The sequence below is a fragment of the Pelomonas caseinilytica genome, from assembly GCF_021353235.1.
Taxonomy (GTDB): Bacteria; Pseudomonadota; Gammaproteobacteria; order Burkholderiales; family Burkholderiaceae_C; genus Pelomonas; species Pelomonas caseinilytica.
This window is the reverse complement of the sequence record NZ_JAJTWT010000021.1, coordinates 1-46,041: the sequence shown is the minus strand read 5'-3', so window position 1 is coordinate 46,041 and position 46,041 is coordinate 1. Positions and strand designations below refer to the sequence as shown.

Annotated in this window: 37 protein-coding genes; 16 read left to right on the top strand and 21 right to left on the bottom strand. The window is 62.1% G+C overall.

What is annotated here, in order from left to right; genetic code table 11:
- Nucleotides 1-619 precede the first annotated feature (619 nt).
- Together LXT12_RS26100 and LXT12_RS26095 are read left to right on the top strand one after the other, a co-directional pair.
- Nucleotides 620-1,216, top strand: a complete 597-nt coding sequence (locus LXT12_RS26100; protein ID WP_233395386.1) for a hypothetical protein — start codon at nt 620-622, stop codon at nt 1,214-1,216.
- A 557-nt stretch (nt 1,217-1,773) separates the two neighbouring features.
- Nucleotides 1,774-2,802, top strand: a complete 1,029-nt coding sequence (locus LXT12_RS26095) for a hypothetical protein (protein ID WP_233395384.1) — start codon at nt 1,774-1,776, stop codon at nt 2,800-2,802.
- A 651-nt stretch (nt 2,803-3,453) separates the two neighbouring features.
- Here the strand turns inward: LXT12_RS26095 and LXT12_RS26090 are convergent.
- Nucleotides 3,454-4,059 carry a hypothetical protein gene (locus LXT12_RS26090; RefSeq protein ID WP_233395382.1) on the bottom strand — a complete coding sequence of 202 codons (606 nt, stop codon included), beginning with the start codon at nt 4,057-4,059 and terminating at the stop codon, nt 3,454-3,456.
- 291 nt (nt 4,060-4,350) lie between these two features.
- Here LXT12_RS26090 and LXT12_RS26085 point away from each other — a divergent pair, with 291 nt between their 5' ends.
- Complete coding sequence (locus LXT12_RS26085) at nt 4,351-5,418, top strand: hypothetical protein (RefSeq protein WP_233395381.1); 1,068 nt, start codon at nt 4,351-4,353, stop codon at nt 5,416-5,418.
- Nucleotides 5,419-5,431: 13 nt separating this feature from the next.
- Here the strand turns inward: LXT12_RS26085 and LXT12_RS26080 are convergent, their stop codons facing one another.
- Nucleotides 5,432-6,058 (bottom strand): class I SAM-dependent methyltransferase, encoded by a 627-nt coding sequence (locus LXT12_RS26080; protein WP_233395375.1) that lies wholly within the window; start codon nt 6,056-6,058, stop codon nt 5,432-5,434.
- A 705-nt stretch (nt 6,059-6,763) separates the two neighbouring features.
- On the opposite strand from LXT12_RS26080, the gene LXT12_RS26075 reads away from it, so the two are divergent.
- Genes LXT12_RS26075 through LXT12_RS26055 form a run of 5 tightly spaced genes read left to right on the top strand, consistent with a single transcriptional unit; the run spans nt 6,764 to nt 19,981 of the window.
- The gene (locus LXT12_RS26075) at nt 6,764-8,566 is read left to right on the top strand and encodes an AAA family ATPase (protein ID WP_233395373.1); all 1,803 of its coding nucleotides are present in this window, start codon (nt 6,764-6,766) and stop codon (nt 8,564-8,566) included.
- The gene (locus LXT12_RS26070; RefSeq protein WP_233395372.1) at nt 8,563-10,122 is read left to right on the top strand and encodes a hypothetical protein; all 1,560 of its coding nucleotides are present in this window, start codon (nt 8,563-8,565) and stop codon (nt 10,120-10,122) included. Before LXT12_RS26075 ends, LXT12_RS26070 begins: the two co-directional genes overlap by 4 nt.
- Nucleotides 10,116-15,527, top strand: a complete 5,412-nt coding sequence (locus LXT12_RS26065) for an FtsK/SpoIIIE domain-containing protein (protein ID WP_233395370.1) — start codon at nt 10,116-10,118, stop codon at nt 15,525-15,527. The genes LXT12_RS26070 and LXT12_RS26065 overlap by 7 nt, the downstream gene beginning before the upstream one ends.
- A gap of 51 nt (nt 15,528-15,578) precedes the next feature.
- Nucleotides 15,579-17,942: a sensor histidine kinase gene (locus LXT12_RS26060; RefSeq protein ID WP_233395368.1), complete on the top strand. Its 2,364-nt coding sequence runs from the start codon at nt 15,579-15,581 to the stop codon at nt 17,940-17,942.
- Nucleotides 17,939-19,981, top strand: a complete 2,043-nt coding sequence (locus LXT12_RS26055; RefSeq protein ID WP_233395366.1) for a hypothetical protein — start codon at nt 17,939-17,941, stop codon at nt 19,979-19,981. The genes LXT12_RS26060 and LXT12_RS26055 overlap by 4 nt, the downstream gene beginning before the upstream one ends.
- A 47-nt stretch (nt 19,982-20,028) precedes the next feature.
- Here the strand turns inward: LXT12_RS26055 and LXT12_RS26050 are convergent, their stop codons facing one another.
- The 3 genes from LXT12_RS26050 to LXT12_RS26040 are packed head-to-tail and all read right to left on the bottom strand — an operon-like array spanning nt 20,029 to nt 25,112.
- Entirely contained in the window at nt 20,029-20,871 is an 843-nt protein-coding gene (locus LXT12_RS26050) for a phosphoadenosine phosphosulfate reductase family protein (RefSeq protein WP_233395364.1), read from the bottom strand.
- Entirely contained in the window at nt 20,864-24,199 is a 3,336-nt protein-coding gene (locus LXT12_RS26045; RefSeq protein WP_233395363.1) for an ATP-binding protein, read from the bottom strand. Before LXT12_RS26045 ends, LXT12_RS26050 begins: the two co-directional genes overlap by 8 nt.
- Nucleotides 24,192-25,112 (bottom strand): DUF4007 family protein, encoded by a 921-nt coding sequence (locus LXT12_RS26040; protein WP_233395361.1) that lies wholly within the window; start codon nt 25,110-25,112, stop codon nt 24,192-24,194. Before LXT12_RS26040 ends, LXT12_RS26045 begins: the two co-directional genes overlap by 8 nt.
- Before the next feature lie 283 nt (nt 25,113-25,395).
- On the opposite strand from LXT12_RS26040, the gene LXT12_RS26035 reads away from it, so the two are divergent.
- Nucleotides 25,396-25,722: a helix-turn-helix domain-containing protein gene (locus LXT12_RS26035; protein ID WP_233395359.1), complete on the top strand. Its 327-nt coding sequence runs from the start codon at nt 25,396-25,398 to the stop codon at nt 25,720-25,722.
- 271 nt (nt 25,723-25,993) lie between these two features.
- Here the strand turns inward: LXT12_RS26035 and LXT12_RS26030 are convergent, their stop codons facing one another.
- Nucleotides 25,994-26,323 carry a helix-turn-helix domain-containing protein gene (locus tag LXT12_RS26030; protein ID WP_233395358.1) on the bottom strand — a complete coding sequence of 110 codons (330 nt, stop codon included), beginning with the start codon at nt 26,321-26,323 and terminating at the stop codon, nt 25,994-25,996.
- Between the two features lie 199 nt (nt 26,324-26,522).
- On the opposite strand from LXT12_RS26030, the gene LXT12_RS26025 reads away from it, so the two are divergent.
- The 3 genes from LXT12_RS26025 (at nt 26,523) to LXT12_RS26015 (ending at nt 27,795) form a co-directional block, all read left to right on the top strand.
- Nucleotides 26,523-26,975 (top strand): hypothetical protein, encoded by a 453-nt coding sequence (locus LXT12_RS26025; RefSeq protein WP_233395356.1) that lies wholly within the window; start codon nt 26,523-26,525, stop codon nt 26,973-26,975.
- Nucleotides 26,976-26,992: 17 nt separating this feature from the next.
- Entirely contained in the window at nt 26,993-27,337 is a 345-nt protein-coding gene (locus tag LXT12_RS26020; RefSeq protein ID WP_233395354.1) for a hypothetical protein, read from the top strand.
- A gap of 140 nt (nt 27,338-27,477) precedes the next feature.
- Complete coding sequence (locus LXT12_RS26015; RefSeq protein ID WP_233395353.1) at nt 27,478-27,795, top strand: hypothetical protein; 318 nt, start codon at nt 27,478-27,480, stop codon at nt 27,793-27,795.
- A gap of 187 nt (nt 27,796-27,982) precedes the next feature.
- On the opposite strand, the gene LXT12_RS26010 is transcribed toward LXT12_RS26015, so the two are convergent.
- The 3 genes from LXT12_RS26010 to LXT12_RS26000 form a co-directional block, all read right to left on the bottom strand.
- On the bottom strand, nt 27,983-28,627 hold the full coding sequence (locus tag LXT12_RS26010) for a zinc-finger-containing protein (protein WP_233395351.1): 645 nt from the start codon (nt 28,625-28,627) through the stop codon (nt 27,983-27,985).
- 60 nt (nt 28,628-28,687) lie between these two features.
- A complete protein-coding gene (locus tag LXT12_RS26005; protein WP_233395350.1) occupies nt 28,688-29,005 on the bottom strand; it encodes a hypothetical protein in 318 nt (105 codons plus the stop codon).
- 112 nt (nt 29,006-29,117) lie between these two features.
- Nucleotides 29,118-30,077 (bottom strand): SOS response-associated peptidase family protein, encoded by a 960-nt coding sequence (locus LXT12_RS26000; RefSeq protein ID WP_233395347.1) that lies wholly within the window; start codon nt 30,075-30,077, stop codon nt 29,118-29,120.
- A 164-nt stretch (nt 30,078-30,241) separates the two neighbouring features.
- Here LXT12_RS26000 and imuA point away from each other — a divergent pair, with 164 nt between their 5' ends.
- The 4 genes from imuA to LXT12_RS25980 all read left to right on the top strand — a co-directional run bounded on the left by imuA (nt 30,242) and on the right by LXT12_RS25980 (nt 35,756).
- Nucleotides 30,242-31,081, top strand: coding sequence for a translesion DNA synthesis-associated protein ImuA (imuA, locus tag LXT12_RS25995; RefSeq protein WP_233395346.1), 840 nt, complete (start codon nt 30,242-30,244; stop codon nt 31,079-31,081).
- Nucleotides 31,011-32,327 carry a Y-family DNA polymerase gene (locus LXT12_RS25990; RefSeq protein ID WP_233395344.1) on the top strand — a complete coding sequence of 439 codons (1,317 nt, stop codon included), beginning with the start codon at nt 31,011-31,013 and terminating at the stop codon, nt 32,325-32,327. The genes imuA and LXT12_RS25990 overlap by 71 nt, the downstream gene beginning before the upstream one ends.
- 9 nt (nt 32,328-32,336) lie before the next feature.
- Nucleotides 32,337-35,426: an error-prone DNA polymerase gene (locus tag LXT12_RS25985; protein ID WP_233395342.1), complete on the top strand. Its 3,090-nt coding sequence runs from the start codon at nt 32,337-32,339 to the stop codon at nt 35,424-35,426.
- A gap of 87 nt (nt 35,427-35,513) precedes the next feature.
- Entirely contained in the window at nt 35,514-35,756 is a 243-nt protein-coding gene (locus LXT12_RS25980; RefSeq protein WP_233395341.1) for a hypothetical protein, read from the top strand.
- Nucleotides 35,757-35,953: 197 nt separating this feature from the next.
- Here LXT12_RS25980 and LXT12_RS25975 read toward each other — a convergent pair whose 3' ends face one another.
- The 12 genes from LXT12_RS25975 to LXT12_RS25930 form a co-directional block, all read right to left on the bottom strand.
- Nucleotides 35,954-36,262 carry a HigA family addiction module antitoxin gene (locus tag LXT12_RS25975; protein WP_255763796.1) on the bottom strand — a complete coding sequence of 103 codons (309 nt, stop codon included), beginning with the start codon at nt 36,260-36,262 and terminating at the stop codon, nt 35,954-35,956.
- Nucleotides 36,263-36,325: 63 nt separating this feature from the next.
- Nucleotides 36,326-37,171: a DUF4238 domain-containing protein gene (locus LXT12_RS25970; protein WP_233395333.1), complete on the bottom strand. Its 846-nt coding sequence runs from the start codon at nt 37,169-37,171 to the stop codon at nt 36,326-36,328.
- A 71-nt stretch (nt 37,172-37,242) separates the two neighbouring features.
- A complete protein-coding gene (locus LXT12_RS25965; protein ID WP_233395331.1) occupies nt 37,243-37,596 on the bottom strand; it encodes an H-NS histone family protein in 354 nt (117 codons plus the stop codon).
- Between the two features lie 286 nt (nt 37,597-37,882).
- A complete protein-coding gene (locus LXT12_RS25960; protein WP_233395330.1) occupies nt 37,883-38,413 on the bottom strand; it encodes a 3'-5' exonuclease family protein in 531 nt (176 codons plus the stop codon).
- 535 nt (nt 38,414-38,948) lie between these two features.
- A complete protein-coding gene (locus LXT12_RS25955; protein WP_233395328.1) occupies nt 38,949-41,033 on the bottom strand; it encodes an integrase in 2,085 nt (694 codons plus the stop codon).
- A complete protein-coding gene (locus LXT12_RS25950; RefSeq protein ID WP_233395326.1) occupies nt 41,026-42,579 on the bottom strand; it encodes a site-specific integrase in 1,554 nt (517 codons plus the stop codon). The genes LXT12_RS25955 and LXT12_RS25950 overlap by 8 nt, the downstream gene beginning before the upstream one ends.
- Nucleotides 42,576-43,856 (bottom strand): tyrosine-type recombinase/integrase, encoded by a 1,281-nt coding sequence (locus LXT12_RS25945; protein ID WP_233395324.1) that lies wholly within the window; start codon nt 43,854-43,856, stop codon nt 42,576-42,578. Before LXT12_RS25945 ends, LXT12_RS25950 begins: the two co-directional genes overlap by 4 nt.
- 116 nt (nt 43,857-43,972) lie before the next feature.
- On the bottom strand, nt 43,973-44,500 hold the full coding sequence (ssb, locus tag LXT12_RS25940) for a single-stranded DNA-binding protein (protein ID WP_233395322.1): 528 nt from the start codon (nt 44,498-44,500) through the stop codon (nt 43,973-43,975).
- 262 nt (nt 44,501-44,762) lie between these two features.
- Nucleotides 44,763-44,936 (bottom strand): hypothetical protein, encoded by a 174-nt coding sequence (locus LXT12_RS25935; RefSeq protein WP_233395320.1) that lies wholly within the window; start codon nt 44,934-44,936, stop codon nt 44,763-44,765.
- A 367-nt stretch (nt 44,937-45,303) separates the two neighbouring features.
- Nucleotides 45,304-45,588 carry a DUF6980 family protein gene (locus tag LXT12_RS27180; RefSeq protein ID WP_419964797.1) on the bottom strand — a complete coding sequence of 95 codons (285 nt, stop codon included), beginning with the start codon at nt 45,586-45,588 and terminating at the stop codon, nt 45,304-45,306.
- Nucleotides 45,585-45,866 carry a colicin E3/pyocin S6 family cytotoxin gene (locus tag LXT12_RS27175; protein WP_419964796.1) on the bottom strand — a complete coding sequence of 94 codons (282 nt, stop codon included), beginning with the start codon at nt 45,864-45,866 and terminating at the stop codon, nt 45,585-45,587. Before LXT12_RS27175 ends, LXT12_RS27180 begins: the two co-directional genes overlap by 4 nt.
- Nucleotides 45,820-46,041, bottom strand: a 222-nt coding sequence (locus LXT12_RS25930; RefSeq protein WP_233395319.1) for a hypothetical protein, incomplete at its 5' end; no start/stop codon positions are given. The genes LXT12_RS27175 and LXT12_RS25930, both read right to left, overlap by 47 nt.

The window sequence follows — 46,041 nt, the reverse complement described above, 5'->3', positions numbered from 1 at the left end:
CAGCCGCGCGCGGAAGAAGTCGTCGGTCGCCATTGCCAGCCCTCCAGAACTCCCAGAAATCAATTGCCATTGAATTTGATTCTGGGAGTTCTGACCATCGGCATTCACCCCGCATCACCAGTGCTCATGCGGGTTGCGGGCGTTTTGCAGGGCCGACTATCTTAGTGTCAGTGATGCGGTGGCAATTTTCACGGCTTCTGCGCAGGAATTAGGTCTTAATCCACAGACTGGTTCCAACACCCAAGCGCTTTTCCAGCGAGTATTGCAGAAGGTGAGGGCCAAAATCTCGGCCACCGCAGGCCTTGACAGCGCAGTAAGCTATATAAATCACTACTTCCCGCCTGCTTCTGGCGGAGGGGGAGATCCAGCGATAAATCCTCTCCCGCTGCCGGCACCTTCGCCGATACCGCTTCCGGCGCCTTCGCCGCCATCAGGTACGGTGACGGTCTCCGATCCGGTTCCAGTTCCAAGCCCACCAGGAGGTACGGTGACCGTATCGGATCCGGTTCCCGTTCCAAGTCCGCCCGAGGGTGGAGGCGGCGGTGGGGGCGGCTGCGTCGCTGTTAGCTCTTATCTTCCAGACGGCAGAATTGCTGGAGACATCTCAATAGGAGATGTGATGCATTTGGCTCACGCGCAAACCTTGGAAGATGCGATGGGCGAGGTGACTTACTCGTTAAGGAAAACCCAACCGGGCTATCGAATCGTTACACAGAGCGGCGCCTCGCTTGTCTGCTCTTCATCCGCACCTATCCCAACTACCGATGGGCTGGTGCTTGCGCCGATGCTGCTGGGGAAACGTGTTGCAACGCGTCGCGCATTAAGTACGGGCACCTACAAGTCCGAATGGGAAGTGGTGGAATCTGTGCAAGAAGTCGGGCTCATAGACGTGCAGCACATCACCGTCGGTGACCGATGCTTCTGGGCAGGCGAAAGCATGGGCGCATTCATACTTCATCACAACCTCAAGGCGGAGCCGGACCCAGGGGATCCAGATCCATGGTGGGACGACGTGCGGCACGAAAAACCGGATAGCGATTCTGCGATGTCTGCCATAACGCCGCCGCCAAAGCCGATACTTGGGGCCAATATTGACGCGTTGGGTGCTTCTTTGACGCAGGCGATGGCAGGTTTTTCCCTCACCAGTGCGGCGACTGTCGCTGCCGCGGAGGGGGCGACCTCCATTGAGATGCGACTTCTTCCACCTCAGCAGTGAGTTAGCGCTGTGCCAGGCGTGCTGGCACGCAACAGTGGAAATCAGACTCCTGTCCGGCCGAGGCAAATCTGAGCCAAAGAAAGGCCCGCGGCTTGCGCAGCGGGCCTGTCGTCGAGCCGCAGGGGCGCTCAGAAGGGTGAAGTTGACCTTCTCACTGTCAACTTACGGCCGCTTCATAGGAGGGGGCACGCAGATTTGACGGACCGAGTGATTGGTTCTGTAAACAAGTCCAGCAAAGCGCGGATTTTTGTTTACATCGCTGCGCGCGTCCAGAGGAACGGGTTGTCGGAGTCCACACACCGAGCACGCAACCTGGCAGTCCACCGCGCATCCGCTCTAAAACGCTCTTCAGCCGCTGCCGACCTGCCTGACTGCGCAGCACCTCGCGGGCGCAACCGCGGGCGCAACACCAGCAAGCTCTGACAGCGGCTCCCTGAGCCACACCTCTAGCCATTGGGCTAGATCGATGGCGTCAGAATTCCCGCCACGTTCCTTGATCAGTCTTCGAAGCTCAGCCAAGAGTTCAGCCTTGGCGTCAGTAACAGGCGAGGATTCACATGAAGACCAAAGAAGATGCGAAAGTACTTGGGGAGGAAATAAAAAAGGTTCTCCTTCAAGTCATTGATGTTCACGAAAAAGCAATTAGAAGCTTAGACGGAACTGAGCTTGCTGAGAGTTATCAGAGTCTCATCAGCAATGTAACTCGCCAAGTTCGAGATGAACTTCTACCAAGATATGAGGGTGCGAAGATTATCCTCTATGAGGACGGGCGTTCAGTCCGGGATTTTGAGTTTGAACTGAAACGCCATTGGAATAGGGCAATCAGCTCCTACGTTCGGCATTACAAGAACGCAACGCCCCCTTCAATCAAGAAGCTATTGGATTCCCCGGACTACGAGAACGCTGCTGAGGAGTACGAGCGCTTGCTGATTGGACAAGTACAGGTCTTGATAATTCCAATGCTAAAGAAGCAGCTCGCCCCAGGCGACGACTTCTACTTATTCTGTCGCGAGCTGATGGCTCAGACAGATCACGATATAGCGGTCGAAAATATTGCACAGTCGGGGATGACGCCGGCTCAGCTTGATTGCGCCTTCTTCGGCATGTTCGGCTTGTTGGTTCAAGCGGAAAGGTACGCGGAGGATGGACGAAATGCTCAGGCCTATTCAGCGTTAATTGACGCGAGCCACCTGATCGGCATGCACGAAGGAGCGTCTTATGCTATGGCTCGGTTTGACGAGGTAGCCGCCAAGCGTCACGCTAAGCAGAACTCATTGAAGAGCCGCGATGGGAAGGACAAGATTAAAATGCGCGCCGCGGAGTTGTTCTATGGGCTGGGACCCAAAGATGAGCAAGGACGCCGTTGCAAATGGGGAAGTGCAAACGACGCATTTGAAGCGGTCTGGTCTGCACTAGAAAAAGAAGCCCATGCGCAGGGGGTCAAACTAAAAATCTCGGACCGAACCATCCTGTCGCTATGCCGACGGCTGCATAAACGTGACAAGGATGGAACCGGATTTGAGATTCATGTTGAGATCATGCAAATCATGCCCGACGGCACCGAATATAGAGTGCCGGTTCTTTAGTCATCGATCGATTCGGCGCCCCCGGGGTCTGAGACGTCCAAGCTCCTCTCCCAATCACCAACTCGCCCCACGAGTCGAAATGGGTCATATTGCGACTGATGCAGGCTTGCTGGTACGCCATTTCTCTTGAGCGTGTTTAGGGAGCGAACATCTGGCTGTCCATCGAAAGTGCGCACGTACCTGTTGATCAGCTCGGACGCCGCGTGAACTTGATCTTGGTGCTCCGGTGAAAGGTGTGGCAGCACAGTTTCCCCATTTATTGGGTCACCCTCGTTGTCGCCATCGGGACGGGGAATGCTTTCAAGGGTTTTGAGTGCTCTGCGCACTTCACGGAAGGTCGGGCGCTGGAAATCCATAGTTTTGCTCCTCACAGCAAGTGGTAGAGCAATCTTGCCGATCAGAGCTGTAGCTGGCGAGCAGTTGGCTAGCAGACTGCCACACTGCTTGAGCGTCCGTCGACGCCGCGGTGGGGGCGCAGCGACCCGTACCAACGGTCGCTAGGACTTGTGACGAAGCCGGCGCGTTCGATGACCAACAGTGATCGTTGCTCCGCTGAGGTGCTGACCTCATGAGCATCCAACCACTGTGCAAGTTTGGCCATCGATTGCCGCACTACTGCTAGGCCGCCCTGGTCAACAGGGCGGCGGTCGCTCATGAATTCCCGTGCCGTGCCGCGTCCAAACTAGCCATCAGTCGGGCATGCCGCTCAAGGGCTCGTTGACTAACCAGTTCCGGCGACACGTTTGGGTCCACCAAACCCTTGCTAAAGAAGCTGGGGAAAAACTCCCGTGCCAGCGCCTCAGGCAAGTAAGCCATAGCCTTCCACTTGTACTGCCAGGCAAGAAGTTCTCGCGGAGATTCAACGACGTAGACGGGATGCTCATTCTTCTTTCGCATCAGCGGCACGGAGCGCTTAGCATCGAGCGGCCGTGGGCCTCGAACATCGTCGCCGTTGCTATCCCAGCCGATCCAGCAAGAGTAGTAGCTGATCCCATCTGGCACCGGTGTGAACTCGACGTATGGCTCATCAAGCGACGGCATTCGCGTTGCGCACACCCTCTCCATGAGACGAGTGGAGATGTTCGCCAAAGAAGTCTCGGGGGCAGTCTTAAGCCATCGCCGATAGTGCTCGAAGTTCTGAAATCCGAGCCGCTGTGCGTGGTAGTGCAGGCGCTGGCAGTGCCCTTGATCAGCCTGAGAGTCATCAGCGTGCGCGAGACTTTTGAAAGCGCGAAGAAGTTGATTGCGGTTGTACATACAAGCTCCAAATGAGGCCGCTCGCCAGGGCTCTGGCGTCACGCATGCTGCTTGCTAGATATGCGACCGAAGGGTCTTGTGGATGGTGCAACCGAAGTCAACTTTTCCCAGTGCAGCAGGGAGGCAGTTGGAGGCCTGTCCGCAGGATATCCATGCAGACGCAGGGTGTAAAGCACGGCGCCTCGGTTTGCCAGGGCTTGTACAGAAGCCGAAGGGGTCGATGCCCGATCCTCATAGGCATCCAGCCACATGCCTGGCGGCAGAATGGGCGGGACATGTCCGGAGGGAAGCATGCAACACCGTCTTATCGCAATCGTGTTCGCTCTCACGGCGACATTTGCCGGCGCTCAACAAGGGCAAAGTGGCGCCGCGAACACGCCCGCCCAGGCAGTCACCAAAGCCACTACTGCGGCGCCCTCGAGTACGAAGAGCGGCGCAGCAGCAGCGAATGCCAGCGCCGTCGCGCAACCCAGCAACGCGGCTGCCTCGGCAGCACTCACGCCTCAGGCCGATTCTGCGGCGTTGGCGCAGGCGCTCGCAAACCTTGAACTCGCGGTGTCTCGCGTTGACGGAAAGCTGCCGTCGCCATGGTGGGCAACGCCGGCCACAACCCTGCTTTCCGTCCTCATCGGTGGACTAATCTCAGCTCTCGCCGGCTGGCGACTGCAAGCACGTCTGCTCAAGCATCAGGGCCAGCAAGCAATCGACCAGGCTACGCGCGACGAGAAGCTCGCTGACAAGAAGGCTAACCATGAGGCTCGGCAGGTTCAGTTCGACTGGCACGTTCGACAGTTCATCGAACTTTACGGACCACTAAGGGCGCTCTTTGACGGGTCGAACAGGGTCTACCGGCTTATGAATGACGCTCTGATTAGCCGGGACCCCAAGCGTTTCCGAGACGCGAAAGGCATCGTCCCCGCGCAGGAACTAGACCCAGACGAACGCCTGTTCCAGATCTATGACGAGAGCCACAAAGACAAGTGGCGGAAATTTCGTACGGTGACCGATCTTGACGTCGTCTACGGTCATGGGCTTGGCGTCGACGGCTATTTTGATAGGCTTATCGAGATCGGGAACAGCATCTCCAAACTCATTGGCGAGAAGGCCGGCTTGGTCATGCCGCATCATGGGGAGCTGTTGACCGCCTTCGGCCAATATCTCGCTCACTTCGAGGTTCTCAAGGAACTGCACGCCTTATCGCGGCCTGCCGAAGCTGGATCGAATGCAACCGTCCGGCCGCCCCTCGAAGTACGCGACACGGCCGCGTTTCCCAATTCGATCCAGCGCCTCGTCAAGACTGGAGCAGACGAACTCCTTCGCAAACTGGCCGATGGTCCCGGTTCGTCGGTGAAGGCATAGCGGCAGTCCTCAATTATCGGCGGGCTAGCACGTTGATCCACCGCGGGCCGTCACTGCGCATGGCGTCCCCGGTTTCCCAGGACCGAAACACCTGCAGCCCACTTTCTATGACCGCGTCCACGAACTCAGCAGGACCGTAGTAGGTGTACTGCCGCCCGTCGCTCTGCACATGCTCTCCGACGCCAACTTGGACAGTTGCGAAGAACACGCCGCCCGGCCTGAGCGAATCACGTAGATTCCTGAGCGTCGAGTGCAGCTGGGCGCGCCTCAGATGCAGAAGCGAGGCGCACGCCCATACAGCGTCGAAAGGTGCATCCGCCTTAAACGTTTCGGCACGCCCGCTCGTGAAGTACGGACCTACGTTGGCCGACGCCAGTGCCAAGAGCTCAGGCGAGGGGTCAATGCCGAAGGCTTGGAAGCCCATCGATCGGAACGCCTTGACGTCACGGCCTGAGCCACAGCCCACGTCCAAAATGCGAGCGCCTTCACCCAACTCTTCCAGAAACGGGCGATACAGATGCTCCATAGGCACTCCGAACGTGCGTTCGAAATACGAATGGGCGTTCTGACGGTAGAACGCGTCAGTCCCGACCGACATGGACTTCGGCTTGCTGGTGGTTCGCTCGACAACGTGGTTCATGCCAGGCTCCTTTGCGAACAACTATGTGCGACAACTAGCTCATCAAGTGAGCCACCCGCCGTAGGCTGAGGTTTTTTCACATCAGCGCGTCAGGTCGCAGCGTAAACCACTGAGGTCATAGCGCCTACGGCTCGCAGGCCTCTCGTCAACGATCCTAGCCGCGGCCACCGTCTGGACCACAGCCGAGACAGCCGCCAGCGACAAATGCTCCCGCAGTGGCACCTGCCGACGTCCCACCTTGACGAGCGATCCCGAAGGCCCGGTGGACAGCTTCCAATCGTGCACCGCGGCCGTGGCCAAAGTTTGCAGTGCTGCCTCCAATCGGCAGATAGTCGGGAATGAGGGGCTGGTAGCCAACAGCGTCCCATCGGCGCTCCTGATCTTGAAGCAGACCTTGCCCGCTTCCAACTTGAGCACCACGACCCCTTCAACCACTTCATCCCCCTAAATGGGCACTACGCGATGCCTGGCCCAGCGGCGACTGATCGTAGTGCGTACCAGAAGCACGTCAGGCAGCACCCCAAGCGCTGCCCCTGAAAACGCGTGGGCCGCTCTGGATGTCGGACCGCTGCAGTCAGGTCAGAATCCCCCTAGAACGGGAGGATGAACTTGACAACGCATCAAGAGCAGCAAGTCACCGATACGCCCAGCAGCTCCTGGGTTAGATTTCTACGCAGCTACGGACCGACGCCGAACAATCTGACGATGTTCGACGAGTACGTGTCGGGCGCGCTGCGCCGGGCCAACGTCCGGCCAATCAGCCTGTCGACGCCGATGCTCGACGACATGGTCAGGCACATCGAGTCCGGAACCCCCGGATCGCTCTTGATCGCTGGCACCGCGGGCGACGGCAAGACCTACCACTGCCGGGCCCTGTGGAGCCGGATCGGCGGCGACCCGAAGGTCTGGGCAGGCAAAGAGAACGTGAAGGAGCATCGCCTGGCCGATGGCCGCATGGCAGTCTTCATCAAGGACCTCTCCGAGTTCAACGGCCAAGAGAGCGACCTGCCGTTGCAGCGCCTTGAGAAGTCGGTGCTGGGTGGAGATGACTCCGAGATCGTGATCCTGGCCGCCAACCATGGCCAGCTCCTCGATCGACTTCGCGACTTGGGCAAGCGGCAAGACCGCGTCCATCCGCTTCGCAAGCCCTTGCAGGAGCGCTTCCTGCAAGCCGGCCCCGCGCCCGACCGTCTGGCCGTCTTCGATCTCAGCCGCTCCACCAGCCGCAAGACGATCGACGAAGTCGCCAAGGCAGTCGCGAGTCATCCCGATTGGGACAACTGCGAGCGCTGCTCATTAAAGGCGGGCGGGAAGGTCTGCCCGATCGATGAGAACCGCCGCCGCCTCCTCGGCGAGGCCGATGGAGGGCAGCTCGCCCGCCGGCTCGGCGACCTGGTCGAGATCGCCCGCCTCAACGGGCTGCATCTGCCGGTGCGCGACCTGCTGGCCCTGTGCTCCAACATGGTTTTGGGCTTCGCGGATGCGAAGCTGGCCAAAGAGAACCTAATGACCTGCGCGGACGTGCCCAAGATCCAAGAGGGCGGGAATATCGGCAAGGCCAGCGTCTACGCCAACGCCTTCGGCGCGAACCTGCCCAAGCGCAGGGCCTCGGACCGTCCGGTCTTCAAAGCCATGGCGAGCTTCGGCGTGGGCGAGGAAACCACCAACGCGGCCGACGGCCTGCTGGTCTACGGCAAAGACGACTCGCGGCTGCAAGAGGATTTCGCTCGCCTGGTGGCCGCCGACCCGGTCTACGGCGCGACCGCGGATTTCCGCGCGGCCCAGGACGACTACCTCGAGGGCCACGAAGGCGCGCGACTCGAAGGCGGATCCACCGAGTTCATGGAGATGTTGGAGGACCAGCGCCGCCGGCTCTATTTCTCGCTGCCCGAGTCCGAACCAGGCTACCCCCGCTGGTCGATGACGGCCTTCCGCTTCGCGGGCGACTACCTGGACATCATCGAATCGCTCAGGGCCAAGAGGCCCGTGAGCGACGCCACGCGCGGGCGCATCGCCCGGGGCCTGAACCGAGTCATGACGGGCCTGCTCTTGGAGAACGTCGACCGCATCTTCATCGCCAGCTCCGGCGGCTTCACTCAAAGCCGCGTGAGCGTGCTCTGCGACCACGAGACGCCTTCGCGCAGGCAGGGCGGCGTCGGCATGGCCATCAAGCTCGACGAGGAGACTGGCCGCCCGCAGCTCGATGTCTCGCTCTCGCCTGGCCCCGGCAACTCGGTGGCCTTTGACCTCACGCCCATCCGCCATGAATTCCTCGCACGCGTCGCCGAAGGCGCGCTGCCGGCGAGCTTCTCCAACGAATGCCTCGAAGACCTGCTGGCCTTTAAGGCGAAGCTGCTGCGCAAGGCCGAGATCGTCCGAAAGGCCGGCTTTGCCGGCGATGACGACGAGATCGGCGGCGAGGCATCGGCCTTGACGCTCAATTTCATCGACATCGAGCCGGGCGGCCGCGGCTTCTCCCGCCCCGTGACCGTGAGGTCCCCGGCATGAGTGAGATCTTCAAACGCCCCGAGATCAAGAGCGTCGACTTCACGGTCGACGAGAACATCTGGGGCCACCGCCTCTACGACGAGCAGCTTCCGCATTTGACGGTGCTCGAGTTCCTCGGCGCCCTGGGCTCGAATCTGGATAAGCCGCTACGCCCGCATGAGGGCCTTAGCGGAGCCTTCAAGTTCCAGCCTCAACGCCAGATCCGGCTCCGAGGGCTGCTCTTCAACAACCCCTACGTCGAATCCATCGCCGAGAGCGCCCAATCCGATGAGGAGAAGTGGAGGCAGTGGTTCGAGAAGTTCGCCCAAGGCTCGACCGGCAATGGCGATGGCGCCGACGACATGGCCTACTTGCGCCATTCGTTCGCGAGCTTCGACGACTTCGCCAAGGCCGTGGAACTGCTGCGCTCTTCTTCCTTCGAGTCGCGCAGCAACAAGCGCTGGAGCTCCAAGTTCGTCTTCCCCTTCGGCCCCGACGCCCTCTACGAGGACTTGGAGATCGACTCCAAGGGCAAGATGAGCAACGACCGGCGGTTCTTCGCGCGCACCGGCGAGCTGCTCTACTTGATGCTCACACGGGCCAAGCGCGGCGCCGAGCTTGGCGACTTGCTGGCCAAGCGCCTCTTCGATCGCGAGGCGCCGATGAATCGGCTCGCCCGCGCGATGCAAGGCGCGCCGCAGCGGGCCGACGACTCCCGGCAGTCCGGCTACCTGCCCGAGGCCGCCAACCCGCGCTTCGACCAAATCTGCGAAGACTGGCTGTCGATCCTGGCCAAGGACATGCCGATCTATGACGCCTTGGAGCATCTGATCGCCATCTCCGGCCTAAACATGCTGCTCTACTTTTTAGAGCGGGCCAAGCGTGTGGCAGGCGACGACGACCCGGTCGAGATCGTCTGCGAGATCGTCTCCAAGGAGCGCACCAAGGTCCGGGCTCTTTCCGGCGACAGCTACCAGCTCAACCAGGGGCTGGCTGCCAAGGCGGTGCGGGCCCATGTCGAATCGATCCGCACGGACTTCCTCTGGGCGAAAGCCGGCGCCAGCGAGTTCCCCGAAGCCGAGCGGGTGAGGCTCATGCGCGAGCGCTTCCAGTGGCCGTCGGCGGATGGTGGGGACGATGAGGACTATTCGGGCGAGAGCCCGGAGGTGTTGGTCGGCAAGCTCACCGAACTCGCTCTGGCCCGCCACGAGCAGCACGTAGGCAAGATCCACGCGTCCTGGTCGCGGGCGATTGGTCTCAGCTCGCGGCGCCTCTCGCGGCGAACGCGCTACGCCCCCAACGACAGGCTTTTGAAGTCGATCGTGGTGGCGATCGTCGACGACCGCATGCAGTTCGACGAGTTCTTGGCGGAAGCCAAGAAGCGCTATGGCCTGGTCCTCGGCGACGCCGAAGGCGCGCGGCTGCTCGACGCGAAGCTCGTCGACCAAGAGGAGCTCAGCGAGAACCGGGACAACCTCGAAGCCCGTCTCGTGGGGTTGGGCCTAGTCCGCAGGCTCTCCGACTCCTGCTCATTTGTTGAAAACCCGTTCGCGTTCAAGGGAGAGGCCGCATGCTGACCGACCGCATCATCGGGCGCGTCGGCGCGGACATCCTCGCCAAGCGCATTGCCAACCCTGGTCAGCCGGGGGATTCCGCCGCGCTCTTCCGGCTCGACAAGCTCTCGTCGAACCAGATCGCGGCGGTGGCGCGGTCGATCCTCGCCAATCCCGACCTGCTCGCCCGCGTGGATCTCATGATCCCCGAGGCCCTGGTCAACAGCCAAGGCCTGCCGCCGGAAATCCTGATTTCGCACAACGCCGGCTATGTCCGCAACAACGCGGCGACCGCCAAGGCGGCGATCCTCACGGCCAACGGCAACGAGCACAACCTGGCTGACACACTCGGCCACGTCATGGCTATTGGCGCCAAGGAGATGCGCGCCGACCCCGACCCTTGGGTCGAGGCTGCCCTGCATACCGGCGGGCTATCGCCCGTGCCGGACGACCGCCTTGTGTTCCACGCGGCCCTGGGCGGCTTGCTGGCCTCCTCCGAGCTTTCGCTCGTCCAGCTTGGCGAGTTTTGTGCCGAGATCGTCGAGGCCATGTCCACCCGTGGACTGGCCATCCGCGACGCCGTGGGCTTCGCCTTGCCGCGGGTGGGCCTCCCCCGCGACAGCGCTCTTTTCTCCAACGCTAAGAGCTTCGGCGCGCTTCGCAAGCCTTGGCAGAAAGCCTTCGCCAAGCTTTACACCCAGCGCGCGCCGCTCCTCAAGAAACTCCGCCAAAACGGCCAGCCGCTGGATCCCGAGGAGCTCAAGGAACGCATCGCCGCCAACGCCGCCGAGATCGACGAAGCCGCGCGCCTGGCGCTCGGCGCCTTCGCTGCGGCCCCAGCTGGGGACCAAGAGGCCGCCTCCGCCCTGGCCCAATTCGAATGGGAGGCTGACGGCGTCTACCTGGCCTTCGACAAGCCTAAGGAAAGGCAGCTCGGCTTGGCCGACGCCACCGTCCGCTTCTTCGACCACGACTGCGACCAAGAGAACTCGCTCGACCCCGAGGGGCGCAAGCTCTTGGAGGACTTGAAGTCCCGCGAGCGCCGCTCCGACTTCACCGAGGAAGACGAGGAATTCTTCGTTAAGCACCGCCGACTGCTTGAGCAAGATACCAAGCTCTGCGCCCGTTGGGAGAAGGCTCTCTACGGAAAGCCCATCGAGTGCAACGACTTCTTCGATGGCTTCGCCCGCGTGGTCAACAGCCTGCATGCGGGTCTGCGGGGAGCCGAGTGCGACCGGATCCTGCGCTTCACCGTCGCCAAGGGCCGCAAAGAGTGGCGCGAGCGCTTCAACTACGACGCCGGCAGCTACTTCTCGGCGATGTATCGCGGCTTGAAGGAGCTCATGGGCTCCAAGGCCGAATGGAGGGTGGAGCGCCTCGGCAACGCGAGCCTGCCCGACCCGCTCTTTGACTACGAGGCCTTCTTCGCCAAGGAGAAGGAGCTTCGCAACGACAAGAAGAACAAGGTCCGCCCGAATTCGTCGCTCTCGCGCGTAGCTTTGCAGATCAAGTTCGACGTAGCCCTGGTCCAGGTCTCCAAGGACAAGGAGACCGTACTCTCCAAGACCCAGCTTCTGTGGAGCTACAAGCCCACTTCCATCGGCTTGTCGATGGTCGCCGACATGCGCCGCCTGTTGGAGAAGGGCGCGGTAGGCTGCACGGAAGTCCCGCGCCGCCTCGTGAGCAAGAAGGGCGGGGTGCAGAACGTCTCGCTGCTCGACACCGGCACCTTGGAGGCCACTTACTCCACGGACGCCGGCTCGCTCGTGCCGGCGGCCAACAAGCTGCGCAGCCTCAGGGCCGACATCAAGTCCCGGATCAAAGATCTGGCGGATGGCGGATACCTGACCCCGTCGCAGCGCGACGAGGTCAAGGCGTCTTGGGACAAGTTCGAGGAGGACTACATCAAGGCGATGGAGGACTTCGTCTCCATCGGGCTGCACGGCGAGGCCGTCATGCGCCAGGCTGAGTCCTATGGCGCGCTGATGTCGACCCTCATGTCGCAGGCCCGCGGCGACGTTTGCCGCTCGCGCCTGGTCTCGGAAATCCTCTCGGTCGGCACGGCCCGCGTGGCCGGCGACAACCCCGCCTTGATCATCCCGCCGTGGCATCCCGAGCGCATGAAGGCGCTGGCTGTGAAGTCCCGCCGCGTGGCGGGCTTCGCCACCCATCTGCTCTCTAGCGGCAGCATCCTTTACGGCGACCGCGAGATCTTCATGCGCGAGCTCTCCGACGAGATCGCCCACCCCTTCTATCCAGAGATCGCCGTGCTCAACCGGGCCGGCGCGCCGACGCTGGTCTCCGAGAGCAGCACGGTCAACGGCTACAGCCTCTTGGAGTCGCCAACGCGCGGCGCAGAGGATGCCATGACTGATGTGGACCCGGCCGCCGCTGCCAAGCAGGCGCGCGAGCTCTTGGAGCGCTATGTCGGTTTGCAGCCCCATGAGGCCTCCAACCTCAGCGTCGTGCTCTACAACGCTGACGCGGCCGAGCTGCCGCTGGCGACGGTGCGCGAGCTCTCCTCTATCCACGAGGACGGCAAGCTGCAATGCAGCGTGTCGGTGCGCCACTCGGACCCGGCGAAGCTTCGCAGCGTCTACGGCGAGCTGGTCAACAAGGCGGGCGACGACCCTGACCTGCCCGTGGTCAGCGAGACCAGCGACAACTTCATCTCGAAGCTGCGCATCTCGGTGACGCCGATCTCGGCGACGCCGGGCGAGAGCGCGCAGGGTTTCAAGGCCTTCGACGTGGCCTTCCTGCACGACGTGGTCTCGCGCGCCGCCCAGTCCGAATGGCTCTCGGTGCCTTGGACAAACGATCGGTCGAACCTCGAGCATGCTCCCTCGCGCTGGTCCTACCGCAGCGTCTCGGGCGAGAACGAACTCAAATCCACGACGTTTTTGACCTGCCCCTGGCAGACGGCTTCCGGCTGGGCCTACGTGTCCGCCGTGGCCGCCGTCTGCCGCCAGCTCGACGCCTTGCCTGGCGAGCGCTATTTGCCGGCCCGGCGCATCTCGCTCCAAAGCCCCGCCCTGGCCGGGATGATCAAGGATGCGCACGATCTGGCCGAGTGGATCGCCACCTACGACGAGCTGCTCGACAAGCGCCAACTCCAGCACAACGACATCACCGTCGTCCGCTACCGCCGCGGCTCTACCAACGGCCGCAACATGATCGTGAGCTCGACCTCCGAGCTCCGCCTGCTGGGCGTGCTGGTGCGCCGGCGTCTGGATGAGCTGAACTTGCAACTCGATGCGTCAGAGGTCCAAGCCGCCGCCGACAAGGCCAAGCGCGATGCGCTCTCGGTGTCCGGCGACATCGTGCTGCGGGCCGCCAAGCGCGGCGTCTCCGCGGGCGAAATGATCGGCCTGGTGCTCAGCCGCCATCTGCTCGCAGAGGAGTTCAGGGTGGCGGCGGGCGGGGGCCAGGTCTTGACCGCCTACTTCCTGCTTGACGACTACGCGAGCTGGCTCTCGCAGCCTGAAAGCCGCATCGCGGACATCCTCGCCCTCAATGTCGAGGAGCGGGAGGAAGGCGTCCGCGTGGTCATCTCGATCGTCGAATCGAAGTACGTCGCCGCCGACGGCCTCGCCAAGGCGCGGCGCGATTCCAAGGATCAGCTCCTGGCCACGCTGGGCATGTTCCGCGAGGCGCTCTTTGGCGACCCGGGCCGGCTGGACCGCGACGTGTGGCTCGCCCGCCTGGCCGACATGCTCATCGACGCCGACATCCCGCCGGGGATGACGGGCCTGATGGAGCGCGCCCGAGCAAAGCTCCGCGAGGGCGACGTTGAGATTTCGCTCCGCGGTTACTCGCACGTCTACATCCACACCTCGGACGCTGGCTCATCTTCGGCCTCCGAACAGGAGCTCTTGGAGGAGTCCGATGGGGTGAAGGCCTGGCAGGAAGTGTTCGACCGACCAGACCTTCGCAAGCTCGCCGAGGCATATGCCAAAGGTGCGGGCGGGCTCGACGCCCGCGCGGGGCTGGGAGCCCATCAACCCTGGGACGGCCACGGCTTCAAGAAGCCAGCGCCTCGCGTCCCCTGGCTTGCCGCCATGGGCCAACTCGCCAGCGGCGTTGCCGACGCCATCATTGAAGCCGGGACCGGGCAAGAGGGGGTCGTAGCGATGTCTACGACCAGCGGCCCGGAGCAAGAGCCTGCGGTTCCTGCCCAAAGCACGTCACAAGCCGACGCCGCAGCGCCCGCTTCGGCCCAGGCGGCAGCGCCCAGGCCGGCATCGTCCGCGAACCTTGGCGCTGCGCTCTCCGAGCTCGTCGCTTCCAAGTTCACCGGCGGCTCACAGTCGGATGCCGAGCGAGAGGAGTGGGCCCAGGAAGTCACCAAGAAGCTCAAGGCCGCACTCAACAGCTACGGGTTGCAGGCAGCGATCCTCGGGACGCGGCTGACGCCCAATGGCTGCCTAGTGCGCCTCGCAGGTTCTGACCGGCTGCGCGTCGAGGACATCGAAAACAAGCGCACGCAGCTCCTGACCACGCACGCGATCAATCTCGTTACGGTCCAGCCCAAGCCCGGCGAGATCGTGGTGACTGTCGCTGGCTCCAAGCGCCAGGCCGTGTCGCTCTGGGAGCTCTGGTCGCGCCGCGAGCTCAACCGCAATGTCGCAGGCATCAACACGTCCTTCCTCTTGGGCCTCCAAGAGATCAACGGCGCGCTGCTGTATCTGAACCTCGGCGCGGAGTTCGGCGGTCTCTCATCCCACGAGCCGCATTCGCTGGTGGCCGGCGCGACCGGCAGCGGCAAGTCGGTGCTGATCCAGGCTTTGATTTTGGACATCGCCGCGACGAACTCCAAAGACCTGGCTCAGCTCATCTTGATTGACCCCAAGATGGGAGTCGACTACGCCCCGCTGGCTGACTTGCCGCACATGCGCGGCGAGATCCTCACCACGAAGGAGAAGGCAGGCGAGGTGCTCGAGGCCCTGGTGCAGGAGATGGAGGACCGCTACCGCGCGTTCGCCAAGGCTCGGGCCCGTGATCTGCCGACCTACAACGCCAAGGTCTCACCGGAAGAGCGTTTGCCGATGGTCTTCCTGGTCCACGACGAGTTCGCGGACTGGATGCTTGACGACGCCTACAAGGGCGCGGTGGGGGCGGCCGTGCAGCGGCTGGGCGTGAAGGCGCGCGCGGCTGGCATCCATCTGATCTTTGCGGCTCAGCGCCCCGACAAAGACGTGATGCCCATGCAGCTTCGTGAGAACCTGGGCAACCGCCTGATCTTGAAGGTCTCCAGCGAGGCGACATCGAAGATCGCGCTAGACCGCCCGGGAGCCGAGCTGCTCTTGGGGCGCGGGCACCTGGCTGCCAAGCTCAATGGGGAGCAAGGCTTGGTGTTCGCACAAGCACCGTTCCTGTCGGATCAAGACATTGAGGCGGCCGTCGCGGCGATCACGAGGGAGCAGACGTGAAGACGTGGAAGGAAGGCAGCATGCCGTGTCAGAAGAGCGCCGAGGTGATGCATGACTGAAGAGACTCGACGGCCGCAGCCGTTTCGAATTGCAGCTCGCGCGATGCGGCAGCTCGGGGCGGAGCTGATCACGTCGGACGAGATGGCGCTGTACGAGCTCATCAAGAACGGCTTTGACGCCAAGTCGCCGCGCACGACCGTCGCGATATCGGCGCCCGCCGATTCGGCCGCTGTAGCGCTTGTCCGAGAGCAGCTTTCGACGGGCCGCGTGTCCGTGCAGGTCGCGCTTGAGCGGCTTGAGAAGACGTTGTCCTCGGATCTGACCATCGAGCAGCGAGTCAGTGCGCTGCAGCAGTTCAAGGAGCATGGGACCTCCGTGGTGGCGCTGACCCGGTACCTCGACGCTTTTCTTCGTCATGACTTTTGGATCGAGGTCGCCGACACAGGTTCGGGCATGTCAGCCGATGATCTGCGCGACAAGTTCATGATGGTGGGGACCCCCAACAAGCTGATCGAAAAGGCGCAGGCGGATCGAACCATCCTGGGCGAGAAGGGCATCGGGCGGCTCTCGATGATGAAGCTGGGGCAGCGGGCGGTGGTCCGTTCGAAGAAGGCTGGCGCGGAGTCTTGGAATTCGATCGACTTCGACTGGAAGAAGTTCGACGCTCCTGGTGCTGAACTGGGCGATGTGCTCTTCGAAGTCCAGGAAGGCGAGGCAGCCGATGAGTCTGTGAAAGGGACGGATATCCACGTCACCGAACTGTTGGCCAACTGGTCCGCCGCGAAGGTGAACGAGTTCCTGAACAAATACGTCCGCCGCCTCCAAGATCCGTTCGCTAAACCCCGGCGCCCCTATCCGATCGATGTTCTGCTGAACGGCCATCGACTCCCGATCACGCCCATTCCCTCGTGGTTGCTCGATGTAGCGCAGTTCCGGTGCGAGATCAGCTTCACACCGGACCTCGCCGACACGCGTTCGGTGGCACTGCGCCGGGAAGTGACCTGGAAGGGGGGATCGAGCGCGGAGACCCGGACCTGGACTCTGGATGAGCTTGCCGCGCTGGTGGGGGTGCCTGTGGAGACCTGCCGCAACCTCGGTCCGTTCACCGCTTCATGCTACTGGTTCAACCGCAAGCTGCTCGTCGGAACCGTGGAGCACCCCAAGTCCCGGATGCTCGCAGAGCTCAACGTGTGGTGCGGTGGCTTCGCGGTCTATCGGGACGGGTTCCGGGTCGGCCAGACCGGCGGCATGGAAGACGATTGGCTGGAGTGGGACGGCAAGGCGCTGAAGACCAAGGGTTTCATGCTGAACCGGTACCAAACCGTGGGTGCCGTCTCCATCACCTCGAAGGGCAACCCGCGGCTCATCGACGCTGCGAATCGGGAGCGCTTGATTTCCTGCCCTGAACAGACGCTCTTGGTCGGGCTGCTTGGCGACATCATCGTCAGCGACCTGCGCTCTCATATCGACGCGATCAAGCAGGTCGAGGTCAAACAGGCGATCGAGGAGGAATCGGCAGAGGAGAGCCTGAAGCGATCCGAGGTTTCGCTGAAGAACACGCTGCAGACCGTCGAGGAGATCGCCCGAGCCGTTCCGTCGTCAGTGCAGCCGCAGATCGAAGACGTGCGCCGAGCGCTGCAGTCGCAGGTCGAGTACGTGGAGACCATCAGGGGGGCGCTGCAGCTTGCGCGCGAGACGAGGGTCGAACTGCTTGAGCTGGCGAACATCGGATTGGTGGTGGAGATCGTTGTTCACGAACTGACCCGGCTGACGCAGAGCACGGGCGATTTGCTGCTCAGCCTGCGCAAGGCCACGGCGGCTGACGCGCCTCTAGTGGGACTGATCGACAATCTGCAGTCACAGATAAAGGCCACCAGCAAGCGGATCAGCTCCGTGGACGTGCTGAGCCCGTCTGGACGCAACCGTCGGGAGAAGTTCAACGTCGTCGCGCAACTGAAGACCGTCGTCAGCGGCTTCGAGGCGCGGTTTCAGCGTCATTCGGTCGAGTGCGAGGTGCTGGTCGACGGCGAGCCGGCGATATCGCAGGTCTACGAGGTTCGTCTGGTGCGCGGACTGATCGCGCAGGTCCTGGAGAACCTGTTGACCAACTCGGTGTACTGGGTCCAGCAGGGGCTCAAGCGCGGAGAGGATCGGCGGCGCATCGTCGTCGAGCTCGATACCCGTGCGAGCGTTGTCATGGTCACCGACAACGGACCTGGCATTGACCCGTCGCATGGCGAGTCCATCTTCCGGCCCTACTTCAGCATGAGAAAGAGAGGCAAGGGGCTCGGCCTGTACATCGCACGTGAACTGGTCGAGTACCACGGCGGAAAACTACATCTTGATGCGAGCGGCGAGGCCGATGGGCGGCTCCGAACGTTCGTCCTTGAGCTGCCCAGGGAGGGTGAAGCGTGATCGATCAGAACGCACAAGGCGAGGGCGGTGCAGGCGCGGAGGTCGGTGATGCCGACCCACAGTTCCACGCTGTCGAACAAGCGCAAGAGGAACCACTTCCGCCGTCGGACCCCAAGGTCATTTTGGTAGTCGATGACGAACTCTGCCAGTTGACCCGGGCTCATGTGCGGCGTCTGGCCGGAGATTTCTACAACACGATCGAGGACATCAACGATCCGACGTTTAACAACCTTTGGGATGTGGCCAGGGCGGTGGAGGGGCTGGCTGCGGACGATTGGGATCTCGATGCAGCGTCGGCCTACCTCACTGGCGAGGACGCCGTGTCACGTGTGTTGCTGGCGCCGGAGTTCGATCGGATTGCGGGGAAGCTTCTTCAGGACTTGCTTAGCCCGTTCCTGGTCAGGGCCAGATGGGCGGCGAATCTGAAGCAGGTCTTCCAGGAGGCCTTCCCGGCGCCGGCGTTTGATTTGCGGTTCCTGCCGGGGCCGCGGCCAGGTTTTGATGACTTAGCGCATTGCGCAGCAGTCTTCCTGGACCTGTTCCTTGAGCAAGGTGAGGCGTCCCCTGTTCGCGTCGTGCAGGACTACCTGAGAAAACTGGCCATCGACGCTGGAGAAGCGGTCCTTCCGCCTCTGGTGCTGATGTCTTCGCACCCCGAGTTGGAGCAGTCCAAGCTGGGATTCAGCGAGCATGCCGGTATCAGTGCTGCGGGCCTGATGGTGCTTCCCAAAGACGCTTTGATGGAGCCGGAGTTTCGGGCATCCGGTTTGACGCTGGCGTTCAAGCAACTGGACCGACAGAAGCACGTGGCACATGCGCTGAGGCGTTTCATGGCGGCGTGGCTCGAGGCGCTCGATGCCGCGAAGGCGAAGACTGCCCGCACGTTGTGGAACCTCGACGCATCGGCGATGCAGCAGATCCACTTGGCCTCGATCAGCGATGACGATCCCTACGATGAGCACCTGAACGAGTTTCTCAGCCGAGAACACTTGTTCCATGTCGAATCGCAGATACAGGTTGGTCGGAGCGTGGCGGAGCTCGACAAGCAGTTTCGTGCCCAACTCAGCGCAGATGGAAAGATCGAACACCGGTTGATGTCGCCATTGGCGGACGTCAAGACTGCGCGTTCGTTCGTTTCCCACTTCACGTGGTTTGGATCGGCGCTCCCAGCAAGCTTTACTGGCGTGGAGGGGGGGGACGCTGAAGCAGCGAGGCGCATCAGCCGCTTGTTGCCGTTTGGCAGTGTCCTGGTTCAGGAGCAGATCGGCGATGGAAGTCTTTGCCTGTTGCACATCACGCAGCAGTGTGACCTGAATGGCATCAGCCGGGATGGGGATGCTTCCCGCACCCTGGTGTTCGCGAGAGCGACCGCGAGCGAGCTGCGGGCTGCATCCAACCCGATAGTGAAGACCACGGACTTGGTCGCGAAGAGCTTGCGTGTCGGGCTCGGGGCCGAAGAACGCGAGTTCGACCTTCAAGTTAACGTGGGAGAGCTTCTCGCCATGCCGCTTCGGGAGTTCCTTGCGCGAGCGCGGGAGCAGGGCTGGCGTGTCGCAGGTCGCCTGCGCAGCGACATCACCAACCACGTGGTTGCGGCCACCACCAATCAGATGTCCCGGCCCGCATCGCAGAAGATGATTCGACCAGGCTTGCTCAAGGCCAAGGTGTTCTTGCAGTTCGCCACGTTCCCAGGCGGGAAGATGGCGTTGATCGACAAGGAGTCCACCGAAGCACAGAAACCCGCGAAGGTCTTCTCCGTGATGCGCGACGGCGACCGCTATAGCCTCGAGGACAGTGCGTCTATCGAGACGGCGCTCTGGCTCGTCCACCATGCGACCACAATCGGACTTGAGCTCGACGCCGATCTGCTGTCCGGAGCCCTGCGTCGTGGCTGGGCATCAGCAGTCGAGCTGCCTGGTGGTTTGCGAGTTCGCGTGCGGGAGTGCGAGTCACTTCGCAACGCCTACACCGGCCTTGTGCGGGGTGACATCGGGCAGGGTGGCGCCCAATTGACTTTCGTGTTCGAGAAGCACCCCTAACGGGGACGGTGGATGCCTCGGGGACGGTGCGTGCGGCAGTCTCCAGCCTACTTGTGGCAGACGGCGCAGGAGCCGTTGCCTTCATCAACACCATACACGTCATCGATGTCCTCGGGGCAGGCCTTGACCGGTCGCAAGGGATTGAGGGGAATGCTCTTGCGGATGCGTGCGCGGCGGATCTCGTACTCGGCTTCAATCTCCGCCACGCGCTCCGGGCGTTCCATGTCGGAGAGCGACTCTCCTTTGGACCAAGTGAAGGGCGAGCCGTGCTCCAACGCGTCCTTCTCCAAGGCCTTGGCGGCCTCGTAGGCGTCTGGATGCCTCTCGCGGAGGCGTACCCATTCGATCTTCTGCTGGAAGAAGCAGAAGGTGCAGCCGCTGCGAGAACGCCACTCGTAATACTTGGGGTAGCCGACGCCGGAGTTCTCCAAGATGTCGATGACCCCTGCCTTGTCGATGCCGGCCTCGCGGAACGGCAGCTTGACGAAGAGGTTCTCCGCCTTGGCTGCATAGCCCTCTCGGTAATCTTCATCTGCCCGAATCGCGACGTAGGACGTGACCTTGTCGCCGGCTGCCAGCATCGGCCGAACCCACTCCTCGAACGGAGCTAGCTTCAACTTCCGGGTACACCAACGCGAATTTGGATTGGGCAGGAAATGGTTGTATTGGCGCAGCCAAAACTTGAAGTCGCGATTGGGGTTCAGCCGCAGGATCGGCTTGTGCAGCTTGCCTTCGAGCTTGGCAAGGAACTCGTAGACCTCGGGGAGCTCTTCGCCGGTGTCGGTGTAGAAGTAGTCGATGTCGAGCTCAGGGTGCTTGGCGGCCATGTAAACGGCGAGCGCTGCGCTGTCCTTTCCGCCTGAGATCCCCAGAACATGCCGCTCAGCCATTGGCCGCCTCCTTGTCGATGGACGCCAGCTTCATCCCGGCCTTGGCCAAGATCGCCAGCAATACGTCGGACCCCAAGCCTTGGCCTTCGAGCATCGAGGCGAGCTCGTCGGCTTTGGCCTCCACAGTCTTGCGATGGCGATCAGAGATCGCGAATGAGCGCGAGATGGTCTTCGTGTCGGCGCCCGCGCCGATGACGATCGCGATGGCTTCGCTGTGCGCCTTGCGCCCCTGCACGGCCGCGAAAGCCTCCGACTCGCGGAAGCGCCGGGCGAGCTTGGCCAGCTCCAATACGGCTGCATCGATATGGCGGTCCACCCAGTCGCGAGGAGGCCTTTCGGCCGCCAGGGCCAGGATGCCTTCGAGCGAGGCGCGCGATCCGTCGTAGTTGGCCAGGCGCGTAGCGAAGGCATCCATCTGGAAATCGCCCGAGATGCCGGAGACCGACTTAGCCCGCTCGCGTAGGGCCTCAAGGTCGTCGCGGCTCGCGTCGAGGGCGGAGAGCATCTTGGCTTCGACTCCCGAAAGCATCTTGCCGTAAGCGCCGGCGAGTTCCTGCAGCGGCGCGCGCAGCGCCTTCACGTAGGCCTTGCCGTCGGCGGCGCCCAGAAGAGACGCCAGGTCGACGAACAAGACCTTGTGCGGGTCGCTGGCCTTCAAGAGCATGTCGCGCATGTCCTTGGCGGTCTGTCCCAGCCGCGAGGTCCGGCGCGCCCACTCTGGCAAGTTGAAGACCATCGCCACCAAGCCGCGGGCAGCCTCGAGCGGGTCGGCCGCGCCGGCGTTCTCGCCGATCTCGGCCAGCAGCTTCGAAATCCCTTCAAGGATCCTGTTTTTGTCCTCGTCGATGGCCACCCATCGAAGCGAGAAGCGGTCGGGGTCTTGCAGGCACTCGTCGATGTCGAAGTCGGTTAGTCGGGGCACAAACATCCCGTCTTTGTAGACGGCAATGTTGGCCTTGTGAGCGAGCAGGAAGGCTGTGAGGATCACCGGCTGGATGCCAAGCTTCATGCCAAACGGCGGCGCGCTCCACAGCGCGTAGATCTCGTGGGCTCCGATGCGGGCGTCGGCATCCGCGAAAAGCGCGCGGGTGGCTTCCCACAGCGGCTCGAAGCCTACGGCGAAGCCGTGGCCCGGCGGCATGCATCGCCATGCACCTGAGGCGTCTTGGCGATGCAGCTCGGTGCGTTTGAGTAGCGTGTCGTAGAGGCCGCGCTCGGCCGGGTAGCCTTCGAAGCCCAAGGCCTCTTGGCCTTCGGCGTTGATCATCGCGTGCAGCAGGTCGCCCCGCGCCCTCACGCTGTTGCTTGACACGCTGTCGCGGTTGACCAGTTCGCTCCATACAGGGGGCGAGTGAGCGAAGAGCTTGTCGGCCAGTTCCGAGGCCACGGGCGAGAGCTTGGTGCCAGGCTCCACGACTTCATCCGAGCCGTCGTGCCACTTCGCCAGCGACACGGCGGCTTGCAGCTGGTCTTCCAGGTCGGCGCGAGTCGCGGCTAGTCGGGCGTACACCTCGCGGCGGGCGACGGCGTCGCCCGAGAGCTCGTGGCGATCCTTCACTTGCTCTAATGCCACCAACTCAGCCGAGAGCTCGGCGATGCGCGCGTGATTCTCAGGAATGCCGATCATCACCGGCCAGGGGCGAAGCTTGGCGCAGGCTTGCGCTCGCTTCCTTGCGTCTCTGGGCTTCATGCCCTTGCTTGGCAGCGCGAGGATGAAGGCGCCGAACTCGCCCTTCTTGGGGCGGTAATCGGCAGCGACCTTCTCGGCTTGTTCGATGCTGCACAGCGAGAGTTCCATCCAGCGCATTGAGCCGGTCTCGTGGTAGTGGCGCTTAGCCACCACGGGATGCAGGCCCATGAGCTGCGCCAGACGCGCGTAGTCGATGCCAGGCGAGGCGGCCAGGGCTTGGGCGATGGCGGCGTCGATGTCGAAGTCGCTGCCCTCGAACACCGACCAAGCGCCGGTGTAGCTCTTGTAGAGGGCGACCTTGAGATCGGAGAGCCTTTTGAGCGCCTCGTCAAGCTGCTCGCGAGTCCTGTCGTAGAAGAGGGCGTCGATCACCGTGGCGTCGGCCGCCAGTCCCGACCCGTTCCGGAAGAGGTCGATGACCGCGATGTTCTTGATCATCGACACGAGCAAGGCATCGCCCGTCCTGGCTTCGGCCCGCTCGACCGCTTCGACGGCCTGCGACCAGCGATGCCCGTCAGGCGAGGCCAGGATCGCCGGCTCCAAGTTCGAGCGCAGGTAGTCCCAGTAATCGCTCGGTCGATACCAGCTCGCCTCGTCCTTGAGCGTTGAGTTCAGGTAGGAGCGGAAGCCATGCGGCTCCACCGACGACAAGAAGCCGAAGGTGCTGCGCTCGTTTTGGCCGAACTGCCGCTTGGAGATCGGGCCCAGCAGCGCGGCCATGGCCGGATGCAGCGGCCAGCAGGCCTCCAAGGCCTTGGCGAAGTCCTTGCCCACGGCGGGCCGGCGCGAGCGGATCGCCTCGGCGATGGCGACGGAGGCGTCGGCCATCCAGTCGGGGCGCATCTTGGCTTCGATCGCGCGGCCGATGAGTTCGACCACTTCGTCGCTCGCGGCCACGAAGGGCAGGTCGACATAGCGGCCTTGGACCTTGGCCCAGTCGTCTCTGGTGTCGATGCCCAGCCGGGCCGAATACTGGGCGAAGGACTGATGCAGCACCCCCACGACCACCAGGCGGCCTTCGGAGCGCGCGGCGGCTTCAGCCAGTTCCTGGAAGAAGTAGACATCGTCCCCGGAGCCCAGGGCGGAGGCCTCCAGGAACTTGCCCATCTCGTCGATGATGACCAGCGCGCCGTCATGCGGGCGGCTCTTGGCCTCTTCGAGAAGTTCGGCGATCAACGATTGGGCGGTCGGCTTACTGCGGCCGTCGACGTTGCGGCCCTGCGCGCGGCGCAGAGACGCATGCAGCTCAGAGACCACGCTTCCCCGCCGGCCCACCGCCGGCACGAGAAGCCATCCCTTGCGCACGGGGAAGGTCTTGTCGAAAGCGGGCTTGGAATCCAAGCGCAGCGCATCGCGTGCCTTAGTCCGCAGGTTCTTGTCGGGGTGCAGCGCACTCGCCAAGGCCACAGCCAGCGAGCTCTTGCCGCCGCCGAAGGGGCCCGTCCAGGTGAAGCATCGTTGGTTAGTGCCCGCGAGCTGCTTGCACATGCCGTCGACCACGGAGGCTGCCGTCGCATGGCAGATGTAGCCGGCGAGGGCGTCGGCTCGGCCAATGTCGGCGTCGACGCGGATGGAGCGCTGGTATTGGCGCGAGATTTGGACGATGTCCGACAGCATCAGGTGCTTCTTGTCACTCATAGGCGCGCCTGATCATGTTCTTAATTTCTTCTTTGGACAGCTCCTTGCGGTGGACCTGCCTGAGACCCGCGGAGTCGGTCCATTCGAGCTTTCGCCCGGTAGTGTCGGAGAGGCCAATCAGCCGTTGGGCGACCGACTCCTCATCGAGTTTGAAGACCCGCCCAGGGGAGCCCTCTGCGTAGGCTACTGCTTCGAAGGCTAGGGAGCTTTGACCCTTGGCCGTCTTGTCCCAAAAGTCGACGAGGGCATACGCGAAGACGCCGTCATGCAGAGAGGCCTTGGGTCCGCGGCGGAAGGCGTATTGGCCCTTGTGCACTTCCTGCAACAGGCCCAATTCGCCCAGCAGTGGCTCGGCGAAGTCTTCAGGTGAGCCGCCGGCCGCGCGTGGGGCATAGCTGCGAAGGCACGTCTCCAAATCTCGAGAGATCGTCGACGCCGAAAGGCGGTGCTTGGGATCAAGTTCCCTGGCGTAGCGAGCGAGGGGCTCTTCGAGCTCTTGGCGCGTGAAAGTAGGTGCAGTCACATGGTTAAAAAGCCAATGCCAAGTAGTTGAGCGGAAGCAGTGGCCCGCGAGCTGCCAATGGGCCAACCATGCGGTCGATGGGCTTTCCGCATAGGGGTCGAGCCCCCCGTCCTGAAGGATTTCTGCGGCAAGGCGGCTGATGCGGAAGCCATCATCTGCTTCATACATGACCCCACAAGCAAGGGCCCAATGCCTGATAGACGCGACCATGTTCTTGCCGACGCCGAAGGAGGCGATCGCGTTCTCGTCGGCGAACGTTGACTTGCGGATAAATCCCCCATCGGTCGCTTCGTCAAAAGCCTTCTTGAGCCACATCTGCCGTAGCGGAAACGTCTCATGCCCGGAGAAGTGGGCCGGTGGCCCCCCCTTGCTGCCCGTTGTGCTTTTCATGCGCCGATTCTAGAAGTCGAGCGAGCCGGACTGGAGGAATCCGCCAGTCGGAGTTTCCTCCAGTGTACTGTCGATATCAACAGTTGTTTCATGCCGGCGAGCGTCGAACCCGGTGATCGCTCGCGGTACCTGCGTGATCGCCGTCCACGAGTCGTTCGGTCTGCCCCGCGAGATTTCCCCGCGCCGGCTGCCTTCGGTGGGGCGACACCCACGCTAACGCACCTTATAAGGTGTAGTCCTTTAAGGTGCATGGTGCGCCAATGCGGGCCGGAAACGACCCGCGATGAGTCTCAAGTCAGCACCACCCAACTTTGGCCAAGCGCTACGCGCAGTTCGGCTGCAGCGTGGGCTGTCTCAGGAGGATTTCGACGAGGTTTCCGGGCGCACCTACATGAGTCGCTTAGAGAACCAAGGGGCTGTCCCGTCGATCTTGAAGGTCGCCCAGTTGGCACAGACGATGGATGTTCATCCATTGACCCTCCTCACGTTGTCTTTCTGTGAGAAGGGAAGCGCGTCTGAGGTCAACAAGCTACTGGCGGTGGTAAGCGAGGAGATAGCCTCGTTCACGAACTTGCGCCTCGGTGCGCGCGAGCGTCGGCGGAGCGTGTGAGTCGGAAGGTCAGTGCGGCAGCCGCTGCTATCGGTGCCGAGCTAGTCGATCTGCGCATAACTGCGGGACTGAGCCGGTGTGCACTGGCGGAGCAGATTGGCATCCAAGTCGTCGACGTGGACCACAGTGAGAGTGGCTGTCGACCATTGAACGTCGTCGAGCTGTTTCACTGGTGTCAAGCCTGCGGCTCATGCCTTGACGCGTTCATGGAGCGGGTGAATCAGCGTCTTGCGGTGGCAGCTCGGACGACCCGACACTGATCGCCGCAGCCTCACTTGTCGTCCGACGAGCGCCGGCCGTTGGCTTGCGAAGGCGGTCGCTTGCGGTGGACGCCGTGACCCGGTTGTCCGGTGCTCAGCCAGCGCAACTCGTCGTCGAGGTCTTGCAGGAACGCCATGAAGTCGTAGTCCAGCGCCTCGATCCACTGTCGCAACTCGATGACGTTTAAGGTAGTGGCGCCGCTCTCGACATAGCTGACCCAGCCCTGACTGCGGCCGAGTCGCTCGCCCAAATCCGCTTGACGCAACTGGCGCGACTCGCGGAGACCTTTGAGCTTCTTCAGGAAGGCTTCGTTATGGCGGCTGTACAGGGATTTGGACATGGGGCTCTCTCAGCCTCGAACGGTACCCGAGCGGTTCCCCGTATCAAGAATTTGCATACGCCCAGCCGGCTCGAAGAATGCGCTGCACCACAACCCATAGGCGAATTTGCCAGCCGTGACATCGATGTTCGTATCCCGCCCACAGTATGCGTACCCGCTTCCTTCGGGGTTGGAAGAGCCCGGCACGCGGTGCTGGCGAATGATGGAGCTCACTGCGCATCTTCCATGGTTCCTGCTTTCCGTAGAGATCAACGCGCCGGACGAACCCGACGCCTTCTTCGTTCGTACCCTCTGCATCGCCTGGGACCGCGAACTCGCTGACGTTCTCGGCTCTTTGGAAGCCGAGCGGGTGAAGGGCATCGTGTGTCTCACGCCGGGTTGGCAGTCACCCAACGGTCAATGGTCCGCGCGCGAGATCCTGGAGGTGTGGACGTGCAGTTCGGAAGGCGGCGATAGCGTCTTGCTCCGCGACGCTGCTGGCCAGACTTTTGACTGCGGCCTAATGCCACAACACGTCGAGCCGATGGCAAGGACTCTCGTCCTGAGAGTCGAGCCAGGCAGTCGGGAGCATGCCCCCCAGGAGAAGCGCGGAACACGGCGCTCGACAACCCCTGGAGATGGCGCCGGCCGGGCCGGCAAGGCTGGCGCATGAGTGGCGGACGGCGTACCTTGCTCTTCGTCGACGACCGTGACGCCCCGCCCGTGGCCAAACAGTCACGCATGGAGGTGCACTCGTGGCGACTGATCCGAACTCCAGCGGGCACGTACCATCTCGTGACCTTGATCGAGCAGTGCGAGACGCGAGCCACGGTGCGTGTGACTTCGGCCATCACGGCGGTCGATTCAGAGGCTGGACTTGTGACTACGTCATCAGGACGCCAATACTTGCTGATGGGCCCCGCTGAGGAGCGAACTTTCGAGCGCGACATCTTGGCTGGTGGCGCAGTGAGCTTAGGCCTTGGCGACGCCGTCGACGTCACCGTGTTCGCGTGGGATCAAATCCAGATCGACTAGCCGGGTGCGAGGCTTCCCTGGCCACCGGTGGCTCGCTTGCCTGTATGACCACCTGAAGCCCATTCGATCGAGCGGCTCGGGACGCCGAAGCGGGAGGCAGTTTCCGACGCCGCCGCCTGTTGGCGTTCTCAGGAGCAGTCATGAGGTTCAAAGACGTCCGTCCGCAGCCTTTTGTTTTTCAGCTTCGTTGCGACCGTTGCGGCGTTGAAGCGCAGTACAACGTAGACGACGGCTTCAACAACTTCCTTCAGATTGGGTTCGATGCGAGCTGGGGGTCCGACCTCGGCGACGGTAATCACGTCGAACTCGATATCTGCCACGCTTGCCTGAAGCAGACATTGGGGCCATGGCTACGCGTGTCGCCAGCCGCGTGGGCCACTTCGGGACAAACCTCCCCATCCAACAATTTCATGGAGGGAGTTGAACAGCGACCAGACCAAGACCAGGACCTTCTGTAGCCAAACGGCGCGGACGTTGTCCGACCGGTGCTGGGTGACTACTGATAGGTTGCAACTTCACCGTTCGAGTCGCAACGCTATCAAAGCGTCCGCCTTGCCGCACCGTTACCGTAACGCGTTATCGTAATTACGATAATCGCCGTGAAGGAGTTCCGCTGGGTTCGTCCGCACGCTGCCCGCGCCGTATCTAGCTGATGGCGCCAAAGCGCTCCCAAACGGCGTCACGGACCTTGCGGCAGCACTCGAGCGTCAACAGCCCGATCTGGCATTCCTCTCCTGGGATACCGAGTACCTCGGCAAGCCAGGAGTAGGCGGCGTTCTTTGTCATGAGTTCGTTCTGCCAGATCGGGTCGAACGCCTTGTGCGCTGCGATCCGTGCTTCACGCAGCTCATCGTCCGCCAGCTCGCCATACGGCTCGTCCGTGCCCTTCTTGCAGCCGACCCAGGCGTCGCAGGACCAGCACACCCAGAACTGTCGGTCCTCCAGATCCTTGCGATCCGGATACACCGCCAGGCCGCCATGCAGCTCGGCATGCCGGCCACAGTAGTTGCAGACCACCTGTCGGCCTGAAGCGCGCTCCACAGGTCGCTCCACTGCACGGCCTTCCGCCTCGCGCACCCGTTTCAGGTACGCCAGCAACGATGTGAAGCCGATGCCCTGCGCCGGGCCGTCGGGGCCATCGCGAGTGGTCTGCCACGCCTGTGTCCCTGGCCAGAAGTCCACCCGGTCATCCAGCCGCAGCCGCTTGCCGCCGTCGAGCTTCACGACGCTGCCCTCGCCGAAGCCGCCAAGGCCTGTCTGGCTTGCGTTGCCCTTCTGCAGCGCGCTCACCTTGCTCTCCTTCAGGCTGTGTAATCCGACGCTGTTGCTCAGTCCGTCCAACGTGGACGATCACCCGCTGGTCGAACCGGTTGCGGTCGGTTCGGGTTCAGTTCTTTCAGCTGCCGCGTCAACCGGTTCTGCGGCGCAGGAAGCTTGGGGCAGTCGAGGAGACCTTTCCAACAGCCGTCGCACAGCGTTCGTCGGCCGGGCAAGGGCCGGCGGCTTCGCCGAACCGACCATCAGGCCCGTAGCGCGTCGCGGCTCGCTGGCCTTGAGGTCGCGCACCTGGTCGCGCGTGAGCGCCGTCGCGAACACGCGCGCAGCCTTCTCCGACAGCTCGGTAGAGATGGTGACGAACTTGCCTGGGGCGACTCGAACACGTTTCATCTGCGGACCTTCATTCAATAAAACCTTAGCCTCACGGTGCGCCCGATGTTGGCGGTGGAGTAGCTGCTCAAGATCTGCCAGAACGAATGCTCGATGGCGTCCGGAATCTGAATCAGGCTGCGAGCCGGTGCTCGTAGTACGCCGGCGCCCGGTCATCCAGGATGTCGTACAGCGCCCTGAGGTTTGACGGGTCGGGGTTCAGCCACGCGTCGACATGCTCCGACTTGATGGGGATGATGCAGCGGTCGTGGCCGGCCGCGGCGACCTCGGGCGGTGGCTCGTCCGTGATGGCGGCGAAGGACAGCAGGTCTGGCTCGCCATCCTGCGTCCAGTGCGACCACAAGCAGGCCACCAGCATGTCCTGCGGCGGACTGGGCTTGAACTCCAGCACGACGTTCTCTGGCTTCTCATCAGGTGCCAGCTCGCGGTGTTCCATGTCGTGTCGCTTCACGTTCTCGTAGAAGGCGTTGACGATCATGATTCCGTGGGTGACGCCGAAGTGCCCGCGCCAGAATTTCTCGAGGTTGTCGCGGCGGGCGTTGTAGGTGCCGGGGTACTGAACGTCGTAAGACGCCGGCCGCCCCGCCGGCCGGCACTGATAGCGCATCGGCAGCACCACCTTTTGACCGTCGCGCACGACCATCACCGGCGCGTAGACGCCAGGGAAGATGCGCGAATCCCGGTCGAGAAGCTCCGTGCGTCGCAGGTCTTCAAGGTCCAGTCGCGCCTTCGAGATCTTGGCCGTCGCGATGCGCTGGCTGTCAAGCGCGCTCTTGGTCTGCTTGGTCTGCACCGTCCGCTCGGCATCGGCCAGGCGCTTGCGCTGCGCGAACAGTTCCTGCTCCAGCGCCATCGCCCGGTCCGCCTTGAAGGCCTCGATGAGGCCGCGGATTTCCAATCCTTCCGGCGTCGTGGCGTCGTGTTCGAACGCTGCTTCCAGGGCCTTGGGAATCTTGAGCTTCGCCTCCTGCCGACCGTAGAAGAGCTTCACGAACTCCTTGATGCTGAGGTGCGCGCCGAAGAGCCGCGTGTAGTCGCGGTAGTCGGCGCGGATCTGGGCGGAATAGCACATGGGATTCGTCCAGTGGGCGTTGGCCCGTCAACGGTGGCTCACAGGTTTTGAGGGCAGTCCGAAGCCTCGCTCGCCAACTCCTGCCCGTCCACGGCATCTTGCCCTACTGGACGGCAGTCGGCCTTCCATATACTGTACATACATACAGTTTTGCTCGCCAACCCATGCCGCCCGCCATCGCCGGGCTGGATGCTGCTCTCCCGCTCTCCAGCCTGCCTCCTCCCTCGCAGAACGCCGTCGCCAGCCTCGGCGAGCCGCTGCCTGCGCAGGTCGAAGCGGCACTGTGGCGCGGTGATCAGCTGGGCGGCCCTGTGGCGGATACGCTGGCCAGCGGCTTCGCCAAGCTGGACGCGGAGCTGCCTGGCAGCGGCTGGCCCTGCGGATCACTTACAGAGGTGCTGGTTCCGCAGTTCTCGGTCGCCGAGCTGCGGCTGCTCAGCCCCGCGCTGTCGGCCCTCACCGGCGCCGGACGCACGGTGGCACTGGTCGCCCCACCGATGGCACCCCATGCGCCCGGCCTTCGGCATGACGGCATCGACGAACGCCACCTGGTCTGGGTCGATGTCGACACGCCACGCGACCGGCTCTGGGCCACCGAGCAGCTCGTCAAGTCCGGCAGCTTCGGCGCGACCATCGCCTGGCTGCCGCTCGTGAGGGCCGAGCAGATCCGCCGGCTGCAGGTCCTCGCCGGGCGTTGCAAGGGCCCGGTGTTCCTTTGCCGACCATTGAGCGCGGCTCGTGACGCATCGGCTGCACCGCTGCGCGTCGTGGTGCGTGTGCTCACCGATTGGCTGATCGCCGTCGAAGTGCTCAAGCGCAAGGGCGCGCCGCTCGATGCGACTTTGATGCTGCCCTCCGTCCCCGGAGGCCTGAACAACATCATGACCCCGCGGCTGCGCTGGCCCAGCCGCCTTATCCCTGTCGAGCCCAGCCATGCTGTGGTCAGCCCTGCTGCTGCCGCCGTGCGCGAGCGATCCGAACACGCCCCTGCCTCCGAGCCTTGACGCGCTTCGTGCCGTGGCCGTCTGGGCGTTGCAGTTCACGCCCCGGGTGACGCTCTCCGAAGACGCCGTCCTGATGGAGGTCGAGGCCAGCACACGCCTGTTCGGTGGCAAGCGGGCCTTGCGCGACCGGGTCGTCACGGAGGCCGCCGAGCTGGGTGTTCAGAAGGTCGCATGGGCCTCCACCAGCCTGGCAGCCCATGCGCTTGCGCGCTGCAACATCGAGAACGGCTTCAAGCGCCCGCTGGCCGAGTTGCTCGACCGGCTGCCGATGGAGAGTCTGAGCGCCGTGCGGCCGCACGCCACGACGCTTGCGCAGACGGGGTGCCGGACGTTGGGCGATCTGCGTGCGCTGCCCCGTGCCGGTCTGGCGCGGCGCTTCGGGCGCGAGCTGCGCCAGGCCCTGGACCGGGCCTATGGTCACGAGCCCGAGGCGCACGAGTGGGAAGTCCTGCCCGACACCTTTCGCGCACGCCTGGAGCTGCCGTTCCGGGTCGAACACGCACCGGCGCTGCTGCAAGGTGCGCGCCGTCTGCTGGTCCAGATGTGCGGTTGGCTCGCGGCGCGACACGCCGGCACGACGGCCTTCACGCTGCACTGGTGGCACGACAGCATGCGCACTCGCGACGCCGGCTCGGGCGGCCAGCTGACCGTGGGCACGGCAGATCCGACGCGGGACGTCGAGCACCTGTGCCGGCTGCTGGCCGAGCACCTGGCCAAGCTGCAGTTGCTTGCACCCGTCGGCGACCTGGAGCTGACCGCCGACGAAGTGCACGACCAGGGTGACGCCAACCTGTCCCTGCTGCCGGACACCGTGCATGAGGGTGAGGCGGCGCACCTGACGCTGGAGCGCATGGCGGCGCGCCTGGGGCCGGACGCGATCAAGCGCTGTCGGGTGCATGAGGACCACCGTCAGGAATGGATGGCGCATTGGCAGCCTGCAGCGGATCCCTTGCCGCGCCGGCCCGCGGCCAGCACCGAGCTGCCGCAACCGACCTGGGCCTTGCGCGAGCCGCTGAAGCTCGCCGTGCGCAACCACCGGCCGGTCTACCAGGGCGAGCTGCAGCTGCTCGCGGGCCCTCAGCGCATCGAGGCTGGCTGGTGGGATCGGGACGAAGACGCGGGCACGGGCCGCCTGGTCGTTCGCGACTACTGGGTCGCCGAGTCCAAGCACGCCGGCCTGCTCTGGGTGTTCCAGATCAAGCTCGGCGACAGCGTCGCCTGGTACCTGCACGGCATCTTCGGGTGAGGCGTCGACGTGATCCCACCCTACGCCGAGTTGCGCTGCGTCAGCAACTTCACCTTCCTGCGCGGTGCGAGCCGCCCGGAGGAGCTGGTGGAGCGCGCCAAGGCGCTGGGCTACAGCGCCATCGCCATCGTGGACGAATGCAGCCTGGCCGGGATCGTCCGCGCCCATGTGGCCGCCAAGGAGGCCGGCATCAAGCTGCTGGTCGGCAGCCAGTTCGAGGTCCGATCAGACACGCCGTTCAGCTTCGTCGTGCTGGCCACCAACCGCAACGGCTACGGCAACCTGTGCGAGTTCATCACCCACCTACGCCGGCGATCCGAGAAGGGGACCTATCACCTCGACCTGGACGAGATCGACAGCACGACGCTCGCCGACTGCGTCGTCATCGCGGTACCGGACCGCAGCTGCACGCTGGAGCAGATGCAGACCATCGCCAAGTGGCTGCTGCACCATTGGACAGGCTGCTGCTGGCTGGGCTGGGAGCAACTGAGGCGCCTGGACGATGAGGTGCAGCTCTACAAGCTGCGCGAATGCAGCGAACTGACGGCCGTGCCGGTGGTCGCGGTCGGCGACGTACACATGCACGTCCGCTCGCGCAAGCCGCTGCAGGACGTCCTGACCGCCACGAGGCTGCGCATGCCGATTCGCGAGTGCGGCTTGAAGCTGCGCCAGAACGCCGAGCAGCACCTGCGCACCCGCCGACGCATCGCGGAGCGCTGTCCGCCGGAGCTGATGCTGGAAACGCTGCGCGTTGCCGAGCGCTGTGAGTTCAGCCTCGACGAGCTGAAGTACCAGTACCCGGATGAGGTCATCCCCGCCGGCGAGACGCCGCAGAGCTACCTGCGCCGCATCGTCTACGAGGGCGCGGGGCGGCGCTGGCCTCATGGCGTGCCGGCTGAGGCCCAGGCCCAGATCGAGCACGAGCTCGCCCTCATCGCGGAGATGCAGTACGAGCACTACTTCCTCACCGTCTACGACATCGTCGCCTTTGCACGCAGCCAGGGCATCCTGTGCCAGGGCCGCGGCTCGGCGGCTAACAGCGTAGTCTGCTACTGCTGCGGCGTGACAGAGGTGGACCCGCTCAGAAGCTCGATGCTGTTCGAGCGCTTCATCAGCAAGGAGCGCGGCGAGCCGCCCGACATCGACGTCGACTTCGAGCACGAACGGCGTGAAGAGGTCATCCAGTACCTCTACCGCAAATACGGCCGCGACCGCGCCGCGCTCACGGCCATCGTGACCAGCTACCGGCCCAAGAGCGCGCTGCGGGATGTCGGCAAAGCACTCGGGCTCGACGAGGATGCGCTGGAGCGTCTCAGCAAGGGCATCAGCCAGTGGGACACCGCCATCGGCGACGACGTCATCGCCGAGGCCGGGCTGAACAACGACAGCCTGCTCATCAAGCAGTTGCGCACGCTGGTCGAACAACTGCAGGGCTTCCCGCGGCACTTGAGCCAGCACCCGGGCGGCTTTGTGCTGACCAACGGGCCGCTCAGCCGCATCGTGCCCATCGAGAACGCGGCAATGGAAGACCGGACGGTCATCCAGTGGGACAAGGACGATCTTGACCTGATGGGGCTGCTCAAGGTCGACGTGCTGGCCCTGGGCATGCTCACGGCACTGCACAAGTCGCTGGATCTCATCGGGCTGCGCAGAGGCCATGTCTTCGAGATGCAGGACATCCCGCCCGAGGACCCCGAGACCTACGACATGATCTGCAAGGCCGACACGGTCGGCGTCTTCCAGATCGAGAGCCGGGCGCAGATGTCGATGCTGCCGCGGCACCAGCCGCGGTGCTTCTACGACCTCGTGGTGCAGGTCGCGATCGTGCGGCCCGGGCCCATCCAGGGCGGCTCGGTGCACCCGTACCTGAACCGCCGCAACGGCCAGGAGCCGGTCACCTATCCGAGCGCGGAGATCGAGAAGGCGCTGGGGCGCACCCTTGGCGTGCCGCTGTTCCAGGAGCAGTGCATGCAGCTCGCCATCCTTTGTGCCGGCTTCACGCCGGGCGAAGCGGACGGGCTGAGGCGCGCGATGGCGGCCTGGCGGCGGACCGGCAGCCTCAACAAGTACGAACCGCGCATCATCGAGGGCATGCTGGCCCGCGGCTACAGCCTCGACTTCGCGAGGAATGTGTTCGAGCAGATGAAGGGCTTCTCCAGCTATGGCTTCCCGGAGAGTCATGCGGCCAGCTTCGCCATCCTGGTCTATGCCTCGTGCTGGGTGAAGAAGCATCACCCAGCGGAGTTTCTGTGCGCGATGCTGAACAGCCAGCCGCTGGGCTTCTACACGCCGAGCCAGTTGGTGCAGGACGCGCGGCGGCATGGCGTCGAGGTCCGGCCGGCCGATGTGCTGCACAGCGATTGGGACTGCACACTGGAGGACATCGAGCACCAGCCGGCGGTGCGACTGGGGCTGCGGCTGGTGCAAGGACTCAAGGAAGCGTCGACTCAGCGGATCATGGACGCGCGCACCCATGCTTACTTCGAGAGTGCGGAGGAGCTCGCGCGTCTTGCGGATCTGGAGCATCAGGATCTGCGGCAGCTCGCGGCGGCTGATGCTCTGATGAGCCTCAGCGGCCATCGGCGCCAGCAGGTGTGGGATGCCGCGGCGCTGCGCAAGCCGCCGGAGCTGCTGCGCCAGGCGCCTGTCGACGAGCCAGTGCTGGAGCTGCAGGCTGCGGCCGAAGGTGAAGAGGTGGTGTGGGACTACCGCACCCTGGGTTTGACGCTGCGCAGCCATCCCCTGCAGCTGTTGAGGCCGAGGCTCAAGGAGCGGCGCTTCGTGACGGCGCAGCAACTCTCGCAGATGCGTGACGGCCGCGAGCTGGACTACTGCGGCATCGTCACGCTGCGGCAGCAGCCGGAGACGGCCAAGGGCGTGATGTTCGTGAGCCTCGAGGACGAGACGGGCAACGTGCAGGTCATCGTCTGGCCGAGCGTGAAGGAGGCGCAGCGCAAGGAGTTGCTGGGGTCACGGCTGCTCGCTGTCCGGGGACGGTGGCAGCGGCAGGGTGACGCCTGCAGCCTGATCGCTCAGCGAGTGGAAGACCTGACAGGATGGCTGGGTGAGCTGGAGACCAGCAGCAGGGACTTCCGATAGGGCCTTCCCATGGTCATGACTTGAACCGGTTGCGACTGCCTCCTACCCTTCGATGAACACACGCTCGCCAAGCGTCAAGGAGACCCCATGAACAACCTCTTCTTCGCCACGGACGGCTCCGTCTCTGCGCTGGCCTCGGTGCAGCTCTACGAGCTGGGGTACCTAGGGGTAGTCCGGTTCGCTGTGGACACCACGAGCGGCACAGCGCTGCGGCATGAATGCATCCGGTACCGGGACACACGGGAGCAGGCCTTGCAGGACGCGCGTCGCGATGCGAGCACCTTGGTTCACAGGTGGGTTGAGGAGCGGGTGCGGCTTGGGGATCGGTGAAAGCGGGCAGTCAGTCAGCGCCCTTACGATTCGCTTTGAGCATCTGCTCCCTGCTTTTCCTCCCTGAGCAGGCGCCCGCGATGACAGCGAAGGCGTTCAGACCCCCGGCAATGCCGGGGGTTTTCTTATTTGGACGGCGGCTACTGATGCCATTGCGGACCGCATTAGGCTGGTTGCAAGGTATCCGTCCGGCCAACTCAGGTACGTCCTGGCCGCGCTTCCGGGGCAAGGGGCTTGACTCGAAATCGAAGGTTCTTCAACGATTTTCGGGCTGCTGTCCGCAGGTCGTAGTCGGCCTGCAGATTCGTCCAGAAGCGTGGCTCCATGCTGAAGAACAGCCCGAGACGCAGTGCAGTCTCTGCGGTGAGCCTTCGATTGCCCCGCATCAATCGCCGGATACTCGCGGCGGACAATCCGATGCAGGAAGCCAGACGGACTGCTGAGATGCCGAGTGGCTTCATGAAATCCTCATGGAGGATTTCTCCTGGGTGTATTTCTTCAAACATCTCGGCTAGACAAAAAGCGCGACACATCAGCCTAGCAGCGCGAAGCGGCACATCCTAAGGGGCCTAACCGTTGACCCGCAATCTGAGGCGGGGCCCTCCGCCGTTCTTGATGGCCTTCATCACCCAGCCGAAGCTGTCGGCCGCGAAGATGTGACGATCAGCGTTGCCGATCGTGCGCCGATTCATTTCTCGCAACGCAACTGCCTTTCCCTCGATGTATGAGCACGTCGGGAACAGCTCATGGGTTCCAAGAAGCACGGTGTGCTGGTCGATGGGAAAGATCAGTTCCGACTCTGGGCGGCTGATGCCGGCCCACGGGAAGAAATAGACAGGGTTGTCGCAGGTCAGCACTTGGCCAGTAGGGTCTGTCACCAGCGCCCAGTTCATCTTCAACATGCCGTCGGCGACTCGGTCTGACTCCTTTGGCGCCAATGTTCCCCACCACGTCGCTGAAGACCGGTCGACCTTCAGCGTCTCGCGAACGCGCGCTGCTTCAGCCAACATGGCGGAGTACTTGGCATCCGAGATTGCAGCGCGCCCCTTCAAAGAATGGAGATCACGGATCAGCTCGTCGGTGACCTCATCGGCCACGCCGGGCGTCATCTCCAGCACGCGGGCTCGAGCGGCGGGCACGCGCTTCAACATGATCACCATGTAACGCGCCAGCGCCTCTTGATCACCCGCGTCGAGGCGCTGCCTCAGACTGATCTTCTCAAGCACCACATTGGCCGGCTGCTCGATGTCGTTGTTGAGCAGGTTCTCAAGTTCTTCAGAGTACAGCTGGCGCTCGTTGGCGATCGAATCCGGCTTGGTCTTGAACGGCCGCCCGGCCGCTTTGTGAAAGCCCCAGAGCCGGTCATCGCGCGTGAAGCCGGCCAGGTACCGAGCAGGGACGTAGTGATGCCCCATAGACAGGATGTCTTACACGCGCTCGTCAACCAAGGCGCCGTGGAATGCCGGAGTCGCGGGCCTGCAGACTCTCAGCCGTTAACGCGGAACTCTTCCCGAGACCGGCCCTGAATTTCGTATGCCTTCAGCCACTTGGCGGGGAGGCCGCGGCCGCTCCAAGTGTTCTCAGGATTTGCGGGATCACGGTACATCGGCGCTGCCGTGCTGGCTGGGCGCTTCTTCGTGCGCGCCTCGGGCGTGTCGTAGGTCTCCAGTTCATCGATGGCCTCCCGAACAGTGAAGCCGGCTGCCTGAACTTTCTTGGCGAACCCGTCCGCCATAACCTTCAACTCTTCGCCGCGCTTGGCCGCGATTTGTCGATCCAACTCTTTGCTGAGAGCCACGAGTTCAATGTAGGAAAGCGTGGAAACGTCGGGTGCGGTCATCAATCTGCTCTGGGAAGCCAGGCCGCTCGTGGCCTGTTGACGAAGTGTAGGGGCGACAGGCCGCCGTCCTTGCCGCGGCGCACAGTCGGCCTGATCTTGCCGCCGACTCTCCCGCATGCACCCTCGCTTTACGGCTCCGGTGCTGCAATGGTGCGAATGGCTCCCAGAAGCAGCATCCGCTGTTCTTCGTCGAGACACAGCTTGCCACCCACGATCTCCTGTGGCCCTGGCAGTTCATCTTGTCGTGCCATCGCATCAGTTGCGGGTAATCATGTCCGAAACGCCATCAGAGAAAGGCACGGGCGTTGGCCCGCGCGTCCTGTAGAGCGTGGTGCTCGCCCCCCTGTTGTGTCAGGAAAGCAGTTCGACGGGCCTCGTCGATCTTTTGCTCGATGTTCTCTAGCTTCCAGCCGCTTGGCAGCGCACCGCCAAGCAGCCGCTCAACCAGATAGACGTCCCCCTCGAAGTCGTAGCACAGCACGGGCTTGGGCTTGCGTGGTGTAGCAAGCAGCCACGCCCGCAACTCTTCGCGCAGTTGATCAGACGGCATCGCACGCCCGGGCAAGCGCCCGAGCAGGGGAAGCACGACCTCGCAAGTGAAGGTGCTGCACTGCGCCACTTCAAAGTCGGTCCGCTCAGCGTAGAACTCGCGCCCATCCTCGCCCACGATGGCCACGCTGATGAGTTGGAACGACTCGAAGTCGGTGAACTCGGTATCCAGGAAGTAGCGCGTCTTCCAAGGGCTGCGCGGCCCCTTCTCTGGCTGCCAGCCGTCGCAAGCGCCCCAGTTTGCTGCCAAGGCTTCAGGATCACACATACGCTGCACCGCTCACTTGCTCTTGATCTTGACTAGCGGCCGGGCGCCGCCATCGGACGCGCAGTCCACCTGGACCGATACCAGCCCGAGTGCTACTTGACCCTTTTTAGTGCTTCACCGGTCTTCTCACCGTCTGAACGTCCTCTATTTACTACCGGCAATGGCCGACTGAGGACCTCCTCGGAGATGCCACTGCTGTTCGCGTTGTAAGCCCAGACTAGGAACTGCTCGAGCAATCTCTGGTTCTCAGCCTTAAGCCGATCGTTCTCTGCCTCCAAGCGGGCGATTGTCTGTATTTCAGGTGAACTAGGGACTTCAGGGGCGGGGCCGTCGTCCTCGCGCAGAGCACCTTGTCGTTCTCTGAAAGCGTCGGCTATCCGCACATGCTTGTGCAGGGCCTGTCTCACGTATCGCACGTGCAGACGGCGCTCGACTTCGTCGATCAATGCGTTCCAAGTAAGTGGGCCGACCCAACCGTCAAGGAGGGTCACGATCATCTCAATGTCACTGTCGCGCAGATTTCTGGCTCGGGCCATCACGCGCTCCCTTCCTGACGCCCCAACCTTGGAGTCGACATACTTTCGGTAAGGCGCTGGCGGGCTCCTTTGGTTCTCGGATCGCGTTGGCCGGCCAACCGCTTCTGCGCTGCCTGCTCGATGCGTGAAGCCGGCACGACGCCCGAAGGTTGGATCACTGCGCCGACGGGTACACGAGGATCATCAAGGATCTCGCACAGTTGGTCCATGCGTTTGAGGGTCCGCGTCTGGTGCGTTATCCAGCGATCAGTTCCCGCGTAACCTTCAGACCGGCCTTCCACGGCGGCCACAAGCAACTGCCGCGTTTCCTCCCGTTGGCGACGCAAGTTTTCCTCCCGGATGCGATCACCCTTAATACAGACCTGCTCATCGCAATTCATGCAGTCAAGATGAATCTGGCAAGGCGTCATCGTAAAATCATGCACGCAATATCCAAATTCCGTGGTATGAGCGGTCGGAATTTTCAGTCGCGCAAATTCGTCGCGAGGGATGAGCGTTACACCTTTTAGACGCGCGAGCGGTCCAACTGATTGGTGCTCGGAATTCGACATCTTTCGAACGTACTCTACGACATCGCGGCTTGATTCGTGGTCGTATCCGTTGTTCTGGCTGATATGCCTTCTTCCGGACCACTTCGCAATATCAAGCTGGCTCAGCCCGCCCATTTGCGCGAGCGTGTTTAGATAATGCCTAAATTGGTGGCTAGTAATTCGAACGACGCTTCCATCGTCCTCGTAAAATCCTAGGCGGGCAAAAATTGTCCAGTCCATCTTTGCGGCGCTGCCAGCCAATTTGTCGTAGATTTGGCCTTGCGTTACCTTCTCAATCGCGCCGTGATATACGCCGCGCTCGCTATGTAGAGTGTTTCTGCGGACGACACAGAGCATGTCGCTGTATTTCAAGTCCAGTTCACTGTCTGCCACAGGAAAACCGGCGGGAAGCATAGCGACAACGGCTTTCTCGACATCGTCAAAAGCGACAGTCTGCTGACCCCTCGGACCGGAGTACTCAATATCTTTTTCAATCAGCCAAGTTCGCGCAGATCGGACTGAGCCGCCCTCGGCAAAGAGTGCTTGAGCCAAATCTGACAACGTGATGCGCTCTTGCTGCCGAAGGTGCTCCAATGACGGCGGAAGAAACATGCGCTTCGGGTGGCTTTCGTACCAGCGGGCGATCTCCCGTGCTGGCGCAGAAATCTGCCTCAGTTGCGAGACGGCCTTCCTAACAACGTCTGCCATCGCCCGGACCACCCACTTGACCATGGGATCGGCACCTTTACCCGGGTGCCAGCGGAGTCCGTACTCCTGTTCGTTGGTGGTGGGGTTGGGGCTCAACACCTCGCAGTTTTCAGGCAGCAGCAGCACTTCATGTATGCGGTCTGGCGCTGAACAAAGAATGGCGGCAACTGACGTAACGACGACATCTTGTGCTTCGACTGCCGCGTGGAACGCACGAGCTAGCGCGTCAAGTGCTACCGGCGATGGCAACTTCTGCTGCCGTTTCTCATCAAACTCTTTGCCAACGCGTGCACCGTTTTCTAGTGGCCTTGATATTGGGTTCAGCCATTTGCTTAGGACCGCAACTGAGCGGTGGTCCACGAGCAGATCTGACACCATCTGCAGTTGCCCACCTACGCGATAGGCAACTGCTGGCGTGAACTTCGATGCAATGAGTTGCGCGGCACGATCTAGCACTTGGTGTGTGACCAATGCGGCGTTCGGTACGGGGGAGAATTCAGCGAGCGCTGCTTCTAATGCGCGTAACGCCGCTAGTCTGGGGCCTACTGCCTTCGTCGGCCTAAGCGAGTGCTGATAACGAATATAGCTCTTGGCAAAAGACAGAAAGGGTTCCTTCATCGGCTGCGGTTCTTTATCCTCGACAGTCGACCAAGAACTGAAGACCAGTCGAACAGCCGAACTTTTGCCCTTCAAGTTGATGTCCTCGGTAACCACCCAACTGTTGCTTTCAAAAGGCAAACTCGCGCCAAATACCGTCAGTTTGTCTTTGCACACCGCGATAAACGCATTGAGATTCGTGAGCGCATCTAGGTCGGCGCGGGGAATGAATTGAACGATGTTACTCATGCGCTCCCACTTCAGAAGCCCTAAATGCCTCGCACAATTGAATAACTTCTGCTACTGCGTATATCGTACGGTCATTAACCGAAGCCAAACGTTGGTCTGTCGTTGCAAGCAACTGTTCTCTTCTTTCAATCAGATGGTTAAGCACAGCCTCGTGCGGCCCGTCTAACCAAGGCTCAAAGCTAGAGCAGGTGTAGCAAGCGACAGGGGCATTGAATGCGCAGAATGAATATTGTCCGCAAGATCCCATAGGTGACGCGGATCGATCGATCCGGAGGTCAACAATCCGACTTGAACTGTCCCCATGCCGCGTCGCTTGTGACTCATCTCGAATGACAATGCCTTTAAATGCCTGAGCCAAGGGCGCCATGGTCATCGCAATTGCGCGATCAATGCGGTTGGCTATTTCGGGCGTCGAGGCAGTGTAGACACCAACATTTTGAGTATCGTTGTGATCTAACAGTTCTGCTATAACTAACTCTCCGTGGCCTTCCTGTGCTGCGCGGGTGCCAAGAGTTCTGCGGAAGCGAACCGGTGAGATATTCAATTCTTCACCGGTGCGCTCAGAGATAACGCCCAGCTTTGATAGGGCTGCGGTAAGCGCGTCTCCTAAAGAGGCGGCTGTCATGTGATATTCGAATCCTGCAGGGCACTGTTTAGCTCTCTTTTGCGGAAAGAGTGGTGCCTGGCTGGGGTCGGTCAACAGTTCTGAATATTCCTGACGAACTCGGTCGGCATATTCGTATAGGGCCGAGCCCAACTGCGGTGTTAATGCCCTTTCTTTAAAAAGCGTGCGAGACATTTGCCCGCGTTGTTTAGCCCTTGGGATCGAAAGAAAGTAGGCTTGGTCACCTTGATCTGTCGCCTCAAGCCGTAGGTCGCAGACTTTGAGAGAAGCGAATTGAATCGACCTGCATCCCAGCGCCATGAAAAGAATAGACAGAAGATAATCTCGCTCGTCCATCGTTCCATCTGCATAGGCTGCATGTATTGCATCTTGGACCGCTTCGACCTCCACATTCGTGAGCGGTCCCTTAAGCGGATCCATTGATGAAACAGCCGCGCCTTTTCTAACTCCGGAAAGCGTTAGCGAGTCCAATAGACGCACAACGTCTTCGTGGACGCCACGATATCCCAGGCGATGCCACCGCTTTAAAAATCCGGACAGAGAGGAGAGATACCACGCTTGGTTTTCGGGTAGCCACGCTTTGTAGTTGATGATGTCCGTCGAGCGAATCTCGGTCCCAACATCAGGAAGCGATGACCGAAATTTGAGGAAATGGGCGAGCCTCGAATGCATCGTGCTGAAATGCCCTGGGGATCGGTTCATTGCATACCAGATCAGTGCCTTTTTCGCAGGAAGGACGAGATCCGGCGCGAAGTCTGCGATCGAACGTTGTATGTCGATATAAACATTTTGCAGGGCTTCCCGGTATGACCATAGATCTAAGCGCGGGTCAAATGTGGCTCCGTCTCTCGTTGTTACCGTCGCCGGTAACTGAAGCAGATCCAGGGGCGCAGGCGATTTAATGACTGCTGGGCTGCTCATTGCTTCTTTTCCTTCACATACTTTCTCTGCATTGCCAAACTTGCTTCGCGGGCTTTTTTCTCGACGTGACGCTTCGTATAGGTCGCGGCAGTTCCTGACGTTGGAGACCAGCCCATCAGCACCGAACGCACCTTACGTTCGCGGTCTTCCGGAATCTTCTCGCGATCCATTTGCTCTGAAAAATCATCGTTCCAAGTGTGCCGAAACAAGTGCGCGTGGACTTTCGCCTCGCTATTCAGCTTCTTTTTAATCCCGATAAATATTTTGGCGAACGCCGATTTTCCTAACGGGTCTCCAGTGTTGCTGGCAACGAGAAGGTACTTGTGTTTTCTAGCGCCTTTTATTTGACTCCGATGCTTAAGGATATAGTTGCGCGCCAAAGAAGCCATCTCGTCCGAAAGCGGCAGAAGTCGAGCGTAAGTTTTAGTATTTGGCTCGTCGGCCTTTGGGTACTCTACGTCATCGGCGCGACGGTGAATGGTTACTTCATTCCGCTGGAAATCAACGTCGCTGATTCGAATTCCAAGAAATTCGCCACGGCGGATGCCCAAGTGCAGAAGCCATTTAACAATTAACTCGTTCCGATATTTACAATGCCGTTCGGGCCAAGGATTTTCTTGGGAGCTGGGTGATACTACTTCGAGAATCCGTTCTCGCGTAGCTTTGGTGAATCCTTTGCGATTGGAAGTCGAATGCCCATGCTTCGAGGGCAGGTGTTCACGCAACGCCCCAATAGATAATGCGGCGGCGGCGGCCAGTTCTGGATGCGGTTTCACAATTGCATCGGTGGCCCTCAACTCCACCAGCCATTGCAGGTAATTGGCGATATAGAGACCTCTGGTTCCAGCACTGCCGGTCGTCAGCTCACGAGTAGTTGCCCTTCCTCGTTTCCGCATCCGAGCGCGTTCAAGTGAAGAAACTTTCGAAGCGCGAGTCGGCGGCGGTTTCGGCTTCAATTGCTCCAGATCGCACACCAACGTACGGCAGTACCGAACGAGCGTTTCGATTTCTGAGAGAGTGAACAGCCGTCCACTAGCCATTCGCTCGTCAAGATCGATCCGGTGGTCGTTCAAGAAGCGCATCAGGACAATGATGGCCAGGCTGCATTGGCCGATCGTTTCACTCGCGCGGTTCTTCGTCCGAAGCCGGGTCAACGCGTACAGCGTCGGCTTGTAGAGCGGCAGTCCTGTAGCCCGCTCGAGAAGCACCGGAAAGCGCTCGCCTGAAGCGAGCACCACTTTGCGGATCAGGTATGGGTTTTCTTGTTTACGCACCATGGGGGTGGACGATACCCAGCCCCAACACCGAACAAGGAAGGCGATGTAAACAACGAAAAAGGCCCGCAGCTATTGGGCTGCGGGCCCGATGTTGACAACTAAGAGAGAGGTGTTTTCTAGAACGGAATGTCGTCGTCCATGTCGTCGAAGCCGGTGGCCGCCTTGGGCGCCGGGGCGGGCGCGCGCGGGGCCGCGGCCGGGCGTGCGGCGGCCGGCCGGGCTGCGGGGCGGCTGGCGCCGCCACCCATGTCGTCGCCACCGCGGCCATAGCTGCCGCCACCGCCGCCTTCGTCGCCGCCACCCATGCCTTCACGGCTGCCCAGCAGCTGCATCTGGTCGGCGATGATTTCGGTGGTGTAGGTGTCGCGGCCTTCCTTGTCCTGCCACTTGCGGGTCTTGAGGCGGCCTTCGACGTAGACCGGGCGGCCCTTCTTCAGGTATTCGCCGGCGATCTCGGCCAGGCGGTCGTTGAAGACGACGCGGTGCCACTCGGTCTCTTCCTGGCGCTCGCCGGTCTCGCGGTTCTTCCAGTTGCGGGTGGTGGCCAGGCTGATCGTGCACCAGGCGCCGCCATTGGGGTTGTAACGGACCTCGGGGTCGCGGCCGAGGTTGCCGATGAGGATGACTTTGTTGACGCTGGCCATGACGCTCGTCCGGAATGTCCCGGGGGAATTAATTCTGCCCCGGATGAAAAATTCTGTCCAAAAACCGAACGCAGAACAAAAGACTTTGTCCCATTGGCGTCGGGCTCCTTTACAGGTTTCAAGGCGACTCAACGCTTCTACTGCGATTGAACTCTTGCCGCCGAGCGACTAAAAACTTTTCGTCCTAGGCAGCCTTCAGCACAGCACAGAAGCGATCTGGGAAGCCAAGCTTCAAGAGGCGTGCCTAGCCGGCAAGCCCCGATCAGAGCTTCATTGTACCGCCTGATGCAGCGCCCATGTCCCACTGGCTCAGGCGGCTATGAAGAACCGCAACCCTTCTGACAAGCAAGTCGAGGCCGCCATCCGTGCCGGATTCGGCCAAGGCGACGGCGATCAGCACAAGCCTTGGGTCTTCGTGCGCGACGTTGCGTCTCACGGACGGTCATGGATGACGCACAGCTGTTGGGCTGAGCATCTCCCATGCTGGCCTTCCTTCCGACGCCTACGTCCGACGAGCACTTCAGTTCGGTGGTATCGCGACTGATCCACCGATCTCGCATGGGCAATTCCACCGTATTACACCAGCTCGGCCTGTTTGCGACTCGGCCCTTTAGCTTGGTGCCGTCTCAGGTGGCCAGGCTCCTCGCCGAGGTGCCCGATGGCCATCCCTGGCGCTCGCCCCGCAGGCTCTTTCTGGAGAACACCTGTGCAGCGTTCTATATACGGGCAGGCTATTCAAGGCCTTGCACACAGAAATTCGGACGGGCTCGTCGAAGTTGAAGCCGCTGGCTCGACCGCTCGCATTAGCTCATTGACCAGTCGTACCACCGACCGTCCAAATATCTCTCCGGGACATCATCTCCGAAGGGATCAACACCTTCTTCCTCCAGTCGTTGGAACCAGGTAGATCGCAACGACTCTGGAAGCCTTTTTCCACACCAGGGACAGTAATGGATCTCAATAAAGCTGCTGCCGCCATCCACGACCGCTATTCCGTATTCTCTGAACTTGGGCACGAAACGCAAGGCGCTATTTTCCGTAGCCAGTGCCTCGTGCATATCGGCACAACAATGAATCGACTTGCTCATAGATCAATCTTTCTACCCGGTACTGCATCTTTGGTTTGGTCACCCGTCTCTGCATCGACGCTTCCCAGATGTCTTCCCTGGGAATCATACTGCTCGACATCGCCATGAGTGTGATCCCACTCGTAGAACCTCCTTTTGCCACCGGAGAGTCCGTTGGTCTTTGTCTTTCCTCGATACGGCTTCAGACCTTTCCAGAATTCCCCATGAGGTGCCGTCTGTTGCACCTGTCGATCACCACGAGTATTCAATAAAATGTGGCCAACGAGCGCCACCTGCATTGGGAACGGCAGAATTGTGACTGTGATGGGTGAAATGGGTTTGCCGGTAATAAGTCAGACCTGCAAAATCCATTTCGGCGCAACGCGTTGACGGGGCAAGTCCGGCGAGCAGTTCGCGTTCATGACGGGCTCGGCAGCGGCTGACGCGATTGAGCAGCATTGGCGCCGAGAACGG

Bases quoted from the DNA above. Each gene is read 5' to 3' on its own strand.
- LXT12_RS25960 (WP_233395330.1), bottom strand. From the start codon at position 38,413: ATGTGTGATCCTGAAGCCTTGGCAGCAAACTGGGGCGCTTGCGACGGC.
- LXT12_RS26035 (WP_233395359.1), top strand. From the start codon at position 25,396: ATGAGTCTCAAGTCAGCACCACCCAACTTTGGCCAAGCGCTACGCGCA.
- LXT12_RS26050 (WP_233395364.1), bottom strand. From the start codon at position 20,871: ATGGCTGAGCGGCATGTTCTGGGGATCTCAGGCGGAAAGGACAGCGCA.
- LXT12_RS25970 (WP_233395333.1), bottom strand. From the start codon at position 37,171: ATGGGGCATCACTACGTCCCTGCTCGGTACCTGGCCGGCTTCACGCGC.
- LXT12_RS26060 (WP_233395368.1), top strand. From the start codon at position 15,579: ATGACTGAAGAGACTCGACGGCCGCAGCCGTTTCGAATTGCAGCTCGC.
- imuA (WP_233395346.1), top strand. From the start codon at position 30,242: ATGCCGCCCGCCATCGCCGGGCTGGATGCTGCTCTCCCGCTCTCCAGC.
- LXT12_RS26005 (WP_233395350.1), bottom strand. From the start codon at position 29,005: ATGAAACGTGTTCGAGTCGCCCCAGGCAAGTTCGTCACCATCTCTACC.
- LXT12_RS26015 (WP_233395353.1), top strand. From the start codon at position 27,478: ATGAGGTTCAAAGACGTCCGTCCGCAGCCTTTTGTTTTTCAGCTTCGT.
- LXT12_RS25990 (WP_233395344.1), top strand. From the start codon at position 31,011: ATGCTGTGGTCAGCCCTGCTGCTGCCGCCGTGCGCGAGCGATCCGAAC.
- LXT12_RS25955 (WP_233395328.1), bottom strand. From the start codon at position 41,033: ATGAGTAACATCGTTCAATTCATTCCCCGCGCCGACCTAGATGCGCTC.
- LXT12_RS26090 (WP_233395382.1), bottom strand. From the start codon at position 4,059: ATGTACAACCGCAATCAACTTCTTCGCGCTTTCAAAAGTCTCGCGCAC.
- LXT12_RS26045 (WP_233395363.1), bottom strand. From the start codon at position 24,199: ATGAGTGACAAGAAGCACCTGATGCTGTCGGACATCGTCCAAATCTCG.
- LXT12_RS26065 (WP_233395370.1), top strand. From the start codon at position 10,116: ATGCTGACCGACCGCATCATCGGGCGCGTCGGCGCGGACATCCTCGCC.
- LXT12_RS25950 (WP_233395326.1), bottom strand. From the start codon at position 42,579: ATGAGCAGCCCAGCAGTCATTAAATCGCCTGCGCCCCTGGATCTGCTT.
- LXT12_RS25945 (WP_233395324.1), bottom strand. From the start codon at position 43,856: ATGGTGCGTAAACAAGAAAACCCATACCTGATCCGCAAAGTGGTGCTC.
- LXT12_RS26100 (WP_233395386.1), top strand. From the start codon at position 620: ATGCATTTGGCTCACGCGCAAACCTTGGAAGATGCGATGGGCGAGGTG.
- LXT12_RS26085 (WP_233395381.1), top strand. From the start codon at position 4,351: ATGCAACACCGTCTTATCGCAATCGTGTTCGCTCTCACGGCGACATTT.
- LXT12_RS26080 (WP_233395375.1), bottom strand. From the start codon at position 6,058: ATGAACCACGTTGTCGAGCGAACCACCAGCAAGCCGAAGTCCATGTCG.
- LXT12_RS25980 (WP_233395341.1), top strand. From the start codon at position 35,514: ATGAACAACCTCTTCTTCGCCACGGACGGCTCCGTCTCTGCGCTGGCC.
- LXT12_RS26075 (WP_233395373.1), top strand. From the start codon at position 6,764: ATGTTCGACGAGTACGTGTCGGGCGCGCTGCGCCGGGCCAACGTCCGG.
- LXT12_RS26070 (WP_233395372.1), top strand. From the start codon at position 8,563: ATGAGTGAGATCTTCAAACGCCCCGAGATCAAGAGCGTCGACTTCACG.
- LXT12_RS27175 (WP_419964796.1), bottom strand. From the start codon at position 45,866: ATGCAGGTGGCGCTCGTTGGCCACATTTTATTGAATACTCGTGGTGAT.
- LXT12_RS26025 (WP_233395356.1), top strand. From the start codon at position 26,523: ATGATGGAGCTCACTGCGCATCTTCCATGGTTCCTGCTTTCCGTAGAG.
- LXT12_RS25965 (WP_233395331.1), bottom strand. From the start codon at position 37,596: ATGACCGCACCCGACGTTTCCACGCTTTCCTACATTGAACTCGTGGCT.
- LXT12_RS27180 (WP_419964797.1), bottom strand. From the start codon at position 45,588: ATGAGCAAGTCGATTCATTGTTGTGCCGATATGCACGAGGCACTGGCT.
- LXT12_RS26000 (WP_233395347.1), bottom strand. From the start codon at position 30,077: ATGTGCTATTCCGCCCAGATCCGCGCCGACTACCGCGACTACACGCGG.
- ssb (WP_233395322.1), bottom strand. From the start codon at position 44,500: ATGGCCAGCGTCAACAAAGTCATCCTCATCGGCAACCTCGGCCGCGAC.
- LXT12_RS26095 (WP_233395384.1), top strand. From the start codon at position 1,774: ATGAAGACCAAAGAAGATGCGAAAGTACTTGGGGAGGAAATAAAAAAG.
- LXT12_RS25975 (WP_255763796.1), bottom strand. From the start codon at position 36,262: ATGTTTGAAGAAATACACCCAGGAGAAATCCTCCATGAGGATTTCATG.
- LXT12_RS26040 (WP_233395361.1), bottom strand. From the start codon at position 25,112: ATGAAAAGCACAACGGGCAGCAAGGGGGGGCCACCGGCCCACTTCTCC.
- LXT12_RS26030 (WP_233395358.1), bottom strand. From the start codon at position 26,323: ATGTCCAAATCCCTGTACAGCCGCCATAACGAAGCCTTCCTGAAGAAG.